The 56477-nt window shown below is 69.6% G+C and carries 50 protein-coding genes and 6 pseudogenes (2 of these 56 only partly in view); 27 read left to right on the forward strand and 29 right to left on the reverse strand.

Going from position 1 to position 56477, the window contains the following annotated elements; translation table 11 throughout:
• Positions 1 to 2779, reverse strand: the 5' portion of a protein-coding gene (locus P3T39_RS14740; protein ID WP_280698010.1) for a Tn3 family transposase. The gene continues 443 nt to the left of window position 1, outside the view; only the first 2779 of its 3222 coding nucleotides appear in the window; it begins with the start codon at positions 2777 to 2779; its stop codon lies off the left edge, out of view.
• A 314-nt stretch (positions 2780 to 3093) separates the two neighbouring features.
• On the opposite strand from P3T39_RS14740, the gene P3T39_RS14745 reads away from it, so the two are divergent.
• The 3 genes from P3T39_RS14745 (at position 3094) to P3T39_RS14755 (ending at position 5209) form a co-directional block, all read left to right on the forward strand.
• A complete protein-coding gene (locus P3T39_RS14745) occupies positions 3094 to 3744 on the forward strand; it encodes an RNA polymerase sigma factor (RefSeq protein WP_280698011.1) in 651 nt (216 codons plus the stop codon).
• Complete coding sequence (locus tag P3T39_RS14750; RefSeq protein WP_280698012.1) at positions 3741 to 4544, forward strand: hypothetical protein; 804 nt, start codon at positions 3741 to 3743, stop codon at positions 4542 to 4544. The genes P3T39_RS14745 and P3T39_RS14750 overlap by 4 nt, the downstream gene beginning before the upstream one ends.
• A gap of 194 nt (positions 4545 to 4738) precedes the next feature.
• Positions 4739 to 5209, forward strand: a complete 471-nt coding sequence (locus P3T39_RS14755; protein ID WP_280698013.1) for an SRPBCC family protein — start codon at positions 4739 to 4741, stop codon at positions 5207 to 5209.
• A 256-nt stretch (positions 5210 to 5465) separates the two neighbouring features.
• Here the strand turns inward: P3T39_RS14755 and P3T39_RS14760 are convergent, their stop codons facing one another.
• The 6 genes from P3T39_RS14760 to P3T39_RS14790 all read right to left on the reverse strand — a co-directional run bounded on the left by P3T39_RS14760 (position 5466) and on the right by P3T39_RS14790 (position 10851).
• Positions 5466 to 5747: a hypothetical protein gene (locus tag P3T39_RS14760; protein ID WP_280698014.1), complete on the reverse strand. Its 282-nt coding sequence runs from the start codon at positions 5745 to 5747 to the stop codon at positions 5466 to 5468.
• Positions 5748 to 7731: 1984 nt separating this feature from the next.
• Positions 7732 to 8394, reverse strand: coding sequence for a hypothetical protein (locus P3T39_RS14770; protein WP_280698015.1), 663 nt, complete (start codon positions 8392 to 8394; stop codon positions 7732 to 7734).
• A gap of 189 nt (positions 8395 to 8583) precedes the next feature.
• Positions 8584 to 9063: a helix-turn-helix domain-containing protein gene (locus P3T39_RS14775; RefSeq protein ID WP_348534342.1), complete on the reverse strand. Its 480-nt coding sequence runs from the start codon at positions 9061 to 9063 to the stop codon at positions 8584 to 8586.
• 44 nt (positions 9064 to 9107) lie between these two features.
• Positions 9108 to 9623 (reverse strand): GNAT family N-acetyltransferase, encoded by a 516-nt coding sequence (locus tag P3T39_RS14780; protein WP_280698016.1) that lies wholly within the window; start codon positions 9621 to 9623, stop codon positions 9108 to 9110.
• 167 nt (positions 9624 to 9790) lie between these two features.
• Positions 9791 to 10042 carry a DUF397 domain-containing protein gene (locus P3T39_RS14785; RefSeq protein ID WP_280698017.1) on the reverse strand — a complete coding sequence of 84 codons (252 nt, stop codon included), beginning with the start codon at positions 10040 to 10042 and terminating at the stop codon, positions 9791 to 9793.
• Positions 10039 to 10851 carry a helix-turn-helix transcriptional regulator gene (locus P3T39_RS14790; protein ID WP_280698018.1) on the reverse strand — a complete coding sequence of 271 codons (813 nt, stop codon included), beginning with the start codon at positions 10849 to 10851 and terminating at the stop codon, positions 10039 to 10041. Before P3T39_RS14790 ends, P3T39_RS14785 begins: the two co-directional genes overlap by 4 nt.
• Positions 10852 to 11125: 274 nt before the next feature.
• Between P3T39_RS14790 and P3T39_RS14795 the strand changes: the two genes are divergently transcribed.
• Positions 11126 to 12058, forward strand: coding sequence for a hypothetical protein (locus tag P3T39_RS14795; RefSeq protein WP_280698019.1), 933 nt, complete (start codon positions 11126 to 11128; stop codon positions 12056 to 12058).
• 51 nt (positions 12059 to 12109) lie between these two features.
• Here the strand turns inward: P3T39_RS14795 and P3T39_RS14800 are convergent, their stop codons facing one another.
• A complete protein-coding gene (locus P3T39_RS14800; RefSeq protein ID WP_280698110.1) occupies positions 12110 to 13255 on the reverse strand; it encodes a TerD family protein in 1146 nt (381 codons plus the stop codon).
• Positions 13256 to 13439: 184 nt separating this feature from the next.
• On the opposite strand from P3T39_RS14800, the gene pepN reads away from it, so the two are divergent.
• On the forward strand, positions 13440 to 15983 hold the full coding sequence (gene pepN / locus P3T39_RS14805) for an aminopeptidase N (protein WP_280698020.1): 2544 nt from the start codon (positions 13440 to 13442) through the stop codon (positions 15981 to 15983).
• Between the two features lie 93 nt (positions 15984 to 16076).
• Here the strand turns inward: pepN and P3T39_RS14810 are convergent, their stop codons facing one another.
• Positions 16077 to 17123: a hypothetical protein gene (locus tag P3T39_RS14810; protein WP_280698021.1), complete on the reverse strand. Its 1047-nt coding sequence runs from the start codon at positions 17121 to 17123 to the stop codon at positions 16077 to 16079.
• A 288-nt stretch (positions 17124 to 17411) separates the two neighbouring features.
• On the opposite strand from P3T39_RS14810, the gene P3T39_RS14815 reads away from it, so the two are divergent.
• Positions 17412 to 17909, forward strand: coding sequence for an SsgA family sporulation/cell division regulator (locus P3T39_RS14815; RefSeq protein WP_280698022.1), 498 nt, complete (start codon positions 17412 to 17414; stop codon positions 17907 to 17909).
• Between the two features lie 25 nt (positions 17910 to 17934).
• Here the strand turns inward: P3T39_RS14815 and P3T39_RS14820 are convergent, their stop codons facing one another.
• The 4 genes from P3T39_RS14820 to P3T39_RS14835 form a co-directional block, all read right to left on the reverse strand.
• Entirely contained in the window at positions 17935 to 19254 is a 1320-nt protein-coding gene (locus P3T39_RS14820; protein ID WP_280698023.1) for a helix-turn-helix domain-containing protein, read from the reverse strand.
• A gap of 166 nt (positions 19255 to 19420) precedes the next feature.
• Entirely contained in the window at positions 19421 to 20374 is a 954-nt protein-coding gene (locus P3T39_RS14825; RefSeq protein ID WP_280698024.1) for a carbohydrate kinase, read from the reverse strand.
• 143 nt (positions 20375 to 20517) lie between these two features.
• Positions 20518 to 21450, reverse strand: a complete 933-nt coding sequence (locus P3T39_RS14830; RefSeq protein ID WP_280698025.1) for a M56 family metallopeptidase — start codon at positions 21448 to 21450, stop codon at positions 20518 to 20520.
• Positions 21450 to 21833: a BlaI/MecI/CopY family transcriptional regulator gene (locus P3T39_RS14835; RefSeq protein WP_280698026.1), complete on the reverse strand. Its 384-nt coding sequence runs from the start codon at positions 21831 to 21833 to the stop codon at positions 21450 to 21452. Before P3T39_RS14835 ends, P3T39_RS14830 begins: the two co-directional genes overlap by 1 nt.
• A gap of 140 nt (positions 21834 to 21973) precedes the next feature.
• On the opposite strand from P3T39_RS14835, the gene P3T39_RS14840 reads away from it, so the two are divergent.
• From P3T39_RS14840 to P3T39_RS14885, 10 genes and pseudogenes are all read left to right on the forward strand, one after another.
• Positions 21974 to 22597 carry a DedA family protein gene (locus P3T39_RS14840; RefSeq protein WP_280698027.1) on the forward strand — a complete coding sequence of 208 codons (624 nt, stop codon included), beginning with the start codon at positions 21974 to 21976 and terminating at the stop codon, positions 22595 to 22597.
• Entirely contained in the window at positions 22594 to 23238 is a 645-nt protein-coding gene (locus tag P3T39_RS14845) for a phosphatase PAP2 family protein (RefSeq protein WP_280698028.1), read from the forward strand. The genes P3T39_RS14840 and P3T39_RS14845 overlap by 4 nt, the downstream gene beginning before the upstream one ends.
• Positions 23239 to 23400: 162 nt before the next feature.
• Positions 23401 to 23916: a pyridoxamine 5'-phosphate oxidase family protein gene (locus tag P3T39_RS14850; RefSeq protein WP_280698029.1), complete on the forward strand. Its 516-nt coding sequence runs from the start codon at positions 23401 to 23403 to the stop codon at positions 23914 to 23916.
• Positions 23917 to 24112: 196 nt separating this feature from the next.
• Positions 24113 to 25234, forward strand: coding sequence for a TIGR03364 family FAD-dependent oxidoreductase (locus P3T39_RS14855; protein ID WP_280698030.1), 1122 nt, complete (start codon positions 24113 to 24115; stop codon positions 25232 to 25234).
• Positions 25235 to 25245: 11 nt separating this feature from the next.
• Positions 25246 to 25926, forward strand: coding sequence for a phosphonatase-like hydrolase (locus P3T39_RS14860; protein WP_280698031.1), 681 nt, complete (start codon positions 25246 to 25248; stop codon positions 25924 to 25926).
• Positions 25927 to 26038: 112 nt separating this feature from the next.
• Positions 26039 to 27139 carry a hypothetical protein gene (locus P3T39_RS14865; RefSeq protein ID WP_280698032.1) on the forward strand — a complete coding sequence of 367 codons (1101 nt, stop codon included), beginning with the start codon at positions 26039 to 26041 and terminating at the stop codon, positions 27137 to 27139.
• The gene (locus P3T39_RS14870; RefSeq protein ID WP_280698033.1) at positions 27136 to 28386 is read left to right on the forward strand and encodes a hypothetical protein; all 1251 of its coding nucleotides are present in this window, start codon (positions 27136 to 27138) and stop codon (positions 28384 to 28386) included. Before P3T39_RS14865 ends, P3T39_RS14870 begins: the two co-directional genes overlap by 4 nt.
• A 32-nt stretch (positions 28387 to 28418) precedes the next feature.
• Complete coding sequence (locus P3T39_RS14875) at positions 28419 to 28775, forward strand: hypothetical protein (protein WP_280698034.1); 357 nt, start codon at positions 28419 to 28421, stop codon at positions 28773 to 28775.
• The gene (locus P3T39_RS14880) at positions 28775 to 29860 is read left to right on the forward strand and encodes a caspase family protein (RefSeq protein ID WP_280698035.1); all 1086 of its coding nucleotides are present in this window, start codon (positions 28775 to 28777) and stop codon (positions 29858 to 29860) included. The genes P3T39_RS14875 and P3T39_RS14880 overlap by 1 nt, the downstream gene beginning before the upstream one ends.
• A 204-nt stretch (positions 29861 to 30064) precedes the next feature.
• Positions 30065 to 30199 (forward strand): annotated as a pseudogene (locus P3T39_RS14885) (threonine/serine dehydratase); the annotation flags it as partial.
• Between the two features lie 26 nt (positions 30200 to 30225).
• On the opposite strand, the gene P3T39_RS14890 reads toward P3T39_RS14885, so the two are convergent.
• The 5 genes from P3T39_RS14890 to P3T39_RS14910 all read right to left on the reverse strand — a co-directional run bounded on the left by P3T39_RS14890 (position 30226) and on the right by P3T39_RS14910 (position 36959).
• Positions 30226 to 30435: a hypothetical protein gene (locus tag P3T39_RS14890; RefSeq protein ID WP_280698036.1), complete on the reverse strand. Its 210-nt coding sequence runs from the start codon at positions 30433 to 30435 to the stop codon at positions 30226 to 30228.
• A 202-nt stretch (positions 30436 to 30637) separates the two neighbouring features.
• Entirely contained in the window at positions 30638 to 31804 is a 1167-nt protein-coding gene (locus P3T39_RS14895) for an FG-GAP-like repeat-containing protein (protein ID WP_280698037.1), read from the reverse strand.
• Positions 31805 to 34108: 2304 nt separating this feature from the next.
• Positions 34109 to 34651 carry a hypothetical protein gene (locus tag P3T39_RS14900; protein WP_280698038.1) on the reverse strand — a complete coding sequence of 181 codons (543 nt, stop codon included), beginning with the start codon at positions 34649 to 34651 and terminating at the stop codon, positions 34109 to 34111.
• A 784-nt stretch (positions 34652 to 35435) separates the two neighbouring features.
• Positions 35436 to 36146 (reverse strand): hypothetical protein, encoded by a 711-nt coding sequence (locus P3T39_RS14905; protein ID WP_280698039.1) that lies wholly within the window; start codon positions 36144 to 36146, stop codon positions 35436 to 35438.
• A gap of 231 nt (positions 36147 to 36377) precedes the next feature.
• A complete protein-coding gene (locus P3T39_RS14910; protein WP_280698040.1) occupies positions 36378 to 36959 on the reverse strand; it encodes a helix-turn-helix domain-containing protein in 582 nt (193 codons plus the stop codon).
• A 101-nt stretch (positions 36960 to 37060) separates the two neighbouring features.
• Between P3T39_RS14910 and P3T39_RS14915 the strand changes: the two are divergent.
• Both P3T39_RS14915 and P3T39_RS14920 read left to right on the forward strand, forming a co-directional pair.
• Positions 37061 to 37842, forward strand: a pseudogene (locus P3T39_RS14915) (SDR family oxidoreductase).
• Positions 37843 to 37869: 27 nt separating this feature from the next.
• On the forward strand, positions 37870 to 38238 hold the full coding sequence (locus P3T39_RS14920) for a nuclear transport factor 2 family protein (RefSeq protein ID WP_280698041.1): 369 nt from the start codon (positions 37870 to 37872) through the stop codon (positions 38236 to 38238).
• Positions 38239 to 38279: 41 nt separating this feature from the next.
• On the opposite strand, the gene P3T39_RS14925 is transcribed toward P3T39_RS14920, so the two are convergent.
• Together P3T39_RS14925 and P3T39_RS14930 are read right to left on the reverse strand one after the other, a co-directional pair.
• Positions 38280 to 40367, reverse strand: coding sequence for a hypothetical protein (locus P3T39_RS14925; protein ID WP_280698042.1), 2088 nt, complete (start codon positions 40365 to 40367; stop codon positions 38280 to 38282).
• Between the two features lie 131 nt (positions 40368 to 40498).
• Positions 40499 to 41824 (reverse strand): helix-turn-helix transcriptional regulator, encoded by a 1326-nt coding sequence (locus P3T39_RS14930; RefSeq protein WP_280698043.1) that lies wholly within the window; start codon positions 41822 to 41824, stop codon positions 40499 to 40501.
• A 155-nt stretch (positions 41825 to 41979) separates the two neighbouring features.
• Here P3T39_RS14930 and P3T39_RS14935 point away from each other — a divergent pair, with 155 nt between their 5' ends.
• From P3T39_RS14935 to P3T39_RS14945, 3 genes are read left to right on the forward strand one after another with little or no spacing between them, the layout of a single operon-like run.
• The gene (locus P3T39_RS14935) at positions 41980 to 42972 is read left to right on the forward strand and encodes a Gfo/Idh/MocA family oxidoreductase (protein ID WP_280698044.1); all 993 of its coding nucleotides are present in this window, start codon (positions 41980 to 41982) and stop codon (positions 42970 to 42972) included.
• On the forward strand, positions 42969 to 44222 hold the full coding sequence (locus P3T39_RS14940) for a DegT/DnrJ/EryC1/StrS family aminotransferase (RefSeq protein WP_280698045.1): 1254 nt from the start codon (positions 42969 to 42971) through the stop codon (positions 44220 to 44222). The genes P3T39_RS14935 and P3T39_RS14940 overlap by 4 nt, the downstream gene beginning before the upstream one ends.
• Complete coding sequence (locus tag P3T39_RS14945; RefSeq protein ID WP_280698046.1) at positions 44219 to 44653, forward strand: NUDIX domain-containing protein; 435 nt, start codon at positions 44219 to 44221, stop codon at positions 44651 to 44653. The genes P3T39_RS14940 and P3T39_RS14945 overlap by 4 nt, the downstream gene beginning before the upstream one ends.
• A gap of 92 nt (positions 44654 to 44745) precedes the next feature.
• Here the strand turns inward: P3T39_RS14945 and P3T39_RS14950 are convergent, their stop codons facing one another.
• From P3T39_RS14950 to P3T39_RS14965, 4 genes are all read right to left on the reverse strand, one after another.
• Positions 44746 to 45069, reverse strand: a complete 324-nt coding sequence (locus P3T39_RS14950; RefSeq protein WP_280698047.1) for a hypothetical protein — start codon at positions 45067 to 45069, stop codon at positions 44746 to 44748.
• Positions 45070 to 45148: 79 nt separating this feature from the next.
• Complete coding sequence (locus P3T39_RS14955) at positions 45149 to 46681, reverse strand: terminase family protein (RefSeq protein WP_280698048.1); 1533 nt, start codon at positions 46679 to 46681, stop codon at positions 45149 to 45151.
• Positions 46681 to 47217 (reverse strand): hypothetical protein, encoded by a 537-nt coding sequence (locus P3T39_RS14960; protein WP_280698049.1) that lies wholly within the window; start codon positions 47215 to 47217, stop codon positions 46681 to 46683. The genes P3T39_RS14955 and P3T39_RS14960 overlap by 1 nt, the downstream gene beginning before the upstream one ends.
• Positions 47218 to 47431: 214 nt before the next feature.
• Positions 47432 to 48037, reverse strand: a complete 606-nt coding sequence (locus P3T39_RS14965; protein ID WP_280698050.1) for a TetR/AcrR family transcriptional regulator — start codon at positions 48035 to 48037, stop codon at positions 47432 to 47434.
• 54 nt (positions 48038 to 48091) lie between these two features.
• Here P3T39_RS14965 and P3T39_RS14970 point away from each other — a divergent pair, with 54 nt between their 5' ends.
• The gene (locus P3T39_RS14970) at positions 48092 to 48955 is read left to right on the forward strand and encodes an alpha/beta fold hydrolase (RefSeq protein WP_280698051.1); all 864 of its coding nucleotides are present in this window, start codon (positions 48092 to 48094) and stop codon (positions 48953 to 48955) included.
• Positions 48956 to 49023: 68 nt separating this feature from the next.
• Here the strand turns inward: P3T39_RS14970 and P3T39_RS14975 are convergent.
• Positions 49024 to 49305 (reverse strand): annotated as a pseudogene (locus P3T39_RS14975) (transposase); the annotation flags it as partial.
• Positions 49306 to 49893: 588 nt separating this feature from the next.
• Between P3T39_RS14975 and P3T39_RS14980 the strand changes: the two are divergent.
• Together P3T39_RS14980 and ltrA are read left to right on the forward strand one after the other, a co-directional pair.
• Entirely contained in the window at positions 49894 to 50046 is a 153-nt protein-coding gene (locus P3T39_RS14980; protein WP_280698052.1) for a hypothetical protein, read from the forward strand.
• Between the two features lie 12 nt (positions 50047 to 50058).
• Positions 50059 to 51153: pseudogene (gene ltrA / locus P3T39_RS14985) on the forward strand (group II intron reverse transcriptase/maturase); the annotation flags it as partial.
• A gap of 88 nt (positions 51154 to 51241) precedes the next feature.
• Here ltrA and P3T39_RS14990 read toward each other — a convergent pair.
• Both P3T39_RS14990 and P3T39_RS14995 read right to left on the reverse strand, forming a co-directional pair.
• Positions 51242 to 51496 (reverse strand): annotated as a pseudogene (locus P3T39_RS14990) (IS630 family transposase); the annotation flags it as partial.
• Positions 51493 to 51891, reverse strand: coding sequence for a winged helix-turn-helix domain-containing protein (locus tag P3T39_RS14995; RefSeq protein ID WP_348534343.1), 399 nt, complete (start codon positions 51889 to 51891; stop codon positions 51493 to 51495). The gene P3T39_RS14995 and the pseudogene P3T39_RS14990, both read right to left, overlap by 4 nt.
• A gap of 248 nt (positions 51892 to 52139) precedes the next feature.
• Here P3T39_RS14995 and P3T39_RS15000 point away from each other — a divergent pair, with 248 nt between their 5' ends.
• Entirely contained in the window at positions 52140 to 52502 is a 363-nt protein-coding gene (locus P3T39_RS15000) for a hypothetical protein (RefSeq protein ID WP_280698054.1), read from the forward strand.
• 224 nt (positions 52503 to 52726) lie between these two features.
• Here P3T39_RS15000 and P3T39_RS15005 read toward each other — a convergent pair.
• Positions 52727 to 52882: pseudogene (locus P3T39_RS15005) on the reverse strand (integrase core domain-containing protein); the annotation flags it as partial.
• A 289-nt stretch (positions 52883 to 53171) separates the two neighbouring features.
• Between P3T39_RS15005 and P3T39_RS15010 the strand changes: the two are divergent.
• Complete coding sequence (locus P3T39_RS15010) at positions 53172 to 54041, forward strand: hypothetical protein (RefSeq protein WP_280698055.1); 870 nt, start codon at positions 53172 to 53174, stop codon at positions 54039 to 54041.
• Between the two features lie 156 nt (positions 54042 to 54197).
• Complete coding sequence (locus P3T39_RS15015; RefSeq protein WP_280698056.1) at positions 54198 to 54713, forward strand: SigE family RNA polymerase sigma factor; 516 nt, start codon at positions 54198 to 54200, stop codon at positions 54711 to 54713.
• A gap of 64 nt (positions 54714 to 54777) precedes the next feature.
• Here the strand turns inward: P3T39_RS15015 and P3T39_RS15020 are convergent, their stop codons facing one another.
• On the reverse strand, positions 54778 to 56477 hold the 3' portion of the coding sequence (locus tag P3T39_RS15020) for a phospholipase C, phosphocholine-specific (protein WP_280698057.1). 250 nt of this gene lie beyond the right edge of the window; only the last 1700 of its 1950 coding nucleotides appear in the window; the start codon falls outside the window, past its right edge; its stop codon occupies positions 54778 to 54780.

Below are 56477 nucleotides of genomic sequence, written 5' to 3' on the forward strand. Positions count from 1 at the left end.
GCCCGACCTCACGGAACGCCGCGTAGTGGGCGTTCTTGCGCGACCCGGAGCGCAGACGCCGCAGCAGGAGGACGGAGGAGACCTTGCCGCCCCGCACCGACAGGGCCACCCGCATGAGGTCCTTGAAGTGCTGCTCGATGAGGTCCCAGTCGATGACGTTGCGGCCGGCCTCGCCGAACAGGGAGTCGATGTGCACGTAGGAGGTCTGCTTGGTCGGGCGGAAGAACACCAGATCCTTCCAGTTCCTGATCCTCGGCATCAGCTCAAACCCTAACAAATGGGCCAAACTGAACACCGGGTAGCTCTGGCCCTGCGTATCTGCGTGGATCGTGGTCGGCTGGATCTCCGACTCGTTCTTCAGCAGCCCCTCGATGATGTAGACCGCCTCCCAGACCCCGCAGGGGATGAAGTGGGTGAACAGCGCGATGTAGGTGTCGGCGATGTGGTGGTAGGCGATGCCGCCGGGCCGGCCGTAGCGCACCGAGGTCTCGGCGACCAGGTTGTTCAGGTAGGTGTCCATGTGGGTGCCGTCGGCAGCCACCGCCGTTCCATCGCCCCATGCCCGGGACATGTCGAGCTGGGCGTGAGCGTTGACCACGTCGGTGATCGCCTGGTTGAGCTTGGCGATGGAGAAGTGCCGGTTGGCCGTGGCGGACAGCTCGTGCCCGCTGACCCCATTGATGTGCCGGGCCGCCTCGTAGGGGCCCATGTTGATGCCGTTGACGAAGGTCGTGATGACGTACCGGCCGAAGGCGTCCTTGAGCTTGGGGTCGTGCCCGGAGGCCGGCCCGAAGCGCCGCCACCACTCGATCCAGTACGCGGTACGGGCCAGCACCCCCAGCAGCGACCGCTCGGGCAACCGGGCCTTGATCGTCTGCTCCAGCTTCACCGCACTCGGACGCCGCTCATCCGCCCGGTACCTCTCCAGCGTCGGCACCCCGGTCTTCGGGTCGATGACCAGGCCCTCGTTCTCCGGGTAGCCGGAATCGGCGGCGGCCGCGGCCGCCGTGAGCCGCTCGCGGAGTTGGGCGACGAAGGCCGCCGCGTCGAACGGCCGCTCGTCGCCAGGTTCCCGGAAGCCGACCTCCACCAGGTACTCCGGCAGCGCGGCCTCCACTTGCGGCCACTCCAGCAGCTGCTGGCTCCAGTCGGCGTACTCCTCCGAGCCGGTGACCGCGACGTCGCCGCACCGCAGCTCCTCGGCGAGGTTGAAGAACACCATCGCCTCGAAGTGCCGGCGCACGTACGAGGTGGGCCGGGTCCGGTCTCGGACGATCTTCTGCCAGTTCTGGGTGGCGAAGCGGATGTCCACCACCCCGGTGTCCTTGCCCTCGTCGTCCTGGCCCCGCATGGGTATGTAGTCGCGTGAACTGCGGAACCTCAGCAGGTGCCGGAAGGCGTCCAGCACCCGGCTGTCCTCGCTGGTGGCCACCAGGTCCAGGCTCTCCAGCAGGTTCAGCATCACCGCCCGGTCCGCCTTCAGATGCCCGTGCAGCAGCACCTCCCAGTTGTCGCCGTGGTGGGCGGAGACCTTCTCGATCTGCTCGTACTGGGCGCCGAACCCGCCGAAGCCGTCCACCGCCGACGTCACGCTGAACAGGCCGTTGGACTGCACCATCAGCCCCTCGGCCAGCTTGAGGAACGCCGCCGCGACCCGGCGCTTGAGGCGCCGGTTCACCTCCGAGGCCCCCGACTCCTCGTCCAGGCCCTCCAGCGCGTCCAGGGTCTCCTTGGTCAGCGCGCCGGCCTTCGCCCGCGCCGTCTGAGCGGGCCCGTCGGTGTCGACCTGCCGCAACAGGGTCCGGTAGTTGGCGACCAGGCCCTCCACGATCGCCTGCTGCTGACTGCGGATCTCCTCCAGCTCGGTGCGCGCCCGCTTCGACTTGATGGCCACCCGCTTGGTGAACATCGTCGTCAGGTCGTCGCGCACCCGCATCCGGGCCTTGTGGACCAGGCACGCGATCAGCGTGATCCGCTTGGTCTCCGCATAGTCCTGGAGCACGCCCGCGTCCGCCGCCTCGGCCTCACCGGCGAAGTCCGCGATCTTCGCCGCCGCCAGGCCCTCCAGCCACGCCTCGGTGTCGCCCAGCCCATCCACCCACTTCCGGTGCTCGGCGAGCTTCTTCATGTTCGACCAGGTCGCCCGCTGAGCGGACTGCTTCAGCTCGTTGAACACCGTCTTGCGGTCCAGCCCCAGCACCGTCACCAGCCGCAGCAGCCCAGCGCGGTCATCTGGCCCGATCCTCCCGGCGACCCGGGCGAAGATGTCGCCGTTCACCTCGGAACGGATGCTCATCGCCATCCGGTCCAGCGTGGAGAACGCCGGAAGCTCCAGGCCAGCCCGCACCAGCTGCTCCAGGGCCACGTTGATCAGGTCCGCCGGGTTGTTCTTCGACGCGGCCTCCGCCCGGATCGCCTCCTCGGCCACCGTGCGGGCCCGCCCGGCGTCGTACATCACCCCGACCCGCTGGCGCACCAGCGACCGGTGGTTCTTCGCGGTCTTCTCCGCGCCGTAGCCGGCCACCACATCATCCGGCAGCTCCACGGCCCGCCGTACGAAGTCGACCACCAGCTCCGGGACCTCCTCCCACCGCGGGAAGCACCCCATCCGCTGATAGGACTTCAGCAGGACCAGCAGCGCGAGCTGGTGCTCGTCGGAGTCCGTCCGGGCCACCGCCCACTCCACCTCCTCCCGGCCCGGCGAGAAGAACAGATGCAGTTCACGCGCGGTGATCAGCCGCTTGAACCGCGGGTACGCGGTCCGCTCGATCGACGTCATCCCGAAGCCCTACGACCCGATGCCAGATACGAGCGATGCCCGCCCGCGCGGGCATGTTCACACTCCCGGCTCGGGGCGAAGATCAAAACCGCCGTACCCAGGACGAGCAACACGGGGCAGTGGTAGATGAGCGCAGGCCGGGGGCGAGGAAGCCGGTCAGAAGTCCAAGATCACGTCATGGCCCCTTTTGCAGGCATCTTGGCTGGACCCCGAGGAGGAGCACGTGGCGCGCTGCCCGGTGTGCCACCGCCGGTTCTGAGCAGTAGCCGCATGTGGTGTGGATCACGGCAACGGTGGGACGCGGCCGGACAGGCATGGGTGTGGAGAAATCGATACGCGCTCGGGTACGGGCCGGGGATTCGGTGGCGTTCGGGCAGGTCTTCGAGGATCACGCCCGCGCGGTGTACCGGCATGCCATCCGGATGACCGGGGACTGGGCCGTCGCCGAGGACGTGGTCTCACTGACTTTTCTGGAGGCATGGCGCCTGCGCGCGCGGGTCGAACCCGAGGGGGAGAGCCTGCGGCCCTGGCTGCTGGGCATCGCCACCAACGTCATCCGCAACACCCGCCGGGCCGCACGCCGTCATCAGAAGGCGCTCGCCAAGCTGCCGCCGCGCGATGTCGCGCCCGACTTCGCCGCCGAGCTGACCGGCCGTATCGCCGACGCCGAGCAGCTCGCCGCCGCGAGGGCCGCGCTGGAGCAGCTGCGCCCGGCCGAGCGGGAGGTGTTCGCGCTGTGTGTGTGGGAGGGCCTGGACCACGCGGCCGTCGCCGAGGCACTTGGCAAGCCGGTCGGGACGGTCCGCTCCCGGCTGTCGCGCGCCCGCAGCCGGTTGCGGGAACTCACCGCGAAGGAACTGGCTGCGACTTGCTCCACAAGAAGTATGCAACGCACGGACACCGACGGACAGATAGCAGGTGACCGCGGACTCGCGGTCCGGTCGACCAAGGAGACGATCCGATGAACGCCACCCCCCGGCACCGGTCCCAGCAGGCCGAGCGGGAGGAACTGGCCCGGCTGCTGCCGGCCGCGGCCGACCCGGAGCTCTCCCTGCGCCGCCACCTCCTGCTGAAGGAACACCTGATGGACACCGTGACCGAGAACTCCCAGCGCGCGGCCAAACGGCGGACCCTGACTCTGCGTGTGGTGCTCCCGGTGGGGCTGGCCGCCGCCGTGGCCGGGGTCGCTCTTGCCGCTGTGACTGGTCGCCCCGTCGCGCCCACCCCGGGCGTTGCCGCCGCCGGGAGCCAGTCGCCGGGCAGTATCATCAACGCGGCGTACACCCTGCAGAGCAGCAGCGACGACCTCGTCAGGCTCACCGTCCTCGACCCGGCCAAGCAGGTCGACGCGCCCCAACTGCAGCGTGACCTGGACCGGTTCGGTGTCCGCAGCCACGTCTACGCCGGCGAGCCCGACTGCCACGCCCCCGAGCCGAAGCGGCCCACCTACCCGCCGGACATTGCGGGGCTCACGTCAACAGGCCAGGACCGGGTGGCGTACTACGGCTGGGACATCGATTCGGAAGGTCGCAAGACCGTCCTCACCATCCGCCCCAGCGCCATCCCGGCCGACCTGCAACTCTTCATCTACCTCCCCTACGCCAAGGCCGACCCGGCCAACGGCTTCCGTGAGCTGGAGGCCGGTCTCATGAAGAGCCCCGCCCCCAGCTGCATGCCCGGCAAGACCTACGACAACCCCCTGGCCAGTCTGCTCCCGACATCGACATCGACATCGACATCGACACCGACGACGACGACGCACTGAGCAAAGGAGTCGTTCTACCTTGAAGTTGTGGGTCACAGAGGTGGTGTGAGGTTTCGTCGGGGGACTCGCACCCCAAGTTCGCGGCGTGACGTGCATCACTGACGATGGGCGTCACAGTTCCGCCTGCGTGCCGGTCTACCAGTTGGGCGCGGTCGTCGTTCCGCGCCACCTCCGGCCAGGAGAAGGGACGAAATATGGAGACCTTGACCGTGCGACGCGTCATCGCAGCGCCGATCGCCGACGTATTCGACTGGTGCGCCACGACCACCAACTACACCTGTTCCCCGTTCATCCTCAGGGCACGGCTGGCCCGGCCGGGCTCGGGCGCGCCGTACGGAGTGGGCGCCGTCCGGCTGCACACGTGGGCGATCGGCTGGTTCCGTGAACGGATCACCGCCTACAACCCGCCGTACGACTTCGACTACACCGTCGAACGCAGCTTCCCGCCGGCCCGGCACGAGCTCGGCCGCATGACCTTCGCCGAGGTCGCCGGGGGCACCGAAGTCGTCTGGACGACCACTTTCCAGGTCCGCTTCCCCTTCGGCGCGACCATCACCCGCGTACTCGCCAAACCCGTCATCGCCCACGTCTTCGGCAACATCCTCGACGCCGCCGGCACAGCACTCACAGCCAACCCGGCAGCCGGTCGTGCGCGTGACCGGTAGCAGGTGGTTGTCCAATGCCGCGAAGTTAAGGGCTGGGGGTCGGTGTCCAGGTGTTGGGCCCGCCCCCGCCCCACGCCAGACCCTGTGGCCTGCAACTTTGAAGATGAAAACCTCTCAGTGCGAGATGACCTCCGCCGGGTTGCGGTGGCCCTTGCAGGATGACGGCGCGGACGACCCAAAGACCCTCTCAGCGCGATCAATTACAAGATAATCCTATGGTCGTCGGCCAACGTGACAATGCCGTCCTGTCGGCAACTCACCTCTTCGGTACGCGGACGAGGGACAGCAGTCCGCAGACAAGGGCGAACAGGACCAGGAAAACCTCGGTGCCCACCGTGCTGACGTTCGTCTCGACCACATGGCCCCCGATGACGAACCAGAGCCCCGAACCGACGGTCAGCAACAGGTGGTTGCCCTGTTCTCGCAATGCACGCATCCCCGTCCACAGCAGTACCGGCATCGCCGTCACCCCCGCGAGCACGGCCAGCATCAACTGGGCGGACCCGGCGAACATCACGTCCCCATGGTCGGCGCTCACGTCCAACCCCCACTGCCTCAGGGACGCCCAGATCCAGTAAGCCACATGGGCGGCCACGGCCGACACGGCAACGCCCTTCACACATCGGGCAACTTTACTGCTTGTCATGTATCCACTCTTTCGCGGCACGACATCGGGGGCCTGAGTACAGGTACTCAGGCCCCCGTCCTCACCTGCTCACTTCCCCTGAAGCGTGCGCTCCAGGACATTGGCGTAGAGTCGCGCACCCGCGGTCTTCGGGTGGAAGGACTTCATCGAGGGGTTCGGAAGCTCGTTGTCCGCCTTCGCGAAACCGGTGTTGCAACGACTGGTTGAACCTGGGGAATACACATCGAGTGAATTCCGCAGTGAAATAGTCAAGTTGGGCATGAGGCAGTCGATGGGGCGAGTGGGCTCCTGTTACGATAACGCCGCCGCCGAGAGCTTCTTCGCCATACTGAAAGAGGAGATCGGCACCCGGGTCTGGCCGGACCGCGCCACCGCCCGCGGGAGGTCTTCGCGTTCATCGAGACCTTCTACAACCGCAGGCGCCTGCGCAAGCACCCCAAGTGGGGCTACCTCACGCCACTCGAGATCCGCCAGCGGCACCAGCAAGGTCACACCCTCGCGGCGTAGACGGAGAGTGTCCAGCCGCAGGGTGGAACTTCAGGCGGCGATGCTGGGGCTCTGCGGTCTCGGGCTTCGCACGCTTCAGAGCCTGTCGACGGTTCCGCCGCAGGATCTGGTGCTGGCCTGCGCGGACGGCCGTTGGGTGCGGCGGCGGGTCGGACGACGCAGCATCACCGAGGAGGTCCGCGAGGCGATCTTCGCGGTCCGCAAGGAGTGCGCGGGCCGCTCGCGGATCAGCATGAGCGCGAAGCATCGCCTGGTGCACCAGTACATCAGCGAGAAGTTCCCCGACTTCCCGCCGGAGAAGGTGCCCTGCTGGGACACCCTGGCGGCGGTCTGGGCGGAGTGGTTCGGCCCGGAGGGCGGCAGGCAGCGCTACCTGCGGTCGGCGGACGCGGCAGCGCAGGCCGACGTTCAGGCCCGTGTCGTGGTCCACCGGCCCGGGCAGGTCATTGCCCTGGACTCGACTCCGCTTCCGGTCAAACTGCGCGAGTCCGTGTTCGGTGAGGCGGTCAGCGCGACCCTGACGATCGGCATCGACCTGTTCACGCACACGGTCCCGGTGTTCCGGCTCACTCCGAAGGCGGACCAGTCGGTGGACATCGCGATGCTGCTGCGGGACGTGATGCTGCCCCTGCCGATGCGCGAGGGCTGGGGCGAGGACATGGCCTGGCCCTATCCGGGTGTCCCGGCCGAGATCGTCGCCGAGTTCGCCGGCCACGACGTCGCGGCCCTGCCGTTCTTCACCCCGGAGACGGTCACCACCGACCACGGCAGCTCCTACAGGAACCACGAACTGGTCGCGGCCGAACGCGAGTTGGGCCGCAACATCCTGCCAGCCCGGGTCCTTCGCCCGACCGACAAATACGCCGTCGAACGCGCGTTCTCCGCATTCAAAACGCTGCTTTTTGAGCACCTTCTCGGATTCACCGGCACCGACGTCGCCGACCGCGGAACCGATCCGGAGGCGGACGCGGTGCTGACGTTCGGGCAGATGGAACACCTGATCGCGTCCTGGATCGTCCAGGTGTGGCAAAGGCGGGAATTGGGCGAGTATGCCCCGGCCTGGGGGCCCGGTGAGCGCCACAGCCCCAACTCGCTGTTCGCGGCGGCGATGCAGCAGGGCGGCTTCGCCTTGCGGGTCCCCGAGTCGGAGCTCTACTACCGCCTCCTGCGCAAACACATCAGCTCTGCACGTCTGTCCGTACGCACCTCCGCACCGCAGGTAGTACGCCGACACCTGGGGAGGGCAGGCCCCCGATCCCCCTACTGGGTCATCCTGACCGAGCTGGACCGCCACGCGTCCGACCTGCTGGACATTTGTCTGCAACCCACTGGCACCCCAGAAAAGGTCCCCAGTCGCAGCACCCGAGATCTATGTCCGGGGCGTGCCATCCCAGCGCCATGTGGTCAGACGGGGGCGCCCCGGCAATTCGGCGCGTCCGGTGGCCCACAGCAGGGTGGTCCAGGGATCCGTGGTCTGCGGGGCGTCCGGAAATAGCCGGGCGAGCACCCGCGAACACAGATCGGCCGGCGGGGCCCAGGCGAGTCCGAGCCCCTCGGCCAGATCGTGGGTATGCACCAGCGTCTCCACGACCCCCATCGCGGCGAAGCCTTCCGGGTCCGACACGCCATAGCAGTGGAAGGCACGGACCCGCGACGGCGTCGTGCGCACCATGGCGACCAGCAGGGCGCCACTCGCCTCCAGCACCTGCAGCAGGCCGTCCGGCCCCGCCGCACGGTCCGCGTGAACCGCGTTTGCGGGTCCCCCGGGCCGCCGGCTCTCCCACACGAAGGGCACGTCACCGTCCAAGGGCGGTGTCCTGGGGCCCAGTTGGACAGCGTATGCGAAGAGATCATCGCTCAGGTGCTCGACCGTCTCCCAGCAGTCCCACTCCAGCGAACCGGCTTTGCCCTCCCAGGCCGACGAAGGCGCCTTGCGGAGGATGGCGACGGCGAGTTGGACGGCATGGTCGAGATCGTCCGCAGGCACAGGGGGCGAGAGCGGGGAGGGCGAGGCTTCTGCTGATAGCGGCATGGAAGGACCGTATCTTCAGTCATGGCATCCAGATCGTCCGGGTATGGACCAGGGGCCAGGCTATCGAGAACGTCACCATCAGTAACCGGAGCACTCCTCGGCTCGCAAACTAACGGTCGGAGCAACTCGCTAACTACAAGTCCGAAGCGCTCAGAGCGACGAGAGTGCTCCGACGCCCCTGGCCCCGCATCACATGGCCCTCGACCTCGGAAGCACGTTCCCCAGGCAGCACCGACCGGATCTTCGGCACCCGCCCAGCAGCGGCATCAGGCATCGGAGGACTCGCAAACTGAAAGTCGGAGTCACAACGATCCTGGCCCGCAGCGCGAGGTACTGCGCGGTCTTCGCCGCCCGCCTGGCCCAGCGCATCAACTGGCCCCGTTCGGCCCCGCTCAGGACCAGGTCGGCCTTCGGGCGACCGATACGGCCCGCATCCTGCAGCCCGGCCAATCGCTCAACAGCGAACTTGCGACGCCACTTGGACACCGTCTTCGCCTGGACGTCAACATGCCGTGCGGCAGCGGCATTCGACATGCCGTCAGCGCACGCCGGAATGATCCGGGCCCGCTCGGCCGCTCTCCGGTCCCACGACCTCGCCCGACGCACCAACTCGGCACGCTCGCCCTCGGACAGCGAGATCACCACGGCAGAAGGCCCAGGATGCGACACCCAAAAAGGGTGGCAACTTACCCGGTGATTTGCGGCGCATCACACTAGATTTTGATCCAGTACCGCCGCACGGGGCCGTGTTCGCTGTCCCGGACGCCTTCGAGGACGCCGCCGTGGTGCTCGACTGTCTTCACCGAGGCAAGGTTGTCGACTTCGCAGACGATCAGCACCCGGTCCAGGCCGAGCGCCCGCGCCTCGTCGAGTATCCGGCCCAGCGCCCAGGTGGCCAGCCCGTGTCGACGTGAAGACGGCCGGATACCGTAGCCGATGTGGCCAAACTGCAGCACGTAGTCGTTGAGCCCGTGCCGCAGTGCGATCCCGCCGTGCACTCGGTTGCCCTCGACGATCCATCGGTATGTACAACCCCGGCCGGTCTCAACCGCTTTCGAGCCCGACTCGTCAGCCAGCAGCGCCACCCAGGCCGCGAACCCTTCCGGTGAGTCGACCTCGTCGGACGGATCCAGTCCGAATCCGTCCTCGTGGAGGCCGGGACCCCACTCGTGATGCGCCTCAAGCCAGGCGGAGTGCAAGTAGGTGGTGGGTGCGATCAGTTCAGGCACATGGCGACGATACCGATCCAGACCATCGCGATCTACGGCTGGAGTATCGGGCACGGGCGGCGGTCAGTCCTGAGGAGTGACAGCGGTCAGTGCGAGGCAGGCGGGCTCCCTCTGCGGCAGCCTGGTGCACTCGCGTCTCGCCGTCGGGAATCCGCGGTCTGCGGGGGCTATGCGCCGTTCTGGCGGGCGGCGTATGCGACGAACTCCGCCCAGGCGGTGGGTGTGAAGGCCAGCTGCGGGCCGCTCTTGTCCTTCGAGTCCCGGACGTGGACGGTGTCGGCGCAGGCGGCGACCTCGATGCAGTCGCCGCCCTCGGTGCCGCTGTAGCTGGACTTGTGCCAGGAGACGGCGACCTCGATGCAGTTGCCGCCCCCGGTGCCGCTGTAGCTGGACTTGAACCACTCCAGCTCGGTGCTCATAGTTCCTCCGCCAACTTGCTGATGAACTGCGCCGACTCCTCGGGGCTGAGAGCCTGTCGGAGGATCATTGTATGGCGCTGGGTCAACATGCTTACCTTCTCAGGGTCCGCGTAGAGCGCGCCCATCGCCTGTCCTTCCTCGTAGGCAAGGCGGTCATGCTCAGGCGTCTCCAGCAGGACGAACGAACCGTTGACTCCGGGGTGGGCACCCGTGGCCGGCACGACCTGGACGGTTACGTGGCGAGGTTCTCCGGCTGTCCGCAGATGGCGAAGCTGCTGAATATGCGTCTCTGCGTTGCCGATAGGGCGGAGCAGCGCGGCCTCGTCGATCACGAAGTTGAACGATTTGGTCTGCGTCTTCAGCAGGGATTGGCGCGCCAACCGGGCCGCGACTCGCTCCTCGACGGTCTCGTCATCGAACGGTGGCCAGTGCGCGTTGAGAAGCGCTCTCGCCGTCGCTTCCGTCTGGAGCAGGCCCGGGATGAGCTGGTTCTGGTACGAGTTGAGCACGGTGGCCTCCGCCTCGTACCGCATGAAGTCCAGGGAGAATGACGGGAACTTCTCCGGCCTCAGATAGTCCGTCGCCGCGACCAGCAGCCCGTGCGCCCCACACAGCTCGTCCGCGATCTCCAGCAGCCGCAGCGTCGGCCGACGCCGCCCTTGTTCCATCGACCTGATGGTCTCGTACTCGTAGTTGGCGGCCTTGCCCAGCTCCTCGCGGGTCACGCCTGCCCGGGTGCGCCACAGCTTGATCTGGTTGCCGCAGTACCGCCACGCCATCGGTGGCGGTTGGGACGCCTCGCTCGTCACCCCGTACCCCCCGTCCGTTCTGTACCCCGTGCCGTCGTTCCCGAGGCTAAGGCCCGGCCAGCCCCGCAGGAGGGCCGATCGGTGGAATCGGCCGCCTCCGGGTGATGCTGACGGGTGTAGCCAAAAGTAGTCAAGCTGACACGGTGAGTGTTCGCTTGGGTGTACCGTGGCCGCCGGAACGGGTCGCCCCTGGCAGAAATGGGGCAAGCCCGGCCTGGTGTTAGCGCACCGGGCCGGGCTCTTCACCCGCCGAGTGGACAAGGACCACTGAAGGATGCTCAGGCATGCTATCGCGCCTTCGCGCGACTACACGCAGATCTCCAACGCGCATGTGTGGGACGAGAATCTGTCGGACTCGGCCTTCCGGCTGCTGGTGCGGTCGCTGGCGCTGCCGCCCTCGCAGGCTCGTACGACCACGGTCACCGAGCTGGCGGCCGGACTGTCCGGCGGTCGGATCACGGTGGACCGCGCTCGCCGCCAACTCTCAAGGGCCGGGCTGCTGCACTGCACGAGGTGGCGCAACGCCACCGGGCAGGTGCGGACGGAGTCGCTGGTCTCCAGCGTGCCGCTCAGCGAGGCCGAGGCGGAGCGGCTGTTCGCCGAACACTTCGGGCGCGGCGGCCCGGACGCCGGAGGACGAAGCCCCGGTGAGGCCGCAGCGCGGGGGTCCGGCACAGCCCTCCCAACGGGAGAAACACTGCGGGAGGGGAAGACTTCCCCCCACCCGGTCCCAGTCCCGCTCCCGGTCCCGCTCCCGGTCGAGCCGCCGGATCGGGAAGTCGGTGAGACCGACTCCGTGGAGGCCGCAGAGGCCGAGCGCGTCCTGCTGTCGCTGCGGCGCACCGACCCGAGGCTCGTCCTGGGGGTCGCCGAGGTCCGGCGGTTGGTGCCGCTGGCCGCCGAGTGGCTGGCCAGGGGAGTGAGTTCGGCGGGCATGCTGCACGCGCTGACCGCCGGGCTGCCGCAGCAGGTGAAGTGCCCGGCCGCGTTGGTGCGCTGCCGTCTGCGGGACAAGATGCCCGAGGCCGTGCACGCTGTCCCGCTGGCGGGATGCGAGGGCTGTGATCGGGCCTTCCGTCCCGTCAGCGGGGAGCGGCTGTGCGGGAGTTGCCGCCGGGAGGCCGCAGCCGCCGCCCCCGCCCAGGAGGACGGAAGCGGCGTCGGGATCGGCTGGCGCGAACGGGTGAGGATGGCCGCGCTGGGCTGACAGCCGCCCGGCCCGCCCCGGCGATCGGCGGGGTGCCGAGCCCGGACGGAGTCAGAGCATCGCTGCGGCCGGCTTCGCCATGGCGCGGGCGGTCTTGGCGTCGACGTACTCGCCGATCGCGGTCATCACCCACTCGCCGGAGAACTGGCGGATCAGCTTGCACATCACCACACCGGTGTGCGGCTCGGACCGGGTGAGGTCGAAGCGGACCAGCTCCTGGCCCGAAGAGGCGTCCAGCAGACGGCAGTAGGCGTTCTTCACCTCGGTGAACTTCTGGCCCGAGAAGGAGTTGACCACGAAGACCAGGCCGCAGATCTCCGGCGGCAGTCCGTCCAGGTGGACGGTGATCGACTCGTCGTCGCCCTCGCCGTCGCCGGTGAGATTGTCGCCGGAGTGCGCGATGGCGCCGTTGAAGACGCTCAGCTTCATGAACCAGGCGGTCTCGATCTTGTTGCGCTGGGCGTCGAAGGCCAGACAGGAGGCGTCCAGGTCGACATTGCGGCCGCGCCCGGCGGACTCCCAGCCGAGGCCCATCCGGACGGAGGAGAGGAAGGGCTTGCCGTTCTTCTCCAGTGACACCGAGCCGCCCTTGACCAGGCTCACCCGGCCCTTGTCCAGGGTGACCTTGGTCAGCGCGCCCGGCGCGGCCGGGGGGACCACCGGCTTCGGCGGTGCCTCCGCGGCGGGAGCCGGGGCCGAGCGCGGGTCCTCGACCGAGACGCCGAAGTCGGTGGCGATGCCCGCCAGGCCGTTCGAGTAGCCCTGGCCGACCGCGCGGACCTTCCAGCTGCCGCCGCGCCGGTACACCTCGACCACCACCAGCGCCGTCTCCCGGGTCAGCCGGGGCGGGGTGAAGGTGACCAGCACCTTGCCGCTGGCCGCGTCCCGTACGGTCGCGGTCGGTTCCGTCCCCGCGAAGGTCGCGCCCGTGTCGTCCAGGCTGGCCGTGACCACGACCTTGTCGATGTCGGACGGCAGCGCACCGGTGTCCACCGTGATCGCGTCCGGTGCGCCTGCGGCAGCCGGGCGGTGGCTGACACCGGGCCCGTCGGGGGCGTTGAAGAAGACGAAGTCCGCGTCCGAGCGGACCTTTCCGGCAGCCGTCAGCAGAAGCCCCGAGACGTCCAGCGCTTTCGGGGCCGACACCTCGACCGTCACCCGGGTGGCGGTGAGCGGCGCATTGCCGCCCTGGGTCAGGTCCGTCGGCACGGTTCTCCTCCTGGGATGGGGGGTTGTGGCTTGTGCGCAGGCACCCCACAGTAGCCAGACGACCCCGGCCGACCGCCCGTGACCTGGCGGTCCTTCGGAACCCGGCCGGTAACCGGCCCCGGTGCGGGGAGAGGTCTTGCCCACCGCCGCCCGTGAGGGCGAGCATGCAGGGATGCCAGCTCTTCAACGTACCGAGGCGCGGATCCGTGCCCGACTCGTCCAGGTCCGCGGCTACCGGATTGATCTGGACCTCACCCGCGGCGGGGAGGTGTTCGGCAGCAGCACGGTGATCCGTTTCGGCTGTACCGAGCCCGGCGCCGCCACCTTTCTCGACCTTCGGCCCGCCGCCCTGCACCGGGTGGTCCTCAACGGCCGCGAACTCGACCCCGCCGAACTCGACGGGAACCGCCTTGCGCTGACCGGTCTGGCGGCCGAGAACGAGCTGCTGATCGAGGCCGAGATGCGCTACTCGCGCACCGGCGAGGGTCTGCACCGCTTCACCGACCCGGCCGACGGCGCGGTCTACGTGTACGCCGCCTGCGGCCCGGACAGCGCGCCGCGAGTCTTCGCCTGCTTCGACCAGCCGGACCTCAAGGCCACGTTCGAGCTGACCGTCACCGCGCCGGCCGACTGGACGGTGCTCGGCAACGGCTCCGGCGAGCGGACCGGGGAGCTGACCGGCGAGCGCGCCGGTGAACCGGCGGGGGAGTCGCGTTGGGAGTTCGCGCCCACCCCGCCGGTCAGCACCTACCTGTTCACCGTCGTCGCCGGCCCGCTGCACTCCCGCTACGCCGAGCACGACGGCATCCCGCTCGGCCTGCACTCCCGCCGCTCGCTCGCCGCCGACCTGGACCGGGAGGCCGAGGAGATCTTCGAGGTCACCCGCGCCTCCTTCGACCGGCTGCACCAACTCTTCGACGAGCGCTACCCGTTCGGCGGCTACGACCAGGCGTTCGTACCGGAGTTCAACTGGGGCGCGATGGAGAACCCCGGCTGTGTGACCTTCCGGGAGGAGCTGCTCTTCCACTCCGCCCCGACCGAGGCCGAACGCGGGTTCCGGGCCGTGGTGATCGCCCACGAGATGGCCCATATGTGGTTCGGCGACCTGGTCACCATGCGCTGGTGGGACGATCTGTGGCTGAACGAGTCCTTCGCCGAGTACCTCGGCTACCGCATCGCCGCCGAGTCCACTCCGTTCACCGGCAGCTGGACCAGCTTCGGCGTCAAGCGCAAGGGCTGGGGCTACGACGCCGACCAGCGCGCCACCACCCACCCCATCGCGGCCACCGGTGTCGAGAGCCTCGCCGAGGCGATGGTCAACTTCGACGGAATCGCCTATGCGAAGGGCGCCTCCGCGCTGCGGCAGCTGGTCGCCTGGCTCGGCGACGAGTCCTTCTTCGCGGGCATCAACGAGCACTTCGCCCGGCACCGCTTCGGCAACGCCGAACTCGCCGAGTTCCTGGACGCCCTGGCCGAGGTGAGCGGCAGGGACGTCCACGGCTGGGCCGAACGCTGGCTGCGCACCAGCGGGGTGGACACCCTGCGGCTGTCCGTCGGGTACCAGGGGGAGCAGGTGGTCTCCGCCGAGCTGGTGCCGGACGGGACGCGTCCGCACCGGGTCGGCATCGGCGTCTACGAGCTCCGGGACGGCGGCGAGGGCTCCCGGGAGGGCGGGGTTCCGGTGCTGCGGGAACGCTTCGAGGTGGAGGTCGAGCCGGGACGTCCCACCCCGCTGCCCAAGCTGGTCGGGGCACCGCGCGCCGCCCTGCTGCTGCCCAACCACGGTGACCTCACCTGGGCCAGGATCCGTCTGGACGAGGACTCCTGGCGGACCGTCGGCCAGTCGCTCTCCCGGCTGGAGGACCCGCTCGCGCGCGCCGTGCTCTGGGAGAACGCCCGCGACCTGGTCCGCGACGCCGAACTCCCGCCCGCCCGCTACCTGGACCTCGTCGAGGCCCAACTGCCCGGTGAACCGGTGGACGCAGTGGTCGAGGCCGTCCTCACCTTCGCCCGCACCAAGCTGATCGCGGCCTACCTCGCCCCCGAGGAGCGCCCGGCCGCCGGCGCCCGCCTCGGCGAGGTCTGCCGTCGGCTGTCGGCCCGCCCCGACGCCGGGGACGGCCTGCGGCTGGCCGCCCTGCGCGGCGCGATCGACAACGCCGCCACCCCGGAGCAACTCGCCGAGCTGGAGGCATGGCTGGCCGACGGCGGCCCGAGCGGTCCCCTCAGCACCGAACTGCGCTGGTCGGCGCTGGTCCGGCTGGCCGCCGAGGGCCTGCTCGACGAGCGGCGGATCGCCGCCGAACTGGCCGCCGACCCGAGCAGCAGCGCCCACGAGGGCGCCGCCCAGGCGCGGTCCGCCCTGCCCTCGCCGGAGGCGAAGGCCGCGGCCTGGCAGCAGCTCTTCACCGAGGGTGCCCTCTCCAACTACCTGTTGGTGGCGACCGCGCAGGGCTTCTGGCAGTCCGGCTCCGAGCGGCTCCAACAGGAGTACATCCAGCGGTACTTCGCCGAACTGCCCGCTGCGGGCCGACGCGGCGACATGGTGGCCCGGGTGCTCGGCGGGGCCCTCTTCCCCGCGGGCCGCTCGGAGCCGCAGACCGTACAGGTGGCGGAACGCTGCCTTGCGGGCGAGGAGTTGACACCCGGGCTGCGGCGGGTGCTGGCGGACCAGGTGGACGATCTGCGGCGGGCGGTGCGGGTGCGCGTGCGCTGAGCCCTGCTCCCGGCCTCCGGGGCGGCCTTCGCCGGGGAGGCCGGGAGCGGCTGTATGCCCAGGGGTGCGGGGAACTGCTTGCGCGAGTTTCGGTCAGGTGAAGGTGCCCCGGGTGGCGAGGGCGCGAGGGTCGTCCAGGGCGAAGGCCGAGGCTGTCCAGGTCTCCTGGGGCGGGCGGTCCTGGGTGTCGGTGGGGCGGGAGCCCCGGACGCCGAAGGTGTAGTGGCCCGGGGTGAGGTCCAGGCCGGCGGGGGCGGTGAAGCGGTAGACCAGGGTGCTGCGGTCCTGGGTGACCGTCACCACCGCGCCGGGGACGTTGCTCCAGGGGCTGGTGCCGGGCAGTGCCTCGGGCCGGGCCAGGCGGAGTTCGACCTGGAGCGCCGCGACGTCCTCGTGGACGGCCAGCGTCAGGGTGTGCCGGGTGCCCGAGGGGCCGACCTGGTCGTAGCTGCCCTGGCCGGACAGTGCATCGACCGGTCGCGGACCGGCCTTGGCGATCGGGCTGCTGCTGGGGCTGCCGGTCGGGCTCGGGCTGCCGGTCGGGCTGCCGCTCGGCTCGGCGGTGCGGGATGCGGACGGCGTCGGGGCGCTGGGCGCGACGGCGGGCGCGGACGACTGCGCGGGCGCCGGTGCGGAGGGTGCCGTCGACGGCCGGGCGGCCGACGGGGTGGGCGTGGACGGCGCCACCGTCGGCCGGGTCCGCGACTCGGGAGCGCCTAGCGCCCGGGTGTCGGTCGACGGAGTCGCGGTGGAGCCGCTCGGCGCCGGGCCGGTGGGCTGGTCGCTGCCGTCGGTGCTCGGAAGCGGAGGGCTGGCACCGACGTTGGACACCCCGGGACGCCGGCCGATGCTCTGCTGCTCGCTGACCAGCCAGGTGGTGGCGACGCTGATCCCCAGCACGGTGGACATCGCCATAGCCGCACCGGAGAACCGCAGACTGGGCAGCCGGAAACGGCCGCCGAACGGCTTGGGGCGACCGTGCCGTCCGGAGCGCCCGGAGCTCGCGGGCCAGGCACTCGCGCGAGTCAGGCCGAGGTGTTCGCGGTGTTCGCGCGGCACGCCCGCGTGCGGCGCCGCGTCCTCGCCGAGCCTTTGCGGCCCCTGCGACCCTCGCGGCTTGTCGTGAAGCTTCGTACCCATGGCCCGACCCCCTCCCTGGTCCCTGCGCCGTGTCCTCTCCCCCGCCGCATCCGGGCAGGATCACGAGGGTATCAGCGGGGTACGGCTGCTCCGCCAGTCCTGGGATGGAACAGGTCGATGACATGGAGTGCGGTGAAGTGTCCGATAATTGACGAAGCGTCTGACGTGTGCTCGTCTGGATCAGGAGCCCGACCGCTCAACGGTCGGATGCAACCTCTTGCAACTCTTGCCCGCCGCGGCACCGTGCAGCACGCTGGCCTGAACCCCAGCCGCCTCGGAGAGATCGTCATGCCGCGCGACCCGCTGTCAGCCTCCGCCAACCCGCCGCTCGCCGCCACCCCCACGGGCGACGAGGCGGGCAGACTCACCGCCGCCCCGGCGCCGGTGGAGGAGGTCATGGTGCTGCGGATCGCGCTGGAACAGGACCTGGTGGGGGAGGTGCGCACACGATTCCGATACGACCCCGAGCGGCCGTACGAGGTGTTGCTCACCTTCCACCTGGGCCGGGCGGACGAGGCGGACTGGGTCTTCTCACGTCAGTTGCTGCGCGACGGGCTTCAGGGGCTGAGCGGCCAGGGCGATGTGAAGCTCTGGCCCGCGTACTGCCCCTGTCACGGCTCGACGCTCCATCTCGCCCTGGACTCCCCGCACGGCAGTGCCCTGCTGGAAGTCTCCAGGCCCACGGTGAAGGCCTGGCTGGACCGCACGTACGACTGTGTCTCGGAGGCCGCGGAGGCGGCGGCGGGACCGACCGACGAGCAGCTGGCGGAACTGGTCGGCTTCTGAACCTGCCTGCGACGGCCGGGTGTTGCTAGGTCCCGCCCGGCAGGCGGTACGTTCCGGCGAGCAGCCGGGCCCGCAACTCCCTCACGGCGGGGGCCGAGGAGGTGGGCAGCAGATCGTAGGGGTCGGCGGGGCCGGTCACCGAGACGGCGGCGGAGTGGGTGATCCGGTAGGGCCGGTGGTCCAGCAGCCCGCCCAGATACCGGCGCAGGCGGGAGATCTCGGCGCGTACCGTGACGGTGCGCGCCCGGTCGGCGAAAAGGGCGTCGGCGAGCCGGGCGGCGCTGAGCCCCTCGCGGTGGACGGCCAGCAGCAGCAGGAGTTCGGCGTGGCGCGGGCTGAGGGCGTGGGACCAGCTGCCGGCCGCTCCGGTGACCTGCAGCTGGGGCTGGTTCGGCTGGCTCAGGTCCAGCCGGAGGGTGGCGCGTTCGGTCTGCTCGGCGATCGCCCCGGCCGAGCTGCTGAGCGGGCGGATCAGCCAGCCGTCGGCCATGGGTTCGACGGAGCATTCGCCGAGCGTGGGCAGCCAGTGGATTTCGGAGGAGCCCCAGCCCTCGGCGGGCAGACGCAGCCTGGTGATGGGAGGCAGGCCGAGGGTGGCCGCCGTCCAGCCGTCGCCGTCAACCACCATGGCGGGTTCGGTCACCCGGGCGAGCAGGGGAGCTGCGACGGTGCGCAGCTGGTGCAGGGCCTCCAGCTGACGGGCCCGCAGTTCGGCCTCGGCGAGCCGGGCGGCGGTGGCGGCGAGTTGGAGCAGGTAGGGCGCCATGCTCCGGGCGGGGCCGCTGAGATCGACCACGCCGGTGAGCCGCCCGGTGCGCGGGTCGTGGACGGGGGCGGCGACGCAGGTCCAGGCGTGGTGGCTGCGCAGGTAGTGCTCGGTGGAGTGGACCTGCATCGGGCGGCGCACCCGCAGGGCCATGCCGATGCCGTTGGTGCCGACCTCGTCCTCGGCCCAGCGGGCGCCGTTGTCGAAGCCGATGCCGTCGGCGTTGCGGCGCAGATGGCGGGCGCCCTCCTGCCAGAGCACATGGCCGTCGGCGTCGGCGACGGCGAGCAGCAGCGGGGTGCCGGTGGTCGGGGTGAGCAGGGTGGAGCGCAGCACCGGGAGGATGTCGGTGAGGCGGGACGCGCGGCGGCGGTGCTCGACCTCGGCGGCGCTGATCCGGTGGGCGTTGCGGCCGAGTTCGGGGTCGAGACCGAGGCGGCGCAGCCGTTCCCAGGAGTCGCCGATCTCGGGTCGGGGCGGTTCCGGCGGGGTCTCGCCGGAGAGGGTGAGCTCGTGCGCTCTGGCCGTCTCGGCGGGCGAGAGCCTGCCCGGGCGGGCCGCGCCTTGGCTGTTCAGCACCACGCTCTCCCCCGTCGAGTCGCCATCCGCGCCGCCCGTGTCCCCCCGGGATGCCCGCACACAGGTTACGGCTGCGAGCTCCCGGGGCGACGGAGTTGCAGAAATTTTCGTACCGCGCGGTATCAGTCGTGAGGATTCGGTGAGGAAACGGTTCGGCGGATGGGAATCACTCTGTCAGCTGGGCGGCCCAGGGCGGGTTGGGTCCCGGGACGGCGCAGGTGAGGGCGGCGACCCGGGCCGCGTACGCGCAGGCGGCGGCGGTGTCCCGGAGGGTGAGCCGGTCGAGGCGGCCGCCGAGCAGCCCATGGCTGCCCAGGTGGTGCAGCAGCCCGGCGGTGAAGGCGTCGCCGGCTCCGACGGTGTCGGCGACCTGGACCGGTTCGGCGGGAACGGTGATCCGCGCGCCGTCCAGTGAGGCCAGTGCGCCCTGCTCGCCGAGAGTGACCACCACCAGCCGGACCCCGGCCCGGTGCCACCGGTCGCAGGCGTCCTCCGGTGCGAGCCCGGGCAGCAGCAGGTCGAGGTCGTCGGCGGAGAGCCGGAGCAGGTCGGCGGCCGCGCACCAGCGGGCCAGCCGCTCGCGGTAACGGGCCGGATCGACCAGCAGCGGACGGACGTTGGGGTCGATCGAGACGGTTGCCCGGTCGCGGGCGCGATCGAGGAAGTCCTCGACCACCCGGCCGCCCGGCTCGCGGATCAGGGCGAGCGAACCCGTGTGCACACAGGCGGTGCCGGTCAGCGGTACCGCCGCGAGCTCCTCGGGCCGCCACTGCCAGTCGGCGGTGCCCTCGGCATGGAACGAGAACGAGGCCCTGCCGTCCGGGCCGACCTCGGCGACGGCGAGGGTGCTGGGCTCGCCGGCGGTCACGCTGAGCGAGAGGTCCACGCCGGAGGCGGTCAGGCGGGAGCGGAAGAGCCGGCCGAAGGTGTCCTCGGAGAGCCGGCCGACGAAGCGGGCCGGGGTGCCGAGCCTGGCCAGACCGACCGCGGTGTTGGCGGGGCCACCGCCCGCATGCACCCGCAACGCCAACTCCCCGGTCACAGCCCGCTCGGCCCCTTCGGGGAGAACGAAGGCATCGGCGACGCACTCGCCGAGAACGGTGATCGGCTGGACGGCCATACTGACGAGCTCCCTTGTCCGAAGACCGGCGACCCGCAGAGTCTGCCACCCCCGACACCGCACCGCCCGAACCCCTGCGAGTTGGGGCCGACCATGCAGAGGCCCGCACCTCCCAAAAAGGACAGGGCCTGGTGCCCCGCCGCTCAGCGGAACTGCGCGGCTTCGACGTTGTCGTGGAGGTCCGCGGTGGCTTCGAGGGCGGCCGTGGTGGTGAGGGCGAGGCAGGCGGTGAGGGCGAGGGCGGCGGCGGTCCGGCCCGTGGTGCGGTGCCGCGGATGGGGCGGGGTGAGCAGGGCGGCGACTCGGCGGGGGACAGGTCCCGAGTGGGCCGCGGGCGCGAGCCTGGGCCGGTGGGGCCGGGGAGCCCCCGAGGCGGCGAGCGCGGCACGCCCGACCGCGCGCGCGGTGAGGTGGCGGTCGCCGGTGGCCTCGGCGGCGGCTTCGTCGGCCCACCGTTCGAGCTGGTAGCCGAGCGGTGCGCGCAGCTGCCGCAGGGCCGGGTGCAGCACGCCGGCGTACTCGGTGGCGGCGAGGAAGAGGTGGTGGCGGGCGTTGAGGTGGGCCTGTTCGTGGGCGAGCAGCGCGGCGCGTTCGGGGCCGGTGAGCGCGCGGAGCATTCCGGTGGTGACCACGATGCGGCCGGGGTCGGTGGGGCGGGCGAGCGGTCCCGGCAGGGCGAAGGCGTCGGCGCGGTCGTCGTCCAGGACGGTGAGCGGCCCCGGGTGGCCGGTGTCCGCGGTGCTGCGGGCGCGGCGCAGGTCGGCGAGCTGGCGGTGCCCGGTGCGCAGCAGCAGCGCGGCGGCGGCCGTCAGCAGCAGTGCGGCCACGACCGCCGGGTACGCGGGGCCGCCCGCCAGCCGGTGCGGTGCGAGGTGGCCGAGGGCGGCGACGGTCGGCAGGCGCAGCAGGCCGGTGAAGGCGAGCAGGCCGAGCGAGACACCCGCGGTCGTGGCGAGGGTGACGGCGGTGCCGGCCAGCACCCAGGAGGCCGGGCGCGGGCTGAGGGCTTCGGCGAGCCGGCGGGCGAGCGGGACGGCGAGGAAGGGCAGCAGCAGGGGCACCCAGACGGCGAGCATCACGAGGTCTCCCCGAGCAGTTCGCGCAGCAGGCGCTCGTCCTCGGCGGAGAGGTCGGAGACGAACCGGGCGAGGACGGTGGTGCGGTCGCCGCGGTCGAGCTCGCTGCGCATCCGGCGGGCGGCGAGTCCGGCCTGGTCCTCGACGGTGGGGGTGTAGGCGAAGGCCCGTCCGGCCTTGGTGCGTTCGACGGTGCCCTTGTCGTGGAGTCTGCCCAGGATGGTGGCGATGGTGGTCCTGGCCAGCCCGTCGCCCAGCGAGATCTGGACGTCCTGCGGAGTCAGCGGCCGGCCTGCGGCCCAGAGTGCGGCGAGCACCTGGGCCTCCAGCTCTCCGGCACTGCGACGCGACTGCCCGCCGTGCGGCTGTGACCCGTCGGTCATGTCGCATTCCCTCCCGGTTTTCGTCTACAGTCCTGTCGACCGTCTACGTCATTGTAGACAGTCGAGCGTCCCCCCGTGGGGCCGCATCCCAACGTACGGGAGGTCCGCCCGCTTTGCTCCAGTCGTCCGCCCATCTCGCGGTGAACGTGCTCGACGCATCGTCGCTGCTCGCCGCCTTCGGTGCCCTCGGCATCGCCGTCATCCTGTTCGCCGAGACCGGTCTGCTGGTCGGCTTCTTCCTGCCCGGCGACTCGCTGCTCTTCACTGCCGGACTGCTCTGCGTGCCCGGCGTCACCAAGGGCCCGCAGCTGCACCTCGTCCAGGTGATCCCGGCCGCCCTCGCCGGGGCGCTGATCGGTGCCCAGGTCGGCTATGTCATCGGTCGCCGGGGCGGACGCGCCCTGCTCGCCCGCAGCAGTAACAAGAGCCTCGCGCGCGGCACCGAACGGGCCGAGCAGCTGCTCGCCCAGTACGGCCACGGCAAGGCGATCGTGCTGGCCCGTTTCATCCCCGTGGTGCGCACCGTGCTCAACCCGCTCTGCGGGATGCTCGACGTCCCCGCCGGGGTCTTCGTCCGCTGGCAGATGCTGGGCGGCGCGCTCTGGACGGTCGGTGTGGTGCTGGCCGGGTACGGGCTCGGTTCGACCGTGAGCGGTATCGACGGTTATCTCCTTCCGATCATCGCTCTGGTAGTAGTTGTCTCTGTGATCCCTGTTGTCCTTGAAATCCTGCGTGCTCGACGATCCGGTGGTGCTGCCCAGTGAGTCCGTCCCTTCTCGCCTACGACGGCAGCGGTATCGACGGGAGCCTGTACACCCAGGTGATCGGCTGGGCGCACTCCGCGCCGAACTGGTTCGACCAGCTGGTCAAGGTCTGGTCGAGCATCGGCCTCGGGCTGTTCGCGGTCTTCATGCTCTACGGCTGGTGGAAGGCGCGTGCCGACAACTCCGTGGTGATGGCCAGGGTGCTGGCCTCGCCGCTGGTCGTGATCGGCGCGTACGTGGTGAACTCCGGCCTGAAGAGCATGGTCGAGGAGAACCGCCCCTGTCAGCAGATGCCCACCAGCGTCACCCTCGAGGTCTGCCCGGCCGCCGGTGACTGGTCCTTCCCGAGCAACCACTCGGTGATCGCCTTCGCCGCCGCCACCGCGCTCGTCTTCGCCTACCGCAGGCTCGGCTGGGTGGCCATGGTCTTCGCCGCCCTGATGGCCGCCTCGCGGGTCTGGGTCGGCGTGCACTACCCGCACGACGTGGCGGTGGGCGCGCTGGTCGGTGTCGTGATCGGCATTCCGCTCGCGCTGCTGGCGGGTCGCCTGGCGCCGCTGGTGGACCGGCTGCGCAGTGGTCCGCTGGCTCCCGTCCTGGGTGCCGGGCCGGTCCCGGTGATGGAGTGGCAGGGCCGCTGACCGCAGCGGTGGGGGCGCTGATCGACCCCCTGTACGCCCCTTGTGCGCGCTGTCGCGCAGGGAGAGCATGGTGAGCCGGGCGAGGGAGAATCCTCGCCCGGCTCAGTCGTTCCCGCGCTCGCGCAGGCGGGTGGTGAACGGCCCGGTGGAGGGGGATGTCCGATGGCATACCAGCTCGAAATCACCCAGGGCGACTGGCCCGCCGAGGAGTTCGCCAAAGGGGTCGAGGGGATCCTGGCCGAGAGCATGGTGCTCACCCTCGCTACCGCGGGCCCCGAGTACGGCCCGCATGCCAACCTCGCCTTCTTCGCCCACGACGAGGACATGGTGCTGTACTTCGTCAGCGAGCGCTCCACCCGGCACAGCCGGAACCTGGGCGAGGAGGTCAGAGCCGCGGCCACCGTCTTCCTGCCCCCGCCGGTCTTCGGCGAGCAGCTGCGCGGCGTCCAGCTGACCGGCAGTGCGGGTGAGGCGTGGGGGCGGCAGGCGGAGGCGGCGATGGCGGCGTACCAGCGGCGCTACCCCGCGTTCGCCCAGGACCCCGAGGTGCGGCACCAGTTCCTGACCGGCGCCGGGGCGGCGGCGCTGTACCGGTTCCAGGTGGAGCGGCTGACGGCGGTGGACGAGCCGCACTTCGGGCGGCGCAACTACCTGCGGGCCCGGGTGCTGCGGGGCTGAGTGCCGCTGAGGCGAGTGCTGCGGGCCCGAGTGCTGCGGGGCTGAGTGCCGCCGGGCTGAGAGATTTCCGCGCGACCATGGCGCCAGGTTGGCTGTACAACTTAGGCTGCGTTGTATGTACAACTCTTGCGATCGGTTCATCTCCCCGCAGTCGGGAGGACGCCCCTCGGTCACCTCGGCGCCCCAACCTGTCCGCATGAGAATCGTCGTCGTAGGAGCAGGCGTGCTCGGCACCATGCACGCCTGGCAGGCCGTCGAACGCGGCCACGAGGTCGTCCACCTGGAGCGCGAGAGCGAGGCGCGCGGCGCCTCCGTACGCAACTTCGGCCTGGTCTGGGTCAGCGGCCGCGCCGCCGGTGAGGAGCTGGCCGTCGCCCAGCGTGCCCGCGAGCTGTGGGCCGGGATCGGCGAGCGGGTGCCCGGTCTGTGCTTCCGGCCCAACGGCTCGCTCACCATGATCCGTACCGAGGCCGAACTGGCCGTCGCCGAGCAGGCGTTGACCCTGCCCGACGCCCAGGAGCGTGGCTACCGCCTGCTCGACGCCGCTGAGGCGCGGGCCAAGAACCCGGCCCTGCGCGGTAAGCACCTCGGTGCCCTGTGGTGCCCCCGGGACGCCGCCGTTGAACCCCGGCTGGCCCAGCCCGCGCTGCGCGCCGCGCTCCAGGCCAGCGGCCGCTACACCTTCCTCCCCGGCCGTGAGGTCCGCGAGGTGATCGGCGAGAACGCGGTGCGCGACGACCACGGCCAGGTGCACCAGGGCGACCTGGTCATCCTCTGCACCGGAGCCTGGCTCGGCGGCCTGGTCCGGGAGCTGGCGCCCGAACTGCCCGTCCGCAAGGTGCGGTTGCAGATGATGCAGACCGACCCGCTGGACGAGCCGCTCACCACCTCCGTCGCCGACGGCGACAGCTTCCGCTACTACCCCGCCTTCGAGGGCAGCGCACTCGACCGGCTGGAGGCCGTCCAGCCGCAGCCGCCCGTCGCCGCCGAGCACCGGATGCAGCTGCTGATGGTCCAGCGCCAGGACGGCGGACTGACCATCGGCGACACCCACGAGTACGACCAGCCCTTCGGCTTCGACGTGGTCGAGGAGCCGTACGAGCATCTGTCCGCCGTGGCGGAGGAGTTGCTCGGCCGACCGCTGCCGCGCATCCGGCGCCGCTGGGCCGGGGTCTACGCCCAGACCGTCGACACCACCCGGGTCGTCCACCGCGAGCAGGTCCGCGACGGCGTCTGGCTGGTCACCGGACCCGGTGGCCGAGGAATGACCTGCTCCCCGGCGATCGCCGAAACCACCGCCCGACTCTGCAACCTGTAAGGGTATTAGTGATGACCACCGCTGACATCCGGCTCGTCGTGCTCGACATGGCCGGCACCACCGTCGCCGACGACGGACTGGTCGAGCAGGCCTTCCTGGCCGCCGCCGACAAGCTCGGCGTCGAGGCCGGAAGCGAGCAGCACCAGCAGATGCTGGACTACGTCCGCACCACCATGGGCGAGTCCAAGATCTCAGTCTTCCGCCACCTCTTCGAGGACGAGGAGCGCGCCCAGCGCGCCAACGTCGCCTTCGAGGCCGCCTACCACGACCTGATCGACGCCGGACACTGCGCCGCCCTCCCCGGCGCCGCCGAGGCGATCGGCCGACTCCGTGCCGACGGACGCTCCGTGGTGCTCACCACCGGCTTCTCCCGGGCCACCCAGGACCGCATCCTCGCCGCCCTCGGCTGGCAGGACATCGCCGACCTCACCCTCTGCCCCGCCGAGGCCGGCCGCGGCCGCCCCTACCCCGACCTGGCACTCACCGCCCTGCTGCGCACCCGCACCGACTCGGTGCGGCAGCTCGCGGTCGTCGGGGACACCGGGTACGACATGCTGACGGGCGTGCGCGCCGGAGCGAGCGTGGTGGCCGGTGTGCTGACCGGTGCCCACCGCGAGGACCGCCTGCGCGCCGACGGCGCCACCCATGTGCTCGGCTCGATCGCGGAACTGCCCGCGCTGCTGGCGGGCTGATACCGCCGGTCCGTTTCTGCTGGTCCGGTCCGCCGTGGTTGCGCACGGCGGACCGGATGCGTCGTTTTCGGCTGCGCGGACCGCGCTTCATATGCCAACATATGCCCCTCAGTTGACCGAAAGTCAGGTCGGCGATCGGGGGAATGACGTGATCAACGGAAATGCGCAGCCCATCCCCGGCTGGGACGGCGGCGACGGCAACAGTGCCTACCTCGACAAGACCCTGCGGTACGCCCCGGTTGAGACCGTCCTCGACGACCGGGTGGCCGGGCGGGTGGTCGCCGCGCTCTGGTTCAGGGCATGGGCGGTCTCGACCATCTGCTTCCTGCTGCTCTTCCTGGTGGGCATCATCCTGGCCCTGCTCACCGGGAACTCGCTCGGCAGCTCCTACGGGGGCACGGCACTCGGCGCCCTCCAGACGAACGACGGCGGACTCGGCGCCCCCCTGATGATCGCCGCGCCGATCGTCAGCGGCGTGCTGTTCTGGGTGCTGCTCCTCGTCAGCAAGCTCAACGAACCGATCGGCGAATGGCGGGTGCTGCTGCACGACCGCGACGACGCCGAATCCACCTACTCCAGGATCCGGGAGGTGGTGCTGCGCAGGCGCTTCGAGCTCGCCGCCGCCGATCGCTGGACGGTCGAGCCCGGGCGCGAGAGGTCCGTCCGGATGCGACTGGTGCTCAGCCAGGGGGACTGCCAGGCGACCATCTCGGTCTTCCGCTACGGCACCAGCCTCTACCTCGGCTGGCAGATGTGGCGCACCCGTAGCGGCACCCGGCTCCTGCTCCGCTACCTGACCGACCTGGCCGGCAGCCTCAAGGGCCGCGCCGGCCTCCAGTGGGCGATGCTGCGCACCGAGAGCACCCGCGCGATGCGCGAGGCCGTGCACGCGGCCTGCCGCGAGGGTCTGCTGGTGGCGATCGAGCGCGAGCAGGTGCCTCTCTCGGCGGGCTTTCCGGACGGCAACATCCCGATGGTCACCTATGCCGGTTCCGAGGGTGCGTCTGCCGCGCCGTACGCTGGCGCGCCTGCCGCTCCCGCTGCGCCGTACGCCGCTGCGCCCGGCGCTCCGTCCGCCCCGCTCTCCTCCGGTGTGCCGCCGCAGTACGCGGGACAGGCTCCCCCTCCCCCTCCGGCTACCGCGCCTGCGGTGCCGCCTGCACCGGCCGGGCCGCCGGTCGCCAAGCCGTGGCCGGAGCCTGAGCAGCAGTGACGGCGGATCAGGGGCGTGGAGGCGTACTGCTGGGGAGCGACGAGTACGGGAGTGCGGCCTGGGTCGGCCTGCGGCTGGCGCCGGCCCGGCGGCTGAAGGACCACCGGGGCTACGCCGGCCTGCCGGAGCCGCAGCGCTGGTCCGAGACGGGCGCCGCCGAACTCGCCTGGCTGGCGGCTCGGACGGCCGACGGGGGCGGCGTCCGGTTCGAACTGCGTCACACCGCCCGGGAGGGCCTGCTGCACTCGGTACTGCTGGCGCGGGCCGGCGGCCCCACCCCGCAGGCCGCGGAGACCGCTGCCCGGCAACTGGCCGCCCGAATGGCGCAGTTGCCTCCGCACGTCCAATGCCGGGCGATCGACGACCGGGCCGAGCTGTCCGCCGAGCTCAACTCGCTGGACTCGAACGGCGGTCCGCCCGAGTGCGTGGACCTGCGCGAGTTCGGCAAACGGGTCGAGGTCCGGCCCATCCGCCGGACGGACTCCACCCGCGCCAACGCGCTCATCGCCACACCCCTCGGCCCGGCCGGGCGTCCGTGGGAGCCGGTCTGGGCCGAACTGGCCAGGCAGGAGCGGCCCACCGCGCTCTCGGTCTGCCTGGAGCCGACCAGGCTGCCACCCGCCGTCGAGCCGGTCCTGCACCAGTTCGCGGCCGAGTACCAGCGGCTGGCCACCCCGAGACCCGGCAACCCGGTCTGGGGCGGCGCGCAGCTCGGCGACCCGTCCGCCGAGGCGGGCCGCGCCTTCTTCGCGGACGCCGTCCACCGCTACCTGGGCCCCTGCTTCAGGCTCCGGGTCACCCTCGCCGCCGCCGGACCGCTGCCGACGGGGCTGGCCGAACTGGTCGCCGACCAACTGGGCCCGGAGCCGTCGGGCTCCAGCCAGTCGGGCGGCGGCCGGCCGGGCGGTGCGGCGGTCCTCACTCCGGGCGGTGCGGCGGTCCTCACTCCGAGCGGGCGCGACCGGCCGTACGCCTGGCGCAACCTGACGCAGCTGCGCCTCGACCCGCTGCCCGACGGCCACCACAGGGGCCTGGACCCGTCCCTCTGGACCGAGATCGAGGCCCTGCTCGCCGTCCTGGTGGACCGGTACGAGGCGGCCGCCGCCTTCCGCCTCCCCTACGAGGTCGGCGGGCGGCCCGCCCTGTTCGCCGAGCCCGGCCCGCCGGCCCGGCCACAGCCCGCGCAGTCGTCGGCGACGACCGCTTCCAGCGGATCCGGCGACACCACCCGCCCCGTATTCGACTGAACAACTCGCCTATCAGAGATGGGAATTGCCGTATGAGCCCGATCGTGATCGCCTTCGACGCCGACCAGGAGACCGCCGACGAGGACGCCAGGGCGCTGCAACGGAAGCTGGACCGCGACGGTGAGCTGCGCGGCCATGTGTCCAACCGCATCGTCCCGCCCCGGCCGGGCGAGCAGGGCGGTGTCGCGGACGCCGTCGAGATCGCCTCCGTCGTGGGACCGCTGGTGATCGAGCCGCTCTGCATCTGGCTGACCGCCCGGCTCCGCAAGGGCAAGGTCGCCGTCGAGCTGACCAGGCCGGACGGCACCGCGCTCAAGGTCGAGGGGGAGGACACCGCCGACACGGCCGAACTCCTCAATCAGGTACGGGACTTCCTCTCCGCCGAGTGATGCCCCCCGCATCCTGGCCCGCTCTGCTCCCGGACCGGCAGACCTCCTGGGCCGTCCTGGTCGCGGTCTCCGGCTACACCGACCCTGAACTCCCCGACCTGCCACAGGCGGTGGACTCGGTGGAGCGGCTGGCGGACGCGCTCACCGGCCCCGACGGCGTACTCGACCGGGCCCGGGTCATCCGACTGGTCGACCCGCAGACCCCCGGCGAAGTGCTGGCCGCGCTCGCAGAGGCCGCAGCCTCCGCACGCGGCCTGCTCCTCTTCCACTACGTCGGCCACGGCGTGACCGGTGCGGACGAACGGCTGCACCTCGCCCTGCCCGGCACCGACGGTGACCCCGACCACGCGGCCCGTACCTCACTGGCGGCGGAGGCGGTGTTCGCCACCATGCACGGCGCGGCGGCGTGGTCGGTGGCACTGCTCGACTGCTGCTTCTCGGGCCTGGCCCTGGACGCACCCTCGGCCGCCGACGTCCACCTGCTCACCGCCGCCGACCGGGACCGCAAGGCCCTGATCCCGCAGGGCAGCCAAGTCACCGGCTTCACCGCCGAGTTGCTGCGCGTACTGGACGAAGGCGTTCCCGACGGCCCCGAACACCTGGACCTGTCCCTGCTCCACCGCCGCCTCGCGGTGGCGCTGGGCACGGTCCCGGCCGGTGCGCCGGTCGGCTCGCGGGCGCCCAACCCCTGCCAGCGGTCGGTCGGTTCGAGCGGTGAACTCGCCCTGGCGAGGAACCCCGCCCACGGCACCGCGCTGAGCCGTGACGGCCTGCGCGCCCGTGCCCGCTTCGCCTACCGGGTCGCCGAGGTCAGACATCTGAAGCAGCCCTGGCGGCAGGCCCAGGCCGCCGCCCTGCTCGCCGGTATCGCCGCCGACGCCACGGCCTCGCTCGGCCCCGACGACCCCGACACCCTCCGGCTGCGGCACGCCCATGCCTCGCTGACCGGTACCGCACACGGCCGGCAGGCCGCGCTCGACCTCTTCACACCCCTGCTCGCCCACATGGCGGCCGTCCTCGCCCCCGACGACGCGATCCTCGTCGCCGCCCGCGACAGTGCCGCCCACTGGTCGGCGAGAACGTGATCGGCCGTCACCTGCGCGTCGTATCGTCGCGGTGGGTCCCCGACCGTCCAGCACGTACAGGGGCTTGCCGTGCACCAGCTCACCTACGGTGACATCAAGGCCGCCGCCGACCGGATCGCCGGTCGGGTCCGTCCCGTTGCGCTCGCTCCCGTGAAGGTCGCCAGGCTCCGTTCCAACGGTGCCGACGTGCGCCAGGCCGGCTCGGAGTACGCCGAAGCCCTCGCCGCGCTGACCACTCACGCGTACGCACCGGAGGAGGGCGAGCGGACCGCCGTCGTCCTGTGCGGCGCCAACACCGACCCCACCGACCTGGCGGCGGGCGGCCCCGGGGCGAACTGACCTCCCGGTGGCCCTGCGTGGCGTGCTCAGCCCAGCCGGGGCCGATCCCGCCACGCCGTGCCGTGCATGGGCAGCCAGCCATGTCCGATGCACCACTGGCAGGGCTCCGGCACCGTCCCGCTCCCCATGACGGCGCCGCGCACCCCCATGCGTACGCGGTAGCGCACCCCGTCGGCGCAGTACGGGCAGGGCACCTTGAACGCCACGGACCTGGTTCGCTGCTGGCCTTCGCTCATGCGCCCAGTATTCCTGCGGACCGGGCCCGGCACACGAACCCGTCCTGGGCGGGCTACGTGGCGGATTCGTGTGCCGGATTCGTGTGCCACGGCCCGGGAGTGGCCAGCCGCTTCCGAGTGCGCACGTGGGCCCAGATGGGGAGTGCATCGGCCGCACCGTTCGGTACTCAGCGGCCGATGGCTGGTGGTGGGCCGTGAGGCGTCAGGATCCTGCGGGCCACATGGTGCGGCCGTCGGAGAGCTTGCCGTTGCCGTCACCTTGGTACCAGCGCAGGCTGGGGGTGGTGGAGGGGTTGGAGGGGTTGGCGCTGACGCCGTAGAGGCCGATCAGGTCGCTCTTGCCGTCGCCGTTGATGTCGCCGCCGACGACCGTCTGCATGCCGTCCCAGCTGTTGTCGTACCAGAAGGGGCGGGCGTCGTCGAAGGTTCCCTTGGCGTTGCCGGTGTAGAGCAAGAGGCTGCCCTTGTAGGCGGTGACGACGTCGTCGCGGCCGTCGCCGTTGAAGTCGCCGGTGGCGAGGATGGTCATGGAACCCCAGCTCTTGTCGCGCCACATGTCGCGCTTGCTGCCGGTGAGTACGCCGTTGGGGCCGGTGGCGTAGGCGAACAGGGAGCCGTCCTCCCAGATGGCGAGCAGGCCGTCGCGGCCGGAGGCGTCGGCCTTGATGCGGGCGATGTGCGGCATGCCCTTCCAACCGGCGTTGGGCCACATCGGGACAGCGGGGTTGAGCTTTCCATCGGCGGTGCCGGTGTAGAGGTGGAGAGTGCCGTCGGGCCACAGCGCGGCGATATCGCCGTAACCGTCGCCGTTGAAGTCACCGCCGATGATCTGCGTCATCCCGCCCCAGCTGCCGTCGTTCCACAGCTCGCGGCCGTACTCGAGGGTGCCGTCCGCACGGCCGTAAAAGGCGTGGAGGGTGCCGTCGCCCAGGACAGCGACGACGTCGGTGCGGCCGTCGTGGTTGATGTCGGCGGTGGTGACCAGGCGGGTGGTGTACTTGGCCTTGGTGGTCAGCCGGGTCTGCTGGATCCAGCCGTTGACATCATCGAGGCGAACATCGAGGGCGCCGGTGCGAGTCTCGCTCTCCCCGAGGCAGCCGCCCTGCCAGGAGCGGCTGTTGAGCGCGGCCAGCTCGACCTGCCCGTTCTTCTCGCGGAAGGCGGGGCCGCCGGTGTCGCCCTTGCAGACCGCGGCCCCGGCGGACTTCGCGGCGAGGTTCAGCGCGGAGCCCTGGACTGTGTCGGCGGTGAAGACGGACGAGTGGAGGAGGTTGGGTACCCACTCTGTCTTGGTGCGGCCGTAGCCTGCGGCCCGCAGCTCCTCACCGGCCTGCGGGGCGGTGGTGGCGACCTGGACGGGGGTGATCAATTATTTCCAGGACTGAAAGTTGGCCCCAGGAATTCCTGGCCGTCTATCCATGTGGCCCAAGGAATCTCGTAAGTAGACTCGAAGCCCTGCCGGAAATACTCCGACAGGGCTTCGAGTCGTCTGGTGTGCGCATTGGCGCAGCTGTGTTGAATTCAGCGCCGTAGCGCCGGGTGCGTCCGACGATCGGACGGCACTGTGATGAACGGCAATACCCGAGCTGCTACCCTGTGCTTGGTGGGATACGACGTGTACTCTCTGGCCCGTGAGTCATGCAGCGGGACAAAGAGGACCGATGGGGATGCGTGGGACACGGATCAATGAGGATTAGAGACCAATTCCAGTCGGCCTTGAACTCGACCTCCCAGGAAGCGTTCCTGTTGGCGCTGGGGCACCGCCTCGGAGTGTCCGCGCGGGAAATCTTCGCTGATCAAGGGTCAGATAGCCTGCGTCAAGCTCAGGCATGCAACGAGATGACGATAGTCATCTGGTCGCAGCTCTGGGCGCTCAGGGAGCCGGCAGCCGACGGGTATCCGGACTCGGAACTCCTGTCGGTCCTGTTGGCCAAGGCTGACGCTGGCAATGCCCGGTCGCATCTTGCTAATGCAATCCAGGGAGCCCTGCTCATCTTTAGTGGGGCGAGTGCGGCGGAACAGGGGAGCAAGAGAGATCGTCAAAACCCCGAGAAGTAAAGCGCTCTGGCGTGAGGAAGCCTCACCGAAGCATTGCTCTGGTGAGGCTTTCGCGTGCTTTGAGAGCAACGGTGAGATTCCACCGTCGTGCGGCGGGGCATTGGATTTCTGCGAGACTGGATCAAGGTCACCTGCCTGGACACAAATGAACTCTATTGTGCGTGCAGAGGCCCCGCCGGGTGAGTGTCTTCCGGCGGTGCCGTACCTGGCACAGTGCCGACACACGTCCCGAAGGTCGGCGATCTCTGGGACCGGTTTGGTAACCCCGAGTACGGCAAGTACCTTTCGCCTGAGGGCACACCGTATGGCGAGCGGGGGATTCCTCCGACCAACCTGAGTGGTGGCTACCACGTCTATAAGTGGATCAAGGCTTGGGATTCTGCTGCTGGTGAGATTAAGGCAAGCGAGATCGCACCCGCGTTCGAACAGTCCGGCGGTGGAATCCAGTTCCAGACCACGATGGACGTCGATCGGCTACGTAGGCGCTCAGCCTGGCATCGCCCCACGCTTTGTAGGAATATCTGTCGTAGTACTCACCGGCTGCAAAATCTACCTGAAGCTTGAGGCGCATGGCATTAGCAACATTGAGATGAATTGTCTCCGACTGACCGATTGAGAGCTGCCGAGAATAGGCCGACCGGCCGTCAATGAAGACCTGGAGTCGCAACTTCCCCCCAGTGGGCGAATCATCCGTAACCCCAACGGTGGCGTCAAAGAATTTCCAGCGTCCACTCAAGTTGTACTCGGCGTAATTATCTGGGAGCGATTGCTTGTCAACTCTTAACGCGACACTTTGGCCGAAGGTTTTCCCATGCAAATCAATCGAGCCATTATTTACGCCAAAGTTTGAATCCAGTACATTGAGATCCACTAGAAACTGCGACCCAGGGATCGTCGACGCCGGTTCCGCGGGAGATGGCTTCGGCGGCTGAGGCGTAGCCGAAATACTGGCGCCCGTAGGTGATGGACTCGGTGACGGTTGTGCAGATACCTGAGCATGCTTCCCGCCAGGATTGGAACTGGAACCGCAGCCTTTGACGCCGAAGAAGGTGACCAGCGCGACAAGCCCCGCCAAGATCCCAATGATCTCCGCGGCCCGACCTAGCCCCTGCGACCCTGCCATGCCGCCAGTATCACCGAGGTGATGCCTAGACAGGCTCGCGCCTTCGGCATCGAGATGATGGCCCTGGCCTCGGCGGCCCGCGCCGTCGGCGACTGCCAGTGAAGGTGGAACGAGATGAGTTGCAGCACGGTCTTCGTCTCAACTCCCCGCATCCTCACCTTCACGATGCACGGCGGATGGTGCCAACCCTGCCTCGCTCGGTGCTGGCCGGCGAAGACGAACCGATCCGGGTTGAACGCGACACCTCGGGTTGGGCGAGTCGGGATTCACGTCGGGCGCGATGAAGCCGCGAAGCCCCGTCAGTCGTTCGGCCTCGCCGAGAAGGAATTGGCCGTTGGCGCCGGAGTGGGTCATCTCCTGCCGGAAAAGGACGTCGATGTTGGGATGGTTGGCAGCCAAGTACTCGTACGTCGCGTACCAGTTGTCGTCCCGCGTACGCAGCTGGCCGCCACGGCATTGGAGCGCGCGTGTGCTCGGCTGCAGGAAGGCCGGTCAGGAGGTCTCGCGAACGATCCAAAAGCGGGATTGGCGGTACGCAGTGCCGTTGGGGTCGTCAGCCGCGACGCGAACCGGAGTGTGGAGACACACGACCCGACCGCCCAACTGCTTCTCCTCGGCCGCCAACCACCGCGACTGCCAGAGCATCGCGGCCGCCATACCCGCCAGAAACATGCCGACCGGTATCCCCGTCGCGTAGCTGGCAGTGAGTCCGATCAGCAGTACCAGGAGCAGCGGCTTGGTGAGGCTGCGGGAGAACAGGTCAAAGGTCTTGTCTCCCGCGACCATCTCAGCGGTCGGCGGAGGAGGAGACAGTCGTTCCAGCCTCGTCTCGTACCAGGGCCGACGGACCTTCAGAAGTCCCCAGAATGTCGTCACGAAGAGGATCAGAGTGGTTCCCACGCTCGTCGCGGGGTCCAACTGGTGGGATCCCCCCGTGTAGGCCGGCACGCAGCTCACCAAGCTCACAGGGAGCAGCAGGGACGCCTGAATCCGTACCGACGCGACGAGTCCTACCAGCCGCAGACCACCGCTCACGAAGCATCCCCCCAACTCGACCAAGATCCGCACGATCCTAACGCCGACGAGACGCCCACCCGGGCCTACCCCGTCACCGCTCAGCGGTTCCCCGATACCGCCACCGCCGAGGAAGAGCAGGACCCCGGCACGGACCTTTACCTCACCGGGCGCCCACCGCCGGACTCACCAGCTCGGCCCCGACCGGTAGGAGACCCTGGTCTGCCCCGGCGCGATGGGATTGCTGCTCTGGCCTCCCCGGCGCTCTTCGGCAAATCGGCCTCCAACCACGGTTTGAGCTCTGGTGGGGGCGCCAGATCTGAGTATGGCAAGGGGGAGCCGCGCGCCGATCCAGTCTGCCGGGGGGCAGGGGCGGGTCCGGTGTTCTGGGCCCGCGCAGAGTCTCTGACCAGTGCGATCAACCTTCGATGACACGAACTCGCCTCCGTCAAGGTTCGGTGGCACGCGGTCAAAGATCGGTGTCACAGGACAGCAGGCAGGTGGACACTCGGCGGAGTGGTGCTCATGGGCACTATTTTCGAACAATAGTTCGGATTTGCCAAGCGGGTGCGGCCTGCCCATTGTCGGTGCCTGTGTGGTCGGGTAGCGATGGTTGGCGGATATTCGCGTAGTTGGCGGGCCCGCGGCGGGCGACCGCCTGAGCCGCCGTGGTCGGGTGTCCTGTCGCACTGAAGCCGGCGGATTCTCACTCGGCCTCGTCCATGTTGTCGGATTCTCACCGTTTCGAGTACCGAGCGGAGTTGGCCGCTGGCGGTGCTCCTGCCATCTGTCGATCCCGGCGAGGTCACTGCTGTTGGGCGGCTGGTTGCGCGAGAGTAAGTCCAGCCCACCGATCAAGCTCCTCCGCGTGGCTGCCGACCGCCGTCGCCCGGGCTACCGCCGCGGCTTCCTCAGGCGTTGGCTCACCATTGCGGGAGAGCAGAGCCAGTGGCCAGGCTGGGGTTTCCGAGTGCTCACCGTCGAAGGGGTGCCAGTCCCAGGCCGCGTCGAACCGCCAGACGCGCCCGGCCTGGTCGGCGAGCTCATCGCCTGGTTCGAGGAATGCGTACGGGCGGAACAGCAGCTCGATGCGGATCGGTTCACCGCCGGCCGGATCGAGCGCGTAAGCCTGGTCCTCAAGCTCGGGGTCATAGGTGTCACCCTGCCGCAGGAGGTCGAGGTAGGACGCAGGCCGCGGCAGCATGCCGGTGACCCGGGGCGGATCGAAGTGATAGACCGCCTGGACGTGCACCACGGTCGCGGGAACTCCTACGAGGCATGTGTCACCCGGCCTCAGTACGGTCTCCGCCGGTTCCGTTCGGAAGATCTCCCACTCGTGGGCCTCAGGCGTTGGAAGCGCCCGCTGGCCGTTCCACCGGATGTTCTTGGCCTGCGGGTCCACCTCCAGCCACGGCCACCGTACGGAGACGTAGCAGCGGGAGACCTCGGTGACCGTGGTCTCGGTGAACGGGCACTCCAGCTTCAGCACATCACCGGGCCGGTAATCGTCAATCATGGACGCATTCTGCATGCCCTCACTGGCACGTGACCGAACGGGTACCCGGTTCGCCGACATGCCTGAATACTGCCCATCGCGCGAGCTCCGTTCCACGAAAGCCACCTCGTTTGAGAACAGCGTCCGACGTCATTCCCAGACCACTTGGCAGCCCCACAGGCCGGAGCCCCACGAACTGCCAACTCAGACTGGACGGGACATCGGGCAACTGGGGCGCACAATCCGCTCCGGCTATCCGGCCGCAGCCGGTTGGTGGTGGGCCGCCATCGGTGCTGAGTGGGCCCTGTCGGCCGGTCCCGCCGGTTGCTCGCTGACCTGCAACTGGCGGGTGTAGCGGGCGCGCATGCCGTCGCTGGCGGCGGGGCCCGCAGTGAAGCTGTACGCGTCGCTGTCATCAAGGCGGCGGCCGGTCAGGGCGTCGACCACGACGGGTTCGACTTCCTCGCCGGTCTGCGCGTCCACCAGGATCATGCTGCGCTCTTCGGGGGCCAGGCGGGAGTTGCCCCAGGCTGCCAGCGCGACGATCACCGGGCGCAGGGAACGGCCCAGGTCGGTGAGGACGTACTCGTGGCGCACAGGGTTGGTCTGGTAGGGGCGGCGTTCCAGCAGTCCGTCGGCGACCAGGGCCCTGAGGCGGGTGGTGAGCATGCTGGAGGAGATGCCCAGGCTCTCCTGGAACTGGTCGAAGCGGGTGCAGCCGTCGAAGGCGTCGTGGAGGATCAGCAGCGTCCACCACTCGCCGACGTGCTGCACCGTTGTGGACAGCGGGCACTCCCGGTCCTCCAGCCTGATCCGGCTTGCCAAGGTGACCATCCCCAATGAGTTGGTGCTAAAGTCGAAGTTACTAGCTTCTATTTTAGCAGCAACTGCGGGGCGGCGTAACTACTCGCCTGCACCCGGGATCGGAGCACCCCGTGTCCCCCCTGAGTGATTCCCTCGACGGCAGGCGTGCCCTGGTCAGCGGCGGCACCAAGGGTGCCGGCGCCGCCATCGCCGAACGCCTCGCCCAAGGCGGCGCGACCGTCCTGGTCACCGCCCGCCGCAAGGCCGAGGGCCTCGACCCGAACGCGATCATCACGGCCGACCTGTCCACCCCGGAAGGTGCCACCACCGTGGTCGAGGAGGCACTCGACCGGCTGGGCGGCATCGACATCCTGGTCAACAACCTCGGCGGCTCCGACGCCCCCACGGGAGGGTTCGCGGCCCTGGACGAGGACCACTGGGCCAGGGAACTGAACATCAACCTCCTCGCCGCGGTCCGCCTCGACCGCGGCCTGCTGCCCGGCATGATCGAGGCCGGCAAGGGAGTGATCATCCACGTCTCCTCGATCCAGCGCCGCATGCCGCTGTGGAACGGCACGCTGGCGTACGCCGCAGCCAAGGCCGCCCTGACCGCCTACAGCAAAGGCCTGGCCAACGAGGTCGCCCCCACGGCGTGCGCGTCAACACCGTCGCCCCCGGCTTCACCCAGACCACCGCCGCCGCCGACCTCGTACAGCGGATCGCGCAAGGCTCCGGCATCACGACGGAAGCGGCACTTCAACAGCTGATGAACTCCCTCGGCGGCATCCCGCTGGGACGCCCCAACCGGCCCGAGGAAGTCGCCGAGCTGGTCGCCTTCCTGGCCTCCGACCGCGCCGGCGCCATCGTCGGCGCCGAACACGTCATCGACGGCGGCACCACACCCACCGTCTGACCCCAACCCACCCACGACAGGACCGCCATGACCGAGCACCAGGCCACCCAGGACCGCCCCATCGACCCCACCGCACTCCCCGACGTGATCACCCACTACCTCAACGCCCACCGCGCCCACGACACCGCCGCTGCGCTCACCGCCTTCACCAGCCAGGCCACCGTCACCGACGACGGCACCACCTACAACGGCCCCGCCGCGATCAAGGAATGGCTCACCCGCTCCGCCGGCGAGTACACCTACACCATCGAACTGACCCGCGCACAGCAGACCGACGCCACGCGCTACACCGCCGTCCACCACCTGGAAGGCAACTTCCCCGGCGGAGCCGTCGACCTGCGCTACCAGTTCACCCTCCACGAGGGCAGCATCGAGCGCCTCGTCATCGAGCCCTGAAGCCCCGGGTGCCGAAGGCGGTCGGCCTTGGCACGGTGTGCTCAGGGCCCAAGATGCGCAGACCATCCGGGCCGAACGCCTGCTCGGCAGCGCGCAGTGAATGCCTTTCGCGGACCAGATCGCCCGAGAGTTCGCCCGGCCCGACGTCTTAACCGATCTGCTCGTCGCTCGTCACCAGTTTGGCGCTCGGACCAGATCAGTTGCGACGGAACATGGTGCTCCGCCACAGCTGCGGATTTGCCCGTGAAGCTGGCCGTTTCGACCGCAGACTTGCCAACTGCTGCGAACAGGACGCGTTGGCCCTGGTGACCAGGCAGATCCTTGCTCGCCGCCACGGCTCGGGGGGTCGGTGCCATCTGGTCTGGCGGCAGTCCCTGGAGCTTCTGCACCATCATGTCGGCGGTCATGGTCGCCTGGTGGGCTGCGGCTGCCGCTGCTCGGGCCTGGATCTGCTGGATCTCCTGTGCAGGGTCCTCGATCGGATACCCGGCGTCGGAGAGCATCCTCACAGCGGTCTCCAGCGACAGGACCCCAGCGGTGTAGGCCGTGACCACCTCGTCGAGGACGGCCGCACGGTCCGTCGGCGTGTGCGGGCCCCAGACGAGCTTCGCCGGAAGGCTCTCCCCCGCCGGCCAGCCCTCGGCCCGTCCGGCCTGGTACAGGCGGCAGGCCATCTTGAGGAGCAGCGCGTACTTGTGCGTCCGGGCCAGGCGCATCGCGGCGACCAGCGAGTCAAGAGGGCCGAGAGCGAGCTGTAGGGCGTAGCCGGAGGGGACGGAGGCCGGGTCGATGGTGCCGAGCCCGGAGGACGTGAGACGGGAGTTACCTGCGACGCGGTCGAGGAGGTGGTCGATACGGGAGCGGAGTTCGGCGAGCTGGGCGGAGGTGTCGAGGGTGTGCATGGATCCGCCGTCGGCCAGGGACCAGACGGTGTCGGCGCGGACCTGAAGCGGGAGCGTCGCCCCGGTGGTGCGGTCCTTGGGCAGGCGGACGCCGGACAGGCCGATGATCGGCGTGCCGGTGGTCGCCGAGGCGGCGGCCGAGTCTGAGTCAGTGGCGGCGAGTTCGTCGAGGGTCTGCATGACCTTGGCGATCAGCGGCTGCCCCCAGTGCTCCCCGGCATCCGGGATGGTGTTCGTAAGGTGGACGACGGGCAGGAAGTCGATCATCAGGTCCAGGGCCTGGAGGACTTCGCCGTCGGAACGGACTCGGTAGGCGGCCTTCTCCATGGGCAGGTTGTAGACGTCGTGCTGCGCCTTGAGGTCGTCCAGCAGCCACTCGGCGTCGGTCAGGTAGCAGGTCACGCCGGACGGCCGTCCGGGCGCCCACGGGTAGGTGCGGCTGATCATCCCGCTCTCCGCGACAAGCTGGTCACCGACGATGAGGACAGGGTCGCCGTCTGGCCCGGTAACCCACTCCCGTACCGGGAAGCCGTCCTTCGAAACGCCTGGCTGTGTGGCAGCACCGATCGGCCCGAGCTCGTAGGTGATCCGCCGGAGCCGGGCCTTCAGCCCGCGCCGGTCGTCCTCAGGCAGTTCCCATGCGAAGTGCACCCGGGTCGGGTACTCGGCGGCGTCGGTCTCGTCGTCGGACCACTCAGGGAAGTAGAAGCCAGCATCGATCGTCCGCAGCGCGGGCCGGCCCTTCGACGGCTCCCACGCCAGGGTGTACACGGCGTCCCCGGACCGGATGGCGGCCCGCTCGGCTTGCTGAATCCGAAGGGGCAGCAGTTCCTTCTCCGCCCACGCCCGCAGCTGTTCCTGAACCGCGCGGTGGCCCCCGGCACCCCCCGACACAGGGTCGTTCTGCTGCTCAGCGCCAGGCACGACGATCGTCTGCTCGGAGCCGAGGAGGTAGCCGAGCGCGGTGTCGATCAGCTTCGCCGCATCGCCCAGCTCGCGCCGCTCAAGGCCGGTCTCGTCGCCAGCTGCGGCAGCCAACTGCCCGGCCTGGTTGTGGTCGTAAGCGGCGAGCAGCTTGTACGCCTGCAGGCGGCGCAGGTCCTCCGGTGGAACCCAGCTGGCAGCGAGCTCACCGAACGGACCGAAGCCCCGGCGTGGGGGTGTGGCCATCACCGGCTTGTAGTTCAGCCACGACCAGGCGTCAATGACGAGATCACGCAGGCCCACGGGTGCCCTCCCGGCACAACTCAGGCCCCACGCCACCCATCAGCGTACGCGGACCAAGATCACACGATGGCTCTCGTGTCGCTGGATTTCAAGATCCGCCGCCGGGCCGCCCGTGACCGGATCCCTCCTCGTCAGCTCGCTTTGAGCCGCTCCAGGAGATCGGCGACCCCATCGACCTGCCGATACGGCTTGAACGACGGGACAAGCTCGCGGACCAGGCTGATGCACCGTTCGGCACCGATCCGGCTTGCAAGGTCGAGAGATTGGTTCGTGACGACGAGAGCCTGTTCGACCTCGTGGGCCTGTAGGAGGCTGCGGGCCTCGTAGGTTAGGAAGATCCCGCGGGTCTTGTCACGGGAGCGCGGCAGGAGGCTCATGCCCTCGTCGATGCGGGCGTGGGCTTCGTCGGTGCGGCCGAGGTCGAGCATGCACTGGCCGGAGTCAACGGCCAGGTCAGCTGTGCTCATCCAACGGCACCAGGCGGGTGCCGGGTCTGGGCTGTCGGTCAGCAGGGCGGCCTCGGCGGCGGTTAGGTCGCGGTGGCAGTCGGCGGCAGCTCCGAGGGCGGCGTGTGCGCGGGCCCGGCGAAGGTAGAGCAGGGAGCGGGCGGTGGGGTGCCGGGTGTGGATGAGGGCCTGGCTGAGCGGTTCGACGGCGGCGTCGGGCTGGGTCAGCCAGATCGACTGGTAGGCGAAGTCGGAGAGGACGCCAGCGCCGAGGTCGCGGTCACGGGCGGCGTGCGCGTTGGTGAGAGCCGCGTTCCAGAGCTTCCCCGCCGCGAAGTGCTGGCCCTGGTCGAAGCGGTGCCAGCCGCAGGTGCTGGCCAGGGAGGCGGCTAGCAGGTGGAGTCGTCGACCGATGGGCTCGGTGTACCGACCCTGTTCAAGCAGATCGGTGACCGTATCCAGCTGGGCGTCCATCAGCTTCGCGGTGTGCTGCCGCTGTTCGGTAGGCAGGGAGGTCAGCTTGGCGCTGGTGTCCTCCAGCCAGTCGACCAATTCGCCGTCGACATGTTTGCCGTTCAGAGCGGTGGTGAGCCGGTCGGGTTCGAGGGTGGCCCACTGGGCGGAGAGCCCGGCCAGCGCGAGCGCGCTGAAGGTCATGAAGGTACGGCGACGATGATCCATTGCGGCTCTCTGTGCGTCTCGAAGTGCGTGGACGGTGAACGCCGATCCGAGCGGCACCGGCTGTTCCTGACCGGGCAGCCAGTGAGGCCATTCGTAGGCTTCCAGGTCGCTGATCGGGACGTCGAAGGCTTCGGCGATCAGGAGCTGGGACTCGAAGCTCGGCGTCTTCTTCCAGTTCTCCCACTTGCTGACGGCGGCCTTGTCGGTGCCGGAGCGAAGACCCTCGGGCCTGTTCCTGGCGGCGTGGTGGATGCGGGCCGCGAGGTCGGTCTGGGACCAGCCGCGAAGCGCGCGGGCGTAGGCGAGGGGGTGCCGGATCTGGTCGTCCACGGGGCCAATCCCATCATCGACGGTGACCGTGAGCCTACTGCGCGTACCGGCGGGACTACCCCGGGACTACGGACAACGCCTGGCTGGTGGCCGTGAGTTGGGCTCTACTCGTCGTGCACCGACAAGTTCCTTCACGAAGCGGAAGGAGTCCGCGCATGAAACGACGCGCTGCGGTCATCGGCCTCGGCCACCAGGCGCTCGAAGACCACCTGCCCGGCCTGCTCGGCTCCAGCAGGGCCGAGCTCGTCGCCGTCTGCGACAGCAACCCCGACACCCTGCGGCAGCGACAGGAAACTCTCCAGGTCCCCGGATTCACCCGTGCCGGTGAGCTGCTGGATGCGGTGGCCCCGGACTTCGTGGTCGTCGCCGTCCCGCACCACGCCGGCCGCGAGGTCGTCCAGGAGTGCGCCACCCGGGGCGTCCACGTCCTCAAGGAGAAGCCATTCGCCACCTCGGTGGAGGAGGCCCGAGAGCTCACCCAGGTCTGTGAGGCCGGGCAGGTCGAGCTGATGGTCACGCTCCAGCGGCGTTTCAACCCGATCTACAGCAGCGTCGCCGGGCTGCTGGACCAGATCGGCACCCCGTTCCTGATCGACGGCCAGTACACCTTCCACACCGACGACCCCGGTGCCGGCTGGCGCGGAGACGTCCGCCAGGCCGGCGGCGGCTGCATCATCGACATGGGCTACCACCTCATCGACCTGCTGCTGTGGTACTTCGGCCTGCCCAGCCGGGTCATAGCCGAGTTCTCCACCACCGCGGTCCCCGGCGGCGGATACGACGCGGAGGACACCGCCGTCATCCAGCTTGGCTACGACAGCGACCTGTACGGCTCGGTGCTGCTGTCGCGGTGGGTGGCCCCGAAGACCGAGCGGCTGCACGTGGTCGGCACCCGCGGCTCGGTGCTGCTGACCAAGGGCCAGGTCCAGCGGCTCGACCTGGGCGGCGTGGTCGTGGAGGAGCTGACCCGCCCACACGCGCCGGCATCAGCGTCGGCCGCGCAGATCGACTACTTCTGCCGGGTCCTGGACGGCGAGAGGCCCAACACCTCCGGCCCGGACCAGCACCTCGCGCATGCCGCGTTCATCGCCTCCTGCTACCAGTCCAAGGCGGCGGGGCGCTACATCGACCCGAAGGAGATGCTGTGACCAGTCCTCTCGCCCTGCTCGGCGGAAAGCCCACCATCACCACCACCGGTCCGCACTTCGCCTGGCCGCCGATCGACGACACCACCCGTGCCAAGGTCGCCGCCCAGCTGGAGGAGGCGATCTCCATCCCCGGCCGGTCCGGCGTCGTCGCCGAGCTGGAGGACGGACTGCAGAAGTACTTCGGCGTCCGGCACGCGGTCACCACCAGCTCCGGCACCGCCGCCCTGCACGCCACTTACTGGGCCACGAGGATCAAGCCCGGCGACGAGGTGATCGTCCCGGCCTGGACGTTCCACGCCACCGCCTCCCCGCTGTTCCACCTCCGCGCGGTGCCGGTGCTGTGCGACACCCGGCTGGACGGCAACATCGACCCGAACCGCATCGAGGAACTGATCACCCCGCGTACCCGGGCGGTCATGGTCACCCACCTGTGGGGCAAGCCCGCCGGCATGACCGACATCCTGGAGGTGGCGAACGCCCACGACCTGGCGGTGCTGGAGGACGGCTCCCACGCGCACGGCGCCAGCATCGCCGGGCAGAAGGTCGGCACCTTCGGCCTCGCCTCGGCCTTCTCCCTCAACGGCCCCAAGCCGCTGTCCGGCGGCGAGGGCGGGTTCGTCCTGACAGACGACGACGATACGTACCACCGCGTCATCACGCTCGCGCACTACAACAAGCGGGCCAAGACCGAGATCCCGGAAGGCCATCCGCTCGCGCGGTACGCGGTCACCGGGGCCGGTCTCAAGCTCCGCATCCACCCACTCGCCGCAGCCATCGCCCACGACCAGCTCGCCCGCCTCGACGGCTACCTCGCCGGACGTGCGGAGATCGCCGGCTACCTCACCGATCAGCTCGGCGGGATACCCGGCTTGGAGGTCACCGAGATGTCCGAAGGGGTGATCCCGTCCTGGTACGGCTTGACGCTCACCTACCGGCCGGACGAGCTCGGCGGCCTCCCGATCGAGCGGTTCCATCAGGCGCTGCTCGCCGAGGGCGCCACCGAGTTCGACCGTCCCGGCTCCACCTGCCCCCTCAACCAGCTGGCGCTGTACCAGCAGCCGAGCATGCTGTTCCCCGGCCACCCGCACTCCCATCGCCGGTACAAGGCCGGGGACTTCCCCGTCGCCGAGCACGCCCACGCCCACACGATCAAGCTCCCGGTCTGGCATCGTGAGCAGGATCTCGAACTGGCCGAGCAGTACGTCCGCGCGGCCATCAAGATCAGCGACCATCACAAGGAGCTGCAGTGACCGTCACCTCCCCCGAGTTCGCGGCCCGCCTGGCGGCCGACGCCGAAGCCGCCGGCATCACCGGCTTCGTCGCCGCCGCCGTCATCAACCACGACGGCCGCGTCCTGCTCGTGCGGCGCAACCCCGACGACTACATGGGCGGGATGTGGGAGATCCCCTCCGGGACCGTCGAGACCGGGGAGACCATCCTGGATGCGCTGCACCGCGAGACCATCGAGGAGACTGGACTGACCATCGACCAGGTCACCGGCTACATCGGCCACTTCGACTACCAGAACAGCCGCGGCGGTACGACCCGTCAGTTCAACTTCGCGGCCACCGTGGAGAAGACCGAACCCGTCGTCCTCACCGAGCACGACGCCCACCAGTGGGCGGTCCCCAGTGAGCTGCCCGAGGTCAGTGACGCAGTCCGCAACTTGATCGCTCCCTGACCACAGACGTGTCGCGCGGCCTGGTGCTCGAAGCGTTCGTCGAGAACCAGGCCGCAGTCAGTCAGGCTCACCGGCTCAAGAGCCTTGCCAGCCTACGGCTGGAACGCGCACCCAGCACCGAACGCGTTCTCGTCCAGATCGGCCTGCCGCTCGGGGCCGAGCTTGGCCCACTCAACCGCGCATAGCTCCTGCGACCGCTCCTGGCCGCGAGCGACGATCAGCGACTGCGCAAACCGGCCAGCCACGATCGACCGCTTCTGCTTGGCCTCGAACTGCTCCGCCCATGCCGAGGCGCTGGCAGCCGGGTCGGGCTTCTTCGGAGTCTCCCCTGATGCGGCGATCCACGCGATCCCCCCGGCGACAAGCGCCGCGCACAGTAGCTCAACGGTGATGAGCCGCGCCCCCTTCAGCTTCATGATCGGGACGGTAGCAGCGGAGCCTGACACCTGTTCAGTTTTTGCCTTTGGCCATAAGCCCCCTTGTGGCAGTTACGCCTCATCGGCGACCGTTGAACCGGCCGTCGTCCGGGTTGTTCGGCATCGCGCTGAGCTGGTCGGGGTCGGCAAGTTCGGTCAGCCCGTGCACGGCAGCATCCATGCGGTCCGGTGAGTCCATGCCAGCCACCCAGGTCACCATCTGGCTCTCCAACTGCGAGTAGTGGCCGACGTGGTGGACGCGGCCCTGCTCGTACAGCTGGGCGATCGGTTCAGCGCGGAGGCGCTTGCCGACCTTGGCGGTGACTTCGAGGATCATCGGCATGAGCAGGCCGCGGGTCTCGCCGTCGCGGGCGAGCTGCTCCCACGCCTGGGTGACAACCTGGCGGGCCATGTCACCTCCGTAGTTGGACTCCACCACGATCGCGTCGGCCTTCAGTACCATGGCGAGGCGGCAAGCGGTCAGGCCCCAGTCGTTGGCGCCCATGTTCCCGGAGCGGTCATCCAGGACGTACAGGTGGTCGTCGAAGCCCAGGGCCACGCCGATGACGCCAGTCTCGTCGCCGACCAGGCTCTCGCCGCCGGCGGGGTCGACGGCGACGATGACCCGGGCCATGTCGAGGCCGCTGAAGGTGACGGCGGTGACGCGGTGCTGGTCGATCCATTCGCGCTTCCAGACTCCGCCTTCCTGCGGGCGGGGCTTCTGCTGGTACAGCGACCACCAGACGCGTTCGCCGACGGCGCGCCGTATCCCGGCGAGGGCCTTCTTCCCGTAGCGGGCTGGCCACAGGGGCTCGCCGAGCTTGCGGCCGAGGGCGTCGTTGGGGCTGTCGGCGGTGGCGGGCAGGTCGATGATGATCCAGTCATCTGCGGTCTCGCTGGCGAGGATGCGTCCCGCGAGATCGTCTTCGCTCCACCTGGTCTGGATGACGATCACTGAGCCGCCCGGCTCGATGCGGGTGAGGAGGACGGACTGCCACCACTCCCACAGGCGCTTGCGCATCGTCGGGGACTGGGCTTCGGCGTCGTCCTTGATCGGGTCGTCCACGATCGCCAAATGCGCGCCCTTACCGGTCAGGCCGCCGCCGCCGGCGCAGACGAGACCGCCCGCGTGTCCGGCGATGTCGAACCGGTTCGCCGCCTTCGAGCCGGGGTGGAGGGTAACGCCGATCTGCTCGCCCCAGGTCGTGATGGCGTCGCGAATCCACCGGCCGTGGTCGTCCGCCAGGTCGGCACTGTAGGAGGCGATCATCACGCGGTGGTCGGGCCGCTGCATGAGGTACCACAGCGGCGCCCACCTCGCGGCCCGACGGGACTTGCCGTGCCGCGGGGGCATCGTCAGCAGGAGTCGAATGGACTCACCGGCGGCGATCCGCGCGAAGGCGTCGTCGATGAGCGCCAGGTGCTCCGCCTGCATCTCCCTGCCAGCGGTCAGCAGGGCCGCCATCGAGCCGGGCGACCGCTTCAGCGCGATGTCCCCCTCGACGGCGGCCAGCTCGTCCCGTAGCGCCGGGGATGCCCTTTCGGCGATCGCGCGGCGTCGCTGGGCAGGCAGGGTCCGGTACTGGGCGATCAGATCTACAGGGGCCAGCATCAGCCTTCACCGCCCTCGGAGAAGGCGATCAGCTTCGCCAGCTCCGCAGCGGTCACCGACTCCACCTCGAGCGGCCCGGCATCCGGGCCGGACAACTCGGTGCGGGCAGGGCTGTCGATGCCGAGCAGCCGTGCGTCGCGTTCCAGAATGCGTATCGCCCGGTCGATGGCGGGCAGGTCGCCGTCCTTGACCGCCCGTCGGAACGCGACGAAGAACAGCCGCTCCAGGCGCATGTGGTGGACGACGCGGAGCTCATCCACGGACATGTCGAGGTTGAGGTGCCGCTCCTGGAGGGCCTGGCTAACGTCCTTGCATGCGTACCGGATCAGCGCGGCATCGTCCGGCGGCTCCTTGCCTTTGGTGTAGAGATCGACGCCGTAGCCCTGCGGGTAGGCCAAACCGTCACTGTTGATCACTGGATCAGCCGCGAGCTTCCGGCCGATGGTCAGCCAGTCGACGCCGGCGAGCTTGAGCTCAACGGCGTCAGCGCGACGTTGCGCGATGGCAGCGCGCTGCGCCTTCGTGGGGCGAGCCATGGCGCGGATCCTCCGTCAGGTGCGCCCCCGCTCTGCTTCCATGATCCAGCATCTAATCAATCCAAGGCCAGCGCAGCCTGTTACTCAGGTTGAACTCGCCTTGTCGGTCCCCGGGAGTCGAAACAGTCGGTACGCCGCGGCGACATCGACCATGCTCCGTCGTGGCTCAGGAGTGCGGCGTCATGCAGGACCCGGAACGGGTCCTCGCCGTCTCTCAGGGCGACCGGAACAGCTCGTCCAGGTGATGGGTGAGGATCGCCAGCGCGGCGTCGCCGGTGCGTTGGCCGCCGAGCACGCTTGAGCCGAGGCCGTTGACCATGGCCAGCATTCCGGCGGCCGTCATCTCGGGGTTCTTGCCAGCGTCAATCTCCCCGGCCTGCTGGGCGGCGCGGATCTGCTTGGCGAGGAAGCCCTCGAGGAGGTCGGGCTGCGCCGTTCGGTGTTTCTCCAGCACCTTGGGGTTGCTGAGTACCAGCGTGTAGTAGGCGGCGTAGGTTCTGGTGATCCGGCGGCTCTCCGGATCGGTCGGCAGGATGCACGAAAGGACTGCGGTCACGATGCCGCGCGGTGTGGGCGGGGAGCCCGCCGCGCTGATCCACTTCTCCATGCGGGCCTGGAGTTGGGCGCCGAGCCTGGCCAGCGCGTCCAGCAGCAGCCCTTCCTTGCTCGCGAAGTAGTACTGCACCAGCCGCAGGGAGACGCCGGCTTCGGCGGCGACCGCCCGCATGCTGGCCGACTGCAGACCCTGGGTGTCGGCGATACGCAACAGCGCCTCGGCGATCTGTCGTCTGCGTTCCTCCTGATCGACCCGCTCGTTCATGATGCGACATCCCTCTCGTGGTACACCCGTATCATGCTGTGATACACCTGTATCATGCGAATCAGCCAGTTCAAGAACAACCAGGCCAGAGACCGATTCCGCGCCGCCTACGAACGGACTCTGGAGGAACTGTGGCCGGGGCCGCGGACGGCGCTCGACCTTCCGACCACGTTCGGGACCACCCGCGTCTACCGAACCGGGCCGCAGAGCGGCGAGCCGATCGTGCTGCTGCCCGGCTCGGGCGGAAACGCGCTGATGTGGCACCGGTACATCGACGCGCTGGCTCAGCACCATCCGGTCATCGCCGTCGACGCGATCGGCGAGCCGGGCGCGAGCGTGCAGACCGCCCCGATCGCCGACGGCCAGGACGGCGCTGCCTGGCTGGACGAACTCCTGGCCGCACTGGAGGTGACGGCTGCCCATCTCGTCGGCTGCTCCTACGGCGGCTGGCTGGCGGTCAACCACCAGATCCACCGCCCCGGACGGACCGCCTCCCTCACCCTGCTGGATCCCGCTGGCTTCGCCGACTTCGGCCCCCGGTTCTACGCCTGGCTGATCGCCGGCGGGCTCGCCGCAACAGCGCCACGCCCGCTCCGCCCCCGTCTGGCCCGCCTGGTCGGCAACAGCGCCATCCTGGAGAGCGAACTGATGAGCCTGATGCGCGCGTCGATGGGATTCCGCCGCGCACTCCCGGTGCCCCCGGTCTTCTCCGACGAAGAGCTACACCGCTTGCGTGTTCCCGCACTGTTTCTGCTCGGGGCGCGCAGCGCCATGCACGACTCACGCGACGTCGCCGACCGCATCGGCAGGCTCGTGTCCTCGGCCCGGGTGGAGATCGTGCCCGGCGCCGGCCACGCGTTGCCGACCGACCAGCCGGCTCTGGTGGCCGAACGCATCCTCAATGCCGTCGGGCAGTAGTGCCACCGGGTCGGTCCCGGACTCCTGATTCCTTGTTACCCAGATTGGACTCGCGATGATGTCGGCCATCAGGGCAGGGCGGTGATCAGCCCGGTCTCGGCCAGGCAGCCGTCGATGAGCTGCGGCCGGTACTGGATCTTGCGTAAGCCTCGTCTGACTGTCCGCACGAGGTGGTCCGGATCGGCGAATGCGACATTAGCCAGGGACCCCCGTCGCAGCAGTGACCAGATACCCTCGACCGGGTTGAGGTCGGGCGCGTACGGGGGCAACTGGTAGACGGTGAGCCACTCCTGGGAGGCGATGAACTCCTTCATGCCGGCGGCCAGGTGGGTATTCAGGTTGTCCCAGATCTTGCGTCCTGAACATGAAAGGGAGCTGATTGTAGGAACAGCTTCCGAAAATGGTGCTGTGCGGAAGATGAAGGATTTTATGGCCCTTCGGAGTCGCCCTGCGGGGGGAGGCTCCAAACCGCCTCATGCCGCGTTGGCTGAAGACCGTCGTGGTGAGCGATGAGGAAAAGGCGTCGTAAGAGGCGTCAGGTGGGGACCGGGAAGACGAACGCAAGTGAATCGCTGCTGACGTGTCGAAAGACAAACAGATGACATCGAAACCGGGGCATGGTCTGGTCCCCGGGATGAGCCTGGCGGGTTCCCGCTTATTGGCCAGGCGGTGTCCGGCATATAGGCGACGTGAGTCCGGTCTGCGGCTTCCGCATGGAACAGGAGAAGGCAGGCCCGATACTGCCCGCCGCGCGGCGGTGGGCGAGAGGGAGTGCCCCAAGCAGCGGACACTGCGAGGGGTCGAGTACCGATGCGGGTCCTGCTGGCGGACCGGCCCGTAGTAGTGGTGAAGTCCCTGTAACGGGGGCGGAGCGAAGGGGCCGGGTCGTTCGTGACTGTGTTGATCGCATCAACCGGAAGTTCTCCGGGAGGAGTTCGATGGGCCAGTTGAAGTCTCAGGTCAAGCCGTTTGATATTTCGAAGTGGGAAGTCAAGGAGGCATGGGAGGAAGTCAGGGCGAATAAGGGCGCCCCTGGAGTGGACGGGCAGAGCATCGCCGACTTCGAGAAGGACCTTCAGAGCAATCTGTAGAAGGTCTGGAACCGGATGTCGTCGGGCTCATACTTTCCGCCCCCTGTGCGCGCGGTGGCCATTCCCAAGCCGCAAGGCGGTGGCACGAGGATGCTCGGCATTCCCGCTGTCGCCGACCGGGTGGCACAGACCGTGGTGGCCCGGCATCTGATGCGGAGGGTGGATCCCATTTTCCACCCGGACAGCTTCGGATACCGGCCCGGGCGGTCGGCTTTGGACGCGGTGGGGAAATGCCGGGAGCGTTGCTGGAAGCGGGACTGGGTGGTGGAGTTCGACATTGCCAAGTTCTTCGACAGCGTGCCCTGGGGCCTGCTGGTCAAGGCCGTGGAGGCTCACACTGACGCCGTCTGGGTGAACTTGTATGTCCGGCGGTGGCTCGCTGCCCCGCTCGCCATGCCCGACGGCTCCCTGGTGGAGCGGGAGCGCGGAACCCCGCAAGGGGCACCGGTGTCTCCCGTCCTGGCGAACCTGTTCCTGCACTACGCGTTCGACACCTGGATGACCCGGGAGTTCCCGGCCGTCTGGTTCGAACGCTATGCGGACGACGCGGTGCTGCACTGCGACACCGAGCGACAGGCCCGCGAGGTGCTGGCCGCGCTCACGGACAGGATGGCCGAGGTCGGGCTGCATCTGCACCCGGACAAGACCCGGATCGTGTACTGCAAGGACGGATCCCGCCAAGGCTCCTACGGGCACGAGGCGTTCACGTTCCTCGGGTACACGTTCCGCGCCAGGCGAAGCCGGACCCGGCACGGCAGGAAGTTTCTGTCGTTCGAGCCGGCGGTCAGCCAGGACGCCCTGAAAAGGATCGGCCGGGAGGTGCGGTCCTGGCACCTGCACACCCGCTCGGATCTGTCCTTCAACGAGCTCGTCCGCAGGGTCAACCCCGTGGTGGCGGGCTGGATCAACTACTACGGCCGCTTCAGGCCGTGGGAGCTGCATCCCTTCTTGATGCGCATCAACGCCTACCTGGTGCGCTGGATCCGCCAGAAGTACAAACGGCTCGCGGCCAAGCGGAAGGCCACCGCGAAACTGCGGGAGATCGCCCAGCGATACCCCCGCATGTTCGCGCACTGGCGCTACACCGTGGACGCCTCGCTGATCTGACGATCAGAGCGACAAGAGCCGTGTAACGGGCGACTGTTACGCACGGTTCTGTGAGAGCCGAGGGGTGAGATTCCCCTCGGCTACTCGGCAAGACGATCGGGCCGCCGAGCTGAGCGTGTGCCGCAACGACCAGGTCACGGTAGTCGCTCCAGGCGAAGCTCTTGCGGCCATTGCTTCTGCCCTGGCCATCATCCAGCCTGGGCCGGTAGATCAGCCGGGACCGCTCGCCGGGCTTGTAGCAGGTCAGGGCGGCGACCGAGATCCGCCGGCGGGAGCGGCCGCGCACCCGAATAACGGGCGTGCGGCCGCGACGTCCCCAGGTACGGGCACGCGGCGGCGTCATCGAGACCCCGGCCTCGTCCTCAAAGACCAGCCAGGCTCCAAGCGCCGCCGCCAGGCTTTTACCTGCGGCCACACCTGCCTCTTCCACACCTCGACCGCCCCGTCGTCACGCTCGAGCGCGCGCCGGGCAGGCTGCTGGCACGACCAGCCATTGCGCCGCATCAGCTTCCACACGCCCTGGACCGTGTACGAGACGTGGAACCGCCGACCGATCACAGTCTTGATCCGCGCCAGCGTCCACCGCTGGTCCTCCCAGCCGTGCGCCAGCGGCCCCTTCTCCAACTCCCGCTCCAGCTGAGCGAACTGCCGCTCGCTGAGCCTGGGCAGAGACTGCGGCCCCTTCGACCCCAGGACCACCGAGCCGCCCTGCCGCCCTGCCGCCAAGCCTGACGTCACCGCTCCACCGACCGCACAGTGACCCGGAGATCAGCGGCGATCACCCTATTGCTGTCACCGCGTTCGAACCGCTCGGCGGCGTCCAGCCGCACCCGCTCCCGACGCTGTTGCTCCTGGGCGGTCAACCCGCCCCCCCTGCGCATACCGCACCCTGATCTCGTACCGCAGGGATCAAGGACCGTCAGCACCTACGACACGGCGAGTTCAACCTGAGTAATCAAGCATAAATACCTTGAGGAGGTGCATTGATGGATCATCAGCAACTGCTGGCTGCGCTGCGTCAGGCCGGCGTCGACGACCGGTCGTTCTGCATCAGGGGTCACGCGCTGCCTGGCTGGTTCGGCGAGGGAGGAATCCTCGACCAGGCCGCCGATGGCCGGTGGTTCGTGGGTGGTGTAGAGCGCGGTCGCCTCGACGTCGATCGCTATTTCGACTCCGAGGAGGATGCCTGCCAGTTCGTCTATGATCTGCTGACTCGTCCGCGCCCCGCTCCCCGCGAGCGCACCCCGGAGGAGCGGGCCGCAGACCGCGAACGTTCCCGGCAGCGCCAGGCCGAACTACGCGAGGAGATGGCCAGGGCAAAGGCCCATCACCAGGAAAACGACGGGTGAGGCAAGGCTGTGGCGAGCAGCCATCGGGCGCTCGCCACAGTCACCTCCTGAACTGCTCCGGGAGCCAGCCCGGGGCGGTTCGGCTTGTTGGGCGGCCTTTGACCCCGGATGTTGGACACGGGCTATGCGGCTTCGGCCAGGGTAGTTGATGTTGTGTTGAGCGCGGTCTAGTAGGCGATGGGACTGCGGTGTCCGAGGCGGGAGGGACAGCGGACGGTGTTCTAGCGGTGAGCCCAGCGGAAGACCGCCAGGCGGGCCTCGCGCTCGCTTGGCCAGCCTCTGCGCCCTTGCAGCAACTCCCTTTTGAGAGTGGCATTGAAGCTCTCGGCCGCCGCGTTGTCCGCGCTGCTGCCGATCGCGCTCATGGACTGGCGGACACCTGCCCGAGTGCCCGAGTGCCCGAGTGCCCGCGACGGCCCATCAGCCAGAATGCGACCCAACCGGCCGACCATGAATGCGACCACAAGGCGGCCGCGACCGGACGCACCGCGCAGGACACCGTCCTGGCGCAGGCCGGTCCGGGGCCCGGCTCGGCCGGTGGGCGGAAATTGGTGCCGGTCCGGGTGCGACCGGATCGGGGGCTCGACTCGTGTATAGGGCGGAGCCCGTGCTCGGGCCGGGTTGTGGAGCCGCTGTGCCGGTGGGCGGCGGGTGGGACAGGGGAGTGGGATGGACGATTTCCGAGAGGTCCTGAGCGAGGAGCTGTCGTCGCTCGGTGCGCAGCCGCCTGCGTTGGGGGACCTGGTCGGGGAGGCCACGCGGGCGGGTCGGCGGGTCCGGCGGGTGCGGATGTGGGCTGCCGTCGGGGGGTCGGCCGTCGCGATGGCTGCCGTGGGCGTTCTGTTGAGCGTGCTGGTGACGGGCGGGGTGAAGGGAGGCGGCGGTGTGGCCGCCGCGGGCCCCGCCTCAAGCTCTCCGGCGCTCTCGGCCAGTCCGTCGGGTGGTGTCCCGTCGGGTTCGAGTGCGTCGGCGAGCAGCTCGGCGGCCCCGAGCTCCGGCGCGACGGTCACTCGCACCGCGCCTCCTGCACCGCCGCCCGGCAAGGCCGGCGGGGGGAAGGTCCGGGCCACCGCAGCAGGCCTGTTGGAGGAGGTGCTGCAGCTGCTGCCCGCGGGCAGTACGAGCAACTACGCGGGCGACTCGGGGGCCGTTCCCCTCGTGCAGACGTATCTGACCACGGCGGCCGGAACCGGGATGATCCGGCTGAGCGTCTTCTCGGAGCAGGTACCGATGGACTGTGCGGGGGCCGCCGAGTGCCTGACCGATCCGTACGGCCACAAGGCGCGGGTCGACCACGAGGCGGGTAACTGCGTTCAGGACACCGTGGTCCAGGTCGACCATGGTGACGGCACCTCGGTGCAGGTCGACATCGGTACCTGCCTGGACTACACCGACAGTCACAACGCGCCCGGTGTGCAGGCCCTGACAGTCCAGCAGGCCGTGGCAATAGCGGGCAACCCGGCCCTCGGCCCGCTGATGGACTCCGCCACCGTGCAGGCCGGGGAGGGCAGGTTCCCCGACCTTCCGTCCATCGGCTGACTGTGCCGGGGCGGTCTCACAGGCCCGTGCCGCGACAGTCGGTCGGAGAGCAGTCGAAGCAGTCGAGTCAGTCGCGCTATGGCCCCACAGTGCCGGGGCTGTGGCGCGGGTATCGTTTCCGGGCCGGTGCGCCGGCCGGGACAGGGGGAGCAGGCCATGCGTGGGGAGCCGGAGTTCATAGCGTTTGCGGAGGCCAATGTCGTACGGCTGAGGCAGATCGCCTATCTGATGTGCCGTGACTGGCATCTGGCCCAGGACCTCACCCAGAGCACGCTCACCAAGATGTACGTGGCCTGGAACCGGATCGGCCGCAAGGGCCCCGAGGATCCGTTCCACTACGCCCGCAAGGTGCTGCTCAACACCGTCCTCGACCACCGGCGGCTGCGCAGCAGCACCGAGGTCGCCACCGAACGGCTGCCCGACCGCACCGCCGACTCCGATCCCACCGCGGTACGGCTGACGCTGCTGGAGGCACTGGGACAACTGGCCCCGCGTGATCGGGCCATCCTGCTGCTGCGCTACTGGGAGGACCACAGCGTCGAGACGACGGCCGAGATCCTGTCGGTCAGTCCGTCCGTGGTGAAGTCGCAGAGCATGCGCGCCCTGGCCACGCTGCGGGCCCAGTTGGGCGCGGACCGCGAGCTGCTGCTCGAGGACTCCCGGGCCGGATAGCCGGACAGCCGGACAGCCGGACAGGGAGGGGGCCGGGGCCCGGCCCCCTCCGGTCAGGGCGCGGTCAGTGCAGTGTGCCCGCGTAGCGGCGGGTGAAGCGGGTGCCGGTGGCGGCCGTCACGGTGACGTCGTAACGTCCCTTGTCCAGCGGCCAGTGGAGGGTGGCGCTGCCGCCGGGGCGGACCCAGACGGTCTGTGCCTTGCCCGCGAAGTCGTTCGGGGTGGCGGTGAAGGGGACCTCCGCGCCGCCCTCGTTGACGAGTCGCAGCGCGAGGCCGGAGCCGGTCAGCGTGGCCTTGACCGAGGGAACGGCGATGTCGCCCTGGGCGGCGTGGACGACGCTGCCCGCGAAGCGGCGGACGAAGCCGTCGGGGCCGTGGACGGTGAAGTCGTACCGGCCGTCGGTGGCGGAGGCGTCCCAGGTGTAGACCCCGCTCGCGCCGGGGGCGACGGTGTACGGGGTGCCGGTAAAGGCGTACGCGATGTTCGGGTAGACGGTGTAAGGGAACGACACCGTACCGGAGTTGGCGAGCGTACAGGTCACGGTGCCGGTACTGCGGTCCACCACGGCGTCGGCGGACGGGCGGTACGGCAGCCTGCGGTGCGGACGGTTGCCCGGCTCCTGGGCCGGCATGGCCTGGGTGCCGGTCGCGGGCAGGACGACGGCCGGGAGGGAGGCGCCCGCGTCCGCCTTGGCCATCAGCGCGACGGTGTCCGGCAGCGCCGGTACGGAGTAGTCGGGCGCGCCGAAGTCGAAGCAGCTGGTCAGGTCGCCGCAGACGGCCCGGCGCCAGGCGGAGATATTGGGCTCCTGGACACCGGTCACCACCTCGAGGAAGCGCAGCACCGACGTGTGGTCGAACACCTGCGAGTTGACGTAACCACCGCGCGACCACGGCGAGACGACCCACAGCGGAACCCGGTTGCCGAGGCCGATCGCCCGGCCCTGGGTGTACTCCTCGGGGGTGCCGGGCTCGGGGGTCGGCGGCACGACATGGTCGAAGTAGCCGTCGTTCTCGTCGTACATCACCAGGAAGACGGTGTGCTTCCACACCTCCGGGTTGGACATCAGCGACTGGAGCGCAGTGTTGACCCAGTGCGCGCCGTAGTCCGGGCTGGCGCTGGGGTGTTCGGAGAACAGGTACGGCGCGACCAGCCAGGAGACGGTCGGCAGCGAGCCGTCCTTGCAGTGCCGGTCGAAGGCGGTGAGATCCCACTTCGTCATCGCGTTGACGTAACGCGGGTCGGTGGCGGGGAAGTTGTGGAACTGCTTGAAGTACGAGAGGGCGTTGTCGTCGTAGTCGCCGGTGCGGTCGTCGCTGCTCGGGTTGTGGTAGACGCGCCAGCTCACCCCGGCGGACTGCAGGCGCTCGGCGTAGGTCGTCCAGTCCGCGACGGGATTGTTCGTGACCGGTGTGTTGTCTATCCAGGGCCCGGTGGTGCCGTCGCGCCCGGGGCCTGCGGTACCCGTCCACAGGTACAGCCGGTTGGGGTCGGTCGGCCCGGCCAGTGAGCAGAAGTACGCGTCGCAGAGGGTGAACGCATCGGCCAGGGCGTACTGGTAGGGGATGTCGGCGCGGGTGAAGTAGCCCATGGTGCGCTCGCCCTTGGCGGCGACCCACTTGTTCATCGCGCCGTTGTTGATCGCCTGGTGGCCGGTCGCCCAGTCGTGGGCCAGGCCGCCGGCGTTCTGCGCGTTGTACCTGGTGGTGTCCATCCGGTACGGCAGCATCACGCCGCCGTCGCTGCGCCCGGCGTCCGGCT

Source organism: Kitasatospora sp. GP82 (assembly GCF_029892105.1).
Lineage (GTDB): Bacteria > Actinomycetota > Actinomycetes > Streptomycetales > Streptomycetaceae > Kitasatospora.

Excerpts from the sequence above, each read along its gene's own strand:
- P3T39_RS14745 (WP_280698011.1), top strand. The coding sequence starts at position 3,094 with ATGGGTGTGGAGAAATCGATACGCGCTCGGGTACGGGCCGGGGATTCG.
- P3T39_RS14750 (WP_280698012.1), top strand. The coding sequence starts at position 3,741 with ATGAACGCCACCCCCCGGCACCGGTCCCAGCAGGCCGAGCGGGAGGAA.
- P3T39_RS14755 (WP_280698013.1), top strand. The coding sequence starts at position 4,739 with ATGGAGACCTTGACCGTGCGACGCGTCATCGCAGCGCCGATCGCCGAC.
- P3T39_RS14770 (WP_280698015.1), bottom strand. The coding sequence starts at position 8,394 with ATGCCGCTATCAGCAGAAGCCTCGCCCTCCCCGCTCTCGCCCCCTGTG.
- P3T39_RS14785 (WP_280698017.1), bottom strand. The coding sequence starts at position 10,042 with ATGAGCACCGAGCTGGAGTGGTTCAAGTCCAGCTACAGCGGCACCGGG.
- P3T39_RS14795 (WP_280698019.1), top strand. The coding sequence starts at position 11,126 with ATGCTCAGGCATGCTATCGCGCCTTCGCGCGACTACACGCAGATCTCC.
- pepN (WP_280698020.1), top strand. The coding sequence starts at position 13,440 with ATGCCAGCTCTTCAACGTACCGAGGCGCGGATCCGTGCCCGACTCGTC.
- P3T39_RS14810 (WP_280698021.1), bottom strand. The coding sequence starts at position 17,123 with ATGGGTACGAAGCTTCACGACAAGCCGCGAGGGTCGCAGGGGCCGCAA.
- P3T39_RS14815 (WP_280698022.1), top strand. The coding sequence starts at position 17,412 with ATGCCGCGCGACCCGCTGTCAGCCTCCGCCAACCCGCCGCTCGCCGCC.
- P3T39_RS14825 (WP_280698024.1), bottom strand. The coding sequence starts at position 20,374 with ATGGCCGTCCAGCCGATCACCGTTCTCGGCGAGTGCGTCGCCGATGCC.
- P3T39_RS14830 (WP_280698025.1), bottom strand. The coding sequence starts at position 21,450 with ATGCTCGCCGTCTGGGTGCCCCTGCTGCTGCCCTTCCTCGCCGTCCCG.
- P3T39_RS14835 (WP_280698026.1), bottom strand. The coding sequence starts at position 21,833 with ATGACCGACGGGTCACAGCCGCACGGCGGGCAGTCGCGTCGCAGTGCC.
- P3T39_RS14850 (WP_280698029.1), top strand. The coding sequence starts at position 23,401 with ATGGCATACCAGCTCGAAATCACCCAGGGCGACTGGCCCGCCGAGGAG.
- P3T39_RS14855 (WP_280698030.1), top strand. The coding sequence starts at position 24,113 with ATGAGAATCGTCGTCGTAGGAGCAGGCGTGCTCGGCACCATGCACGCC.
- P3T39_RS14860 (WP_280698031.1), top strand. The coding sequence starts at position 25,246 with ATGACCACCGCTGACATCCGGCTCGTCGTGCTCGACATGGCCGGCACC.
- P3T39_RS14875 (WP_280698034.1), top strand. The coding sequence starts at position 28,419 with ATGAGCCCGATCGTGATCGCCTTCGACGCCGACCAGGAGACCGCCGAC.
- P3T39_RS14880 (WP_280698035.1), top strand. The coding sequence starts at position 28,775 with ATGCCCCCCGCATCCTGGCCCGCTCTGCTCCCGGACCGGCAGACCTCC.
- P3T39_RS14890 (WP_280698036.1), bottom strand. The coding sequence starts at position 30,435 with ATGAGCGAAGGCCAGCAGCGAACCAGGTCCGTGGCGTTCAAGGTGCCC.
- P3T39_RS14905 (WP_280698039.1), bottom strand. The coding sequence starts at position 36,146 with ATGATTGACGATTACCGGCCCGGTGATGTGCTGAAGCTGGAGTGCCCG.
- P3T39_RS14910 (WP_280698040.1), bottom strand. The coding sequence starts at position 36,959 with ATGGTCACCTTGGCAAGCCGGATCAGGCTGGAGGACCGGGAGTGCCCG.
- P3T39_RS14920 (WP_280698041.1), top strand. The coding sequence starts at position 37,870 with ATGACCGAGCACCAGGCCACCCAGGACCGCCCCATCGACCCCACCGCA.
- P3T39_RS14935 (WP_280698044.1), top strand. The coding sequence starts at position 41,980 with ATGAAACGACGCGCTGCGGTCATCGGCCTCGGCCACCAGGCGCTCGAA.
- P3T39_RS14950 (WP_280698047.1), bottom strand. The coding sequence starts at position 45,069 with ATGAAGCTGAAGGGGGCGCGGCTCATCACCGTTGAGCTACTGTGCGCG.
- P3T39_RS14955 (WP_280698048.1), bottom strand. The coding sequence starts at position 46,681 with ATGCTGGCCCCTGTAGATCTGATCGCCCAGTACCGGACCCTGCCTGCC.
- P3T39_RS14960 (WP_280698049.1), bottom strand. The coding sequence starts at position 47,217 with ATGGCTCGCCCCACGAAGGCGCAGCGCGCTGCCATCGCGCAACGTCGC.
- P3T39_RS14965 (WP_280698050.1), bottom strand. The coding sequence starts at position 48,037 with ATGAACGAGCGGGTCGATCAGGAGGAACGCAGACGACAGATCGCCGAG.
- P3T39_RS14970 (WP_280698051.1), top strand. The coding sequence starts at position 48,092 with ATGCGAATCAGCCAGTTCAAGAACAACCAGGCCAGAGACCGATTCCGC.
- P3T39_RS14980 (WP_280698052.1), top strand. The coding sequence starts at position 49,894 with ATGGGCCAGTTGAAGTCTCAGGTCAAGCCGTTTGATATTTCGAAGTGG.
- P3T39_RS15000 (WP_280698054.1), top strand. The coding sequence starts at position 52,140 with ATGGATCATCAGCAACTGCTGGCTGCGCTGCGTCAGGCCGGCGTCGAC.
- P3T39_RS15010 (WP_280698055.1), top strand. The coding sequence starts at position 53,172 with ATGGACGATTTCCGAGAGGTCCTGAGCGAGGAGCTGTCGTCGCTCGGT.
- P3T39_RS15015 (WP_280698056.1), top strand. The coding sequence starts at position 54,198 with ATGCGTGGGGAGCCGGAGTTCATAGCGTTTGCGGAGGCCAATGTCGTA.